Genomic DNA, 57,671 nt, shown 5'->3' with positions numbered 1-57,671 from the left:
TTATTCGCCCCAGAGCTTATACCAAGCATTAATTCGCCAATTTGCGACAGTGCTTCAAAGCCAGCAACTGGAGAAGTCTTTGCTCTTGCTAGGAGAGCGAAAGCTCAAAGATCATGTAAGAGCTCTTATGAAAGTTAATCTCTTGGGGATGCTGGTCATTGATGGAATTAACTGCATAGATAAACGCCAGTTTATTAACAAAGTGATGCCGGCAATCACTGAGCTTTTAAATGATTGCAAGATTCCGTTGGTACTTGCCGGTAGAGCATCGGCTCTTGAGCACCTTCAATCAAGCAATGACCAGATTGGTCACAGTGTTAATTTCGACGTCTATTCGTGGAACCCTTTAAAGCTAGAGTGGAATGAGCAGCGCCAACTGAAGGCCTCGTCGCTTGAGAATTGGCATAACTTTACAAGAGCTCTTTGGAAGGCCCAGCTTCTTAGCGACAAAGAATTATTTTCAGAAGAGAAAAGTCTGAAGTTACTTGACCTAAGTGGGGGGCTTATGGGGCTTGCCTCCCGCATATTCACTGAAACACTTGTGACTGCGATGTATGCAAAAAGGGATGAAACAACACTGAAAATGTTTGATGTGGTTGCTGATAAATTGGTTAAGCACCTAAAACCCCTGACAACAGCAATTCACAGTAACGACATAGAGTTGATGTCCAAATATGACGACTTAATGATGCCTGGCATGGAAGAGTTGCTGATTGGGGTTCGTAAAACGAAAGCAAGGAAGCGCAATTTATCTTATTTCAGTGAACCGAGGGCTGATCATAAAGCATTACTATTTAACATGCTAACCCAAAGCTCTATCGGTAAGAATTTGGTTCGCAAAGCAGTGTTAGCAATTTTCCTTGAGCACCCTGATATGGTGGTTTCGGATATGGTAACTGCTGCTAAAGAGTGGATTTTTAGCATGGTCAGCAAACCAGCTAAAAATACCGGGCGAAACGCAAATCGGCGTAAAGAGTTGACCCAAGAAGAGAACGAAGAGTTAGATGAATTGCTTCAATCCACATGGTGTATGGATATGATGCGCGAACAACAGTTCTTAGAGTAACTTATTATGGCAGAGGGTTAATATGTTAAACATTCCTTATCCTCTGCCTGACGAATTAGTCTGTAGCGTTATTGCTCGTGCACAGCGACGTTTAGGGATTCACGGGCCCAAGTTCGCTAATGAATATTTACTGAAGAATCGTAATATTATTGCCACCCCAGACCTTCCATCCCAGCTAGGGCTGTTCTCGAATCAATTAGAATACCAACCTATAACCCCAACTGATTTGGCATATCGGCATACCTTGCTACCACTTTATGCGCCATTTATTGAAGAAGATAGACGATTAAAGTGCTTAACGTGGATGGAACGAAAATGTGATGGCAATGTTCATTTCACTGTTGGGTGCGCCGCATCCAGATTAAATAAACCCGAGTTCCTGCGTTATTGTCCTTATTGTGCTAAAGAACAAATTGATGAGCATGGAGAAGCATATTGGCTTCGTATCCATCAGATACCAAGCATCCATGTTTGTATTAAACATCATAGCCCGTTATCGAACGTTAAGACGCGAGTTCAAAAGATACACAGGCATGCGTTTCAAACGTTAAGAGCTCAAGATGAATTAAGTCTTAGCGAGGCGAATTGTGTCCACATTGAGGAACAAACACGAATAGAGAGACATGTTTCGGTGCTTCTTAACCTAGCACCAATGACGAGTCCATCATTTAATCAATGGTCCAACTTTTATAAAAATGTTTTACATGAAAAAGGCTATGGCAAAGGACAATACATTTGCTTTGATGAAGTTATGGAGCAGGTGCTATCAAAGTGGTCGGTAAACTGGCTGAAAAGGGAGCGTCTGTGGCCCTTAGACAAGCAATCGAGCTGGTTACATTCGATTGTCCGTAAGCATAGAAAGTCATTTTCATTTCTTGAGCACATTGTACTGCTTGATGCCATTTATGAGGGGGCTTGGTCGATGGAATCACTTTTGAAGCAAGTGCCTTCGACTGAGGAGATACCAAATAGTACGCATATCTACATGAGTCCTTTGGATGATTCAGTCGTTCATATTAACAAATCTAAATGGTTAAACCTGGTCAAACGTTATGGTACCAAATTGGCCAGAATAAACGGTGGCGGCGCTATTTACACTTGGCTGTATCGATATCACAATAAATGGTTACTTAAGACTAATAGCCATTATCAACGACCAATTCAGTATAAAAATAACCGAGTCGACTGGCAGGCAAGGGATTGGCGTATCGTTCGTGCAATGTATCGGATTCTTTATGATTCAGAGGCTGACTTAGATTGTCCTAGACGCTCAGCCTTGTGGTTTATTCACCAACTAGAACACTCGGCCACAGTCCAGAAAAAGCTAGCTAAATTACCATTAACTGCCGCATTCCTAGAGCGATATGCCGAAGACACGGCGGATTACCAAATTCGTCGGCTAACTCGAACTCTATCGAAATATAGCTCACAAATGCCCCCAGTTTGGCTGTCTTTCCTACACAAATCCCTCGATAAAAATCGAGGGATTTTTTTATGAACTTATTGTACAGAACGTGATCTGATCCATTTATTCAGTGATGAGGTGGATTTCTATGTTTACAACAAGTTCAGAGCAATGGGCAGAAGAAACATTTTTACATGCAAAATTGGGCGATACCCGCAGAGCTAAACGACTTGTTGTGTTAGCCTCTAATCTTTCCAACAAGTTAGGGCAATCACTCGTGCAATCATCTACGTCCACAGCCGATATTGAAGCGGCCTATCGTTTTACTCGTAATAAAGCTATTGATGCTCAAGCTATAGCTGAGGCTGGCTTTAAGGCAACAGCAGCAAAAGTTAAAGATTATGATTGCCTACTTGCTTTAGAAGACACCACATCACTTGAATTTAAACATCAAACGATTCGCGATGAAATGGGGCATACCACTTCGAATAAGCGTTCGCGTGGCATGCATGCTCATTCCGTATTGCTATTTGCCCCTGAGCAGCAGCATGTTGTTGGTCTGATTGAGCAAAAACGATGGACACGAGACGTCAGTTTGTACGGCCAAAATAATCGCCATGCCAGCCGAGCGTACGAAGACAAAGAAAGCTATAAGTGGGAGCAAGCATCAGAAGCGATGACTCCCCGTCTAGGTTCAACAATGAATAAGGTAATTTCAGTGTGTGATAGAGAGTCAGATATTATTGAATACCTGACTTATAAAACAGCGAGGCAGCAACGTTTTGTCGTGCGCTCAATGCAGAGTCGTTGCATTGAACAAAGTGAAAATAAACTTTATCAATATAGTGAGTCGTTAAAATCAGCAGGTCAACGTATTGTTTCGGTGAGGCAAAAAGGCGGACGCAAAGCGCGGGAGGCTTCTTGTCAAATACGTTATGCCAAAGTTGATGTAAAAATGCCAGCGAATAAAAAAGGCGCTTCGGTATCTCTCTATTATGTGGGTTGTCAGGAAGAAAACAATGACCAAGGATTAAGTTGGCACCTGTTAACATCTGAGCCTGTGACGTGCAAAGAGGAAGCCGAAAAAGTATTGACCTACTATGAAAAACGCTGGTTAATTGAAGAGTTCCACAAAGCGTGGAAAAGCGGCGGTACTCAAGTAGAAGATTTACGTATGCAAAGTAAAGACAATTTAGAAAAGGTGATTGTGATATTAGCGTTTATTGCCGCACGCCTTCATCAACTTCGTTACCTTGGCCTTAATAAGAAAGAAGCAGAAAAGCATAGTTGTGAAACGGTTTTAAGTCCGTTAGCGTGGAAGTTGCTATGGACAAAACGAGAAAAATCAAAACCACCGACAACGGCACCAAGCCTTTATTGGGCTTACATTAACCTTGGGAAGTTAGCGGGTTGGCACGATTCAAAACGTAATGGCCGTGTCGGGTGGGAGCGATTATGGGAAGGATGGTTTAAATTGCAAACCATCCTTGAAGGCTATGAATTAGCCCAATCTCTTGATCTGAAAATGTGATCAAGAGACAGCCAGTTTGGAGGCTTTTTCGCGAGTCAGGTTTAAGTGACGAGCGGATTACTGCTCAAGCAAGAGAGTTTATTGAATGTGTTTTGTAATGAGGTGTTTAACGTGGATGTATACGAAGTTGAATTAAGATTCAGTGTTGGCGAACCCGCACTATCAATGGATGAAATTGACGACAAGCTATATGAAAGCGGATTCGGTGACGCCTTGGTTGGCCATGGTGATAAAGGTCGAGTGAGCATTGCATTAAGTCGTCAGGCTGCTAGCGAAAAAGAATTAATCGGTAATACGCGAGTATTAATAGAGAAAATCTTTCCCCAAGCGACTTGGCTTACGATGAGTAATGGAGTGGATTATGGCAATAAGCAAAAACGCTTAGATATTGATGCCTTGATAGAGGACAAGGCAACTTTTGATGCTAAAACGAGTAGCGGATTTGTCGATGTTCCAGAAAACAAGATTGCTTTACATCCAGCGCGTTATTTTGAGGGATTGTATTTATCTAAAGCTACGGCAAATGGACTTGGTATCTGGGATATTATTAATAGCCTAGATATCACCGAGGAGTATTTTTATGATTTTCTGAATGAGAAAGCGCGAATTGATATGGCCTTGGCTAAGAAGCTTGAGGTTGTGACAGGAATGTCATTCGAGTTCTGGTTACGTACTCAAGGCAATTTTGATAATTCACATAAATAAGCTGCTTGACGTTTAGTTGGAGCATTTTTTTGTACTTAGGTAACCATATCTTACAGTTATCAACTGATTTAAGACTGGAAAGAGTGAAAAGCGGAAGTAAGCAATAGTGACATGTACGAGTTCACTCAAAATTTTCTGGGTTTAGTTGTACGACTCGTGTCAACGAACCATGTGCTTCTATTTGTTCGTCGGTTAACGTTTGATCTTCATACTTTTTAAGTTGAATTGATTGTTTATTTTCCGCTAATGTACAAAGTAAAATATCACCAATTTGTAGTTTAATACCACCTGATAACTCTTCTTCAGGCAGTGGAATAGCTCCATTTTTACCAACTGTCACGATCATAATATCAATCCAAATTGCTTACAGAATCTTATTGTAGCCAAGGAAACTAAAACATCCACAATGATAAACAACAAACAATGCTGAATACTAGCGTTACTGAATTGAAGCGGCGAAAGGGTTTAAAGAACTAAATTGTACTAAGAAATGAAAACTTGTAGTTGCAAATACAACTAGCGAAACATCCTTTTAAACTTTAAATAGCACCCTATAGACAACCACTACTCATCTGGTGATGATTGACGTAATTCCGCCTTCTCGAGCAGTTCAAAGTGTTACTGTTCACTTTCCTTCTTTGTTTACTATAGGGATTAACCCTGCTGGCTAAACGCGAGATCCTACTTTCTAACTTTGTTTGAATATATGTATAAAACGGATACTGATTTTTAAAGGAAAGTGATCAGCCCTCACTTTCCAACTTAGTTAAACGATGACAGTTGAAGTACTATTTCGCACTAAAACCGTCTAATATATTCTTGATTTATTAACATAAGCGGGGGGGATGGTGCGATAAAGTTAGAAGATAAGCCCTAGTTGTTGAGATCTGAAAAATAAAACAGTGGTAAGCCAAAATCACTCCCGCTCAAATACTTACTCTTAAAGAATGAAATAAATTAATTGACAACACAAATGATAATAATTATCATTTGTGTTGTCTTCTTGGTTGAAGTGGGCGCACTACTACTAAGACTAGTTGATACAAGTATAGCGTTTAACTGTTATGACTTAGGACGTGTTTCAGTTAAATAACATACTTAAAGGTAAGTAATTAATAATATTACTTACAAATAAAAAACCAGCTATTCTCCAGTAGCTGGTTTTTTATAACTGAAGATAAATAATTACATAATACTCACAGGATAAGATATGTGTTAAATAAAAAAATTCTTTTAGTTGAAGATGATATAACATTAAATTCTTACTTGGCTGATTTACTTATCAAAAAGGGCTATATAGTTGAAAAATGTTTTGACGGCATTACTGGTTTGAAGTTGGCACAGTCCCATAAGCATCAACTGGTGTTACTAGATAACATGCTGCCAAAACTAGATGGGGTGTCTTTATTAAAAACGTTAAGAGAAACAAGTCAGCAACCAGTGATCATGATTTCAGCGAAAGGTGCGGAAGAGGAAAGAATTTTAGGTTTAATTCATGGTGCCGATGATTATGTGGCTAAACCTTTCAACAGCCAAGAACTACTGTTAAGAATTGAAGGTTTAATTAGAAGAAGCCAACCTCAAGTTGAATTTAAAAAGCAAACGAGAATCAGTATTGACGGACTAACACTAGATGCCACTAAACAAAAAATAACTGTTGATGGTAGAGAAGTTGAGTTCACACCCATTCAATTTAAATTGTTGTGGGAGTTACTTTCTCAACAAAATTGTATTGTGAGTAAAGCTGATTTATACCAAAAGGTGTTGAATAAAAAATTAGGCATGTATGATCGAAGTTTAGATATGCATTTAAGTCGAGTACGCAGGAAACTTAATGAAGCACATTGGCTCGGTGAACGTTTACAGACAGTACATGGTAAAGGGTATTGCTTTAAGTGAGTCGTCAAATTCTATGGAAATCATGCTTAATTATTGCGACAGGCTTAGTGGTATTCTTTTATGTGTTAAGTGTTTTAACGCTAAAAACAGAAGAAGGTATCCGTTGTTAGCTTTACTATTGAGAATATAGCGGGTGAAGAGATTAACGTTGATGCTGAAGAAGCCTATCATTTTGGCCGCAGCGTAGACTGGAAGATACATTTATACTTTGAGCACAACCCCATAATGGAACTACCCTTTTCACAAACTAAAGGTAGCTTCCTTATAAAATTACCTGAGCGGATGAGGCCAGGAACCTACTGGCTTACCACGCGAATCCTATTACAAATTATATTTCCACTCGTGCTATTAGTACTACTTTCTACCTGGATATATAGACATATTATTACGCCTCTACAACAACTTGAACAAGCAACAACCGCTTTTAGCCAAGGAAATTTTGACGTAAGAGTAAGAGCTTCGCTAGGTAATCGAAATGATGAACTCTCTCATTTGGCCTCTACTTTTGACCAAATGGCGGCAAGAATCGGCGAGTTAATTGCAAAACAACGGCAACTTATTTCAGATTTATCTCATGAATTGCGTACGCCACTCACTCGATTAGATATTGCAGTCAATAATTTTGAAATTGAAAAAAGTCATCAACACCTTGAGCGTATTTCTAGGGAGTCTACCTACATTCGAAAACTAGTAGAAGACACACTAACGTTAGCGTGGCTTGATAATGAAAAGCCAATTATCCAACATGAAAAGGTGGATTTAGTCGATTTGCTTGATGTTGTGATAGACGATGCTAAATTTGAGTTCTCTGATCGGGAATTAATACTTGAAACGCCTAATCATGCGGTGATCAGCAATAGTAGTCATCAAGCCCTTTGCCCTGCCCTTGAAAATATCATTAGAAATGCCTTACGTTATACTCCTATAGGCAAAAAGGTTACCGTTACCTTATCTCAACAAGTTGGAAGTTATTGTATTGAGGTGATTGATCAAGGCCCTGGTATCGCACCAGAATATTTAGAGAAAATATTTCTGCCTTTTTTTCGAGTTAATAATACTAATGAAGATGGCAGTAATAGCTTTGGGTTAGGATTAGCACTTGCTAAGCGCCTTTTAAATAGTGTTAGAGCTGATGTAAAAGCATTAAATAATGAAAACGGTGGCTTAAAAGTAGTGATAATGATTCCTATTACGTAAATGTAACAATTGTAAAAGTAGTATAAATACTCAGTCTAAATGGTAATAATTCTCATTAATGAAGTTAATTGAGAAGATAATCATGTCACGTAAATCAAGAAATAAGCCGTTATTTAAAACAGCACTTATTAGCGCAAGTGTTATTGCGGCGTGCGCGAATACTAGCGTTTATGCTAATACAGACGAAAATACAGAAAAAGTAAAGAAAGTTGAAAAAATTGTTGTTGTTGGTGCTACAACCAACACAAAAATCACACCTGATCAGCTTAATAAATATCAAGCAAATGATTTAGCCGATATTTTCCGTCAAACACCTTCTGTTACTGTAGGTGGTTCATTAGGTGTTGCACAGAAGGTTTATGTTCGTGGTTTAGAAGACTCAATGGTAAATGTAACTGTTGATGGTGCACCACAAACAAGTACGCTATTTCATCATATTGGGCGTGTATCAATAGAGCCTGAATTACTACAAAGTGTTGAGGTTCAGGCGGGTGCGGGTGAAGCTACCGCAGGAACTGGTGCTGTGGGTGGTGCTATTCGTTTCAAAACGAAAACAGCAGCAGATTTACTGTCAAATGATGAGCAGTTTGGTGGTATCGCAAAAGCGAGCTATTTCTCAAATAGTGGCCATAAAGAAAGTCTTACATTATATGGTAAAGCAACAGAACAAATTGGCATTCTTGCGTCTTATGTGAATGTGAGTCGCGATAATATGGAAGATGGCGACGGTGCGGAAATTCCAGGAACAGCAGCTGATCAAACCCTTGCCTTTGTTAAATTGAATGCAGAACTCACTGATAATCAAAATGTGTCTGTAAGTTATGAAAGACGTAAAGAAGAAGGTAAGTTCGGCAAACAAACCAACTGGGCACCTTTAGAAGATGATCCCTTGTTTCAGTCATGGGGAGATAGAGAAACTATAGTCCTCAATCACACTTGGTATCTAAGCTCACTGATAAATTTAGAAACAACATTGTATCAAACGGACTCATCATTTAAACGTGAGCTATATACCTGGGATGCTGCCATTGAAACAACTGGCTTTGATATTCGAAATACGAGTGATGTCGGTGATCATTCATTCACTTATGGTATTGAACGTAAAGTTGATAAAGTTAACTCACAATCTTATGAAGATTTTGGTGGCATTTATAATGAAGAAGGCAAAGTTACCGGGTTATATATTCAAGATCATTGGCAATTAACTGATGACCTATTGCTTAGTTATGGTGTTCGCCATGATACCTATGAACTTGATCACATTGGCGAGTCAGCAAACTGGATACAAGTTAATGGTAAATGGGTTGTAGAAACTGACAGTAGTGGCGCTCCAGTAACAACAAGTGATTCATTTTCTACTAAAAAGCAGGATGACTTTAGCACTAACTTAGGGCTTGTTTACAACTTAACCGAGTATTTAAAGTTATCGGTTAGTTATGCAGAAGCTTTACGTGGCAGACAAGTAGCTGATGCATTTACTGTTGGTGAATTAACCCATAACCCGAATTTATCTCCTGAAAATGTGGCTAACAAAGAACTTGGCTTACAATATAACGATGGCACATTTATTTTTGAAGCATCGGTTTATAATAGTGAAATTAGTGACGTTGTTTTTGATAAGTTTAAGGGTGCAGAAGGCGTTTTTTATGAAAACATTGGTGATTTAGAATCCACAGGTTTTGAATTAGTTGCAGGATACCAAGCGCATAACTTTGACGTAGTGGTTAGCTATAACAGTAATGATGTCGAACTAAATAATGCGCCATTTGTTTGGCCAGATGCAAGTAGTGCCTCAGGATTTAGTACCGTTGTTTTAAATGGTGTAGATTTAGCCGCTTATGAATACGGTGGTTTAGGAAATGCAGTAGGTGATTCATTAAATGTAAATGTGAATTATGAAATGAATGATGCGTTGGAAATGGGCTTTAATGTTAATTATGTTGCTAGCTTGAATGATATTGACGTATTTCATCGCTCCATCGAGTTAGGGTGGCAAACACAATTAGAAACGGTTGATAAACCCAGTTATACCGTTGTTGACGCTTATGTAAAGTATTCTCCGATAGAAAATCTCACTCTAGATATAGCGATTCAAAACCTCTTAGATGAATCTTATAGAAGCCATGGTAGTGTTGCAGATTATGGCCACATAGCCGGATATCAAAGTGTAGTTGGCATTAAAGAAGCGGGCCGAGATATTAGGTTAACTGCCTCATATCAATTTTAATTCACTTTGTTGTTAATTAAAAAGCGCGATATCGAATCGTGCTTTTTAGTCTCTACAAGTAAGTAACGCTATGACACTTTTTAAAAAGAACGTTAAATCTATCGGCATAACCATCAGAGTGTTGATTGCACTGATCGGTGGTTTTGTTTTAGCTAATTTAATTGGCATTATTATTTCGTACCTACCAGCAGACAATAAAGTAGACGGTATTGTTAAAGGCATGATGATTGGCTTTATTGCTTACACTACGGTTGTGATATATGTATTTTCTACTAAAACAGCTGGAAAGGCTGGATTAGTGGTTGGTAGTAGTTGTTTAGTTGCTTACGCAATAATGTTTTACCTTAATACGGCAGTTAACTAATGAAACCACGTTTTCGCCAATCAATGAATTGGTTCATACCTGGGCTGGTTTTTCTTTTGGCTGGCTATTATATTTTATTTTTGTTACCGGTACTGTCGGATATTTTGACAGCGAAATCGATCGCTGGATGAAACCAGAAATTACCGTCGTCGAACAATTAGATAACCAAAGTTCAGTACTTTCAGCGGCAGAACTTCAGCTTCAACAATTAGCTCCTGAATCTTCACAATGGTACATCAGTCTACCAACGGCACGAATGCCATTTGTACAAATTCAATGGCTACAATTAGCGAATAAAGAGACAAACACCCCAAGAGGCTGGCAAGAAAAATACCTTGATGTGAAAAGCGGTGTGACCAACAGTGTTAGAGAAACCGCTGGCGGAGAAACCTTATACAGAATGCACTACAACCTGCATTATGTACCTGAACTTGTTGGTTATATATTAACAAGTTTAGTCACCATGTTAATGCTCATAGGATTAGTGACAGGGGTGGTTATCCACAAGAAAATATTTATTGAATTTTTTACCTTTCGTGCTAAAAAAGGTATTCGTTCCTGGTTAGATATTCATAATATTTTCAGCGTTTTACCTTTACCTTTTCATTTAATGATCACCTACAGTGGCTTGCTACTTTTAATGGGGGTTACCATGTCATCTATCATCGATGTGCGTTACGGCGAAGGTCGAGAAAACCATAAAAAGTTTTATGATGAGGCCCAGTTAGACATAAAGGAAGTGCAATTTATTGATTTAGCTCCCGAAGCATTATCAATAGAAACAGTGCTTGCGGACGTGGCTGTACGTTATAAAGATCAAAAAGTCAGTTTTATCGGTTTTATTGAACGGGGTAGTGAAAATGAACATTATGAAATATGGTTTGATAAATACGAAGGCATCCACTTAGTATCGGCTGTAGAGTATCGTGTTAATGGCGACAAAGTGGAAATTGAAATAGCTACAGAAAAAGCAGGAAGTGCAGCTCGAATCTACGATCTATTTGAACATTTACATGAAGGGCTTTTTGCCAATATTTATCTGCGTTGGTTGTACTTTATATCGGGGCTATTAGGTTCGGCAATGGTAGCTACAGGTATGATTTTATGGATAAAAAAACGACAAATAAATGGTGCATCCGCTAGACCCTTCAGTGTCATTTCAATTATTGAGCGCATTAATATTGGGATTATTCTTGGCTTGCCTATCGCTATAGCGGGATATTTTTGGGGTAATCGCTTGTTACCCGTTAATATAGAACACAGGGCTGATTGGGAAGTACATTGTTTTTTTATTGCCCTTTTAGCGAGTATTTGCTTTTGTTTATGCCGCTCAGTAAAAAAATCATGGTTGAATCTACTTTGGTTTACAGCCGGTGCTTATTTGTTAACACCATTAGTTAATATGGTAACTACTGAACATAGTATTATTGGCAGCATTAAACGAAACGATTGGTTAATGCTAGGGTTTGATCTCAGTATGTTATTTTTTGCAGGATGTTTTGCATTAGCCGCAATTATTGTTCAACGAAAAAACGCCAAAGCGCAAGCAAATGAGGAACACATAGTTATACAACAAAAATTAAAAGAGTCGGCGTACTAACATGTTAATTCTGATAGAAACTTTAATTTTATTTTTAGGTTTTCTCTGCTTAAGCCTTTCTTTGTCTCGTCACTATAACCAAGTGGACCCAAAAAAACGCCTGTCGACACGTAATTTGTGGCTTTACAGAATAAGTGGTTATACTTTGCTACTACTTGCTGGCATATATGCGGCAGATGTTTGGGGGCTAACATTAGGACTAGTATATTGGTGTGCTAGCGCAACACTTGTTACTTTTTTTCTGTCTTTAGTACTGACTTTTAAACCCAAATGGTTGTCATTTATTATTTGCTTATCAAACTAATAATGGCATGCGATTTATAATAGCAATTGTTAAAGTGGTTATTCATACATTTTTTATACAACCTAGCCTAGTTTGTATATCATAAACATCAAAGATCAACAGACCTTAAAAGTAACTAGGCTTATTATTGATGATGATTGAACTTTTACTACTATTCTTTGCTGGAATTTTTGGCGGCATTCTTAATTCTATTGCTGGTGGCGGCAGTTTTATTACTTTTCCCGCACTTATTTTTGTAGGTGTTCCACCAATTGTTGCTAATGCCACAAATACTTTTTCGTCATGTGCTGGTTATATCAGTGGCGCTTATGCTTTTCGAAAAGAGCTTGCTGATCATAAAAATAAGCTCGCCTTAATTTTAGTAATTAGCTTAATTGGCGGTATAACTGGCGCATGGTTATTGCTACAAACACCTGAGGAAGTATTTCGAGAAGCAATTCCTTGGTTGCTGTTATTTGCAACCCTGTTATTTATTTTTGGTGGGCGAATTAACAATCAACTTAAGCGCTTAGCAGTTAATAATAAGCATGCTACATCTTTAGGTGGGGTTTTGTTGTTTTTGCTATTGTTGGCAGTAACAACTTATGGTGGCTTTTTTAACGCTGGACTTGGTATTATTACATTAAGTTATTTGGCATTAGCCGGGTACACAAACATAAACGCTATGAATGGAATAAAGCTATTGGTTTCATCAATTGTTTCTTTGGTGGCTATTACTTTGTTTATTTATAGCGATGTAATTGCTTGGTATGAAGGTACGTTTGTATTACTAGGTACTTTAATAGGCGGGTATTTTTCAGCGCAAGTGTCGCGAAATATTGCGCAAAAGCACGTTAGGCTTTTTGTTATTGTGGCGAGTGTTGCTACTACGCTGTACTTTTTTGGCCAAACGTATATAAATCAGATTTTTAAATACGTTTAATATTTATGAATAATAAAAGATAGCTTAATAAATGACTAATTATCATAGATTATTTTGGTAACACGTTCCAAAATTGTATCTTTATTACCTAACCAATCATTTATTGTTGTTTCCATCTCAATATCAATCTTAACACCAGCCTAATCGAATTTTTTACCATCTTTTTTGTAAAATGATAAACGCACATTAATATCGCTATTTTCTAAATGAAAAAAGATACTCTGCCCACTTCGACCGTTAGTGTTTTGACCTACCAAAGTAATATTCTTCCATGACTTTAAAGTTGAACTAAATATATCACCAGCACTACTACTACCAACCCAATCATTAAACACAAAACTGGTTTATTAAACTTAGCTGAAGAATTAAACAATGTTTCAAGAGCCCGCAAAGTCATGGGCGTATCACGAGACACATTTTATCGGTATCAAGAACTAGTCAAATAAGGCGGTATTGATGCATTGATAGAAAAGAATCGACGAACCCAAATACCAACAATCGTGTTGATGAAGAAACTGAAAAAGCAGTTTTATCTTATGCTATTGAGCAACCAGCTCACGGTCAGCATAGAACAAGCAATGAATTACGTAAACAGGGTGTCTTCGTCTCAGGTAGTGGCGTTCGCTCAATTGGTTACAAAATAATTTAGAAAACTTCAAGAAGTGGCTTAAAGCTTTGGAAGATAAATTTGCCAATGAGGGGCTAATTCTTACTGATGCACAAGTTGCTGCACTTGAGAAGAAAAAGCACGAAGATGAAGCTTGTGGCGAAATCGAAACAGCCCATCCTTGCTACCTTGGATCGCAAGATACCTTGTATGTTGGTAATTTAAAAGGTGTTGGCCGTATCTACCAACAAGCCTTTGCCGATACCTACAGCAAAATAGCTGTTGCCAAGCTCTATGTTATCAAAACACCAATCACTGTTGCTGATATACTCAACGATAAAGCTCTGCCATATTTTGAGGCTCATGACCTTCAATGTTACGCATTTTAACCGACAGAGGCACTGAGTATTGTGGTCGCGTTGAGCACCATGATTATCAACTATATCTTGCGATTAATGATATTGACCATACAAAAATAAAAGCGATGTCACCACAAACTAATGGGATCTGTGAACGGTTTCACAAAACCATATTGAACGAGTTTTATCAGGTAACATTTAAGAAAAAATCTAATCAACAATGGAGGTATCGCAAAAAGATCTAGACGAATTGATGGATTACTATAACAATGAAGGAACTCATTAAGGTAAAAAGTGCTGTGGACGAACACCATTAGAAACGTTACTTGATGGAAAATTGATATGGGCTGAAAACAATTTAGCTCAAATCTAAGCTGACAATACACCCTAAAAATTGGGTAACTGTACGATCAGGTTTGAGCCACTACACTTTACTAGTCATTAAAATGACACAGATTTTTGAACACACCCCTTTATTTAGAATCTACAGTTTTGCTAGTTTTTTAATAATAGTTCAGACCTTGATTAACACTCCTAATGAAGTATTAAATTAGCTAGCACAAAGTTCATTTTGCGCTCGCGTGTGTCTATTGCGGTTAATGTTACATTAATACGATCACCAAGGGCGAATTGTTGTTTTTCGCTTATCCATTTTTGTTTTATTGCATCGAAAGTAAATTCTCCTTGATTAAAGCTTGCGGTTTGAACTAATCCTTCAATGCCTGTGTTATCTAACGTAACAAAAAAACCAATATTTGAAGCGCCAGAAATAGTGGCACCAAATGAATCACCAATATATTTTTCCATGTAACCACATTTTAATGCGCTTTCAACTTCCCTACTAATGTCGTTTGCTTTTCTTGACTGTGTAGAGCAGTAGGCACTTAGGTTCTCTATTGTTTCAACATTGTATGGATAAGCGGTTTGTGATGATGCTTTTTTGCTAAATTTATCTAAGCTCAATAGACTTAGCATTTTTTGTAAACCACTCTTTTCTTTATTGTGAGACTTAGTATTAATTTTAGCGCGGATCGCTCGGTGAGTAATTAAGTCGGCATACCGACGAATAGGTGAAGTAAAGTGAGCATAGGCGTTATACGCTAAACCAAAGTGACCTTGATTATTAGGTGAATATTCAGCTTGGCTTTGTGAACGTAAAAGTAACGTACGAATTACACTAGCATCGCTGCGTTGGTTTACTTTTGCCAACAGTTCGTTGTAGTGCTTTGATGTTGGTTTATTACCGCCCCCGAGTGTTAACCCTTTTTCGAATAAAAATGATCTTAATGACAATAATTTTTTTTCTTGCGGTCCTGCATGAACTCTATACATAGCAGGTAATTGCTGCTGCTCTAAAAATTGAGCTGTAGCAACATTCGCAGCCAACATAAACTCTTCAATCATTCGATGTGCGTCGTTACGCGCTATTGGTACAATATTGGCAATTTTACTGTTTTTATTAAGGTTAAGTTGTAATTCTTGGTTTTCAAATTCTATTGCACCTCGCTGTTTACGCGCAGCAATTAAACTTGAATATAGGCAGTGCAAGTTTTTAATTTGTGGTGAAATACTTAATGTTGAAGCTGTTTCATTTGCTTTTGTTTTTGCTTTGACTGATTTTGAATTCGATATTATTTTATAAGCTTGGTCGTAAGTCAGTCTGGCATGAGAGTGAATAACGCCTTCAGTAAATACTGAATGAGTTACTTTACCCTGTTTATTTATTGTCATTTCACACACTAAAACAAGACGGTCTTCATTTGGGTTTAATGAGCAAAGCCCGTTTGATAATGCTTCAGGCAACATTGGAATGACTTGTCCAGGGCAATAAATAGAGGTAGCGCGTTCTTGTGCTTCAAGGTCGAGTGCATCGTTTGGTTTTACATAGTGAGAAACATCTGCAATTGCGACGAATAAACGCCAATCTCCAGAAGGTGATTTTTCACAATAAACCGCGTCATCAAAGTCTTTGGCATCAGCACCATCAATAGTAACAAAAGGAAGTTTACGATAATCAACACGGTTTAATTTGTCTTGCTCGGTTACTTTATTTCCTAAAGCCATTGCTTGATCAGTTAACGCGTCACTCCACTGTTCAGAAACGCCATGTCGGCGAAGTGCTAACTTGGTTTCCATACCTGCAGAATTGGGTTGGCCTAATACTTCAGTTATTGTAACGCTGGTTGATTGGCGAAACGTTGGATATTGCGTTATTTTTGTATTTACATACTGACCAACGCTATTAGCGGCAAACTGACATTGTTCAACGTTCACTATTTGAGGAGCTTTGGTATTATCAGGAAGCAGAAAATAGTCTTTACCTTTGCGTTTTAATAAACCTGCTAAGTGTGTTGTGTTACGTTCAATTATTTTAATTAATTTATTAGTCGTGCGCTTTTGGGTGAATGGTTCAATTAATACTTGAACAACGTCACCATCAAACACATGGTTTAATTGGTTTTTTGCGACAAATAAATCTTTTTTTGTATCGCTATAACTCACAAAGCCAAAACCATCTGCATGTAAGCTAATAACGCCACTAATGAGTTGCTTAGGGTCGATAACTTGGTAGCCTTTACGTTGATTAAACGAAAGCTGACCATCACGTTCCATTGCGCGTAAACGTCTTCTAAGCGCTTCTTTTTGATCTAAGTCGTTAAGTTTTAATGCCTGAGCAATTTGCTCTCGGTTAAGATTTTGTTTTACTTTATCGAAAAGGCTTAAAATAAATTCACGGCCAGGGATAGGCTTGTCATAAATAGTTGTTGATGATTGTGCGGTTGGGTTCAAATTCATAAAATTCTCTTAAAGTCGCCCATCGCTTTTACGGTGTATCTTCAAACTAGGAATATAAATAATCTCAATAATGGAAAAGATAAAGTGAAATAAAGCATTAGACGAGGATGACTCAATTAGGTAGTCATATAATTATTAGCATTGCGATATTGCAAGCTTAAGGGGTAGATAATAACTCACCCATAATACTATTATGAGTGAGTTATAAATGCGTTTATTAACGCATTTAAAGTGTACAAGGTTTAGATTGAAACTATGTTTTCAGCTTGCGGGCCTTTTTGACCATCAGTAACAGTAAACTGTACACGTTGGCCTTCAGCTAAGGTTTTGAAACCGTCACCAGAAATAGCACTAAAGTGTGCAAAAACGTCTGGACCAGACTCTTGCTCGATAAAACCAAAACCTTTTGCTTCGTTAAACCATTTAACTGAACCAGTTGTTGTATTAGACATAATAGATATCCTAGAAATTAATAAAAAGTGCGCCAAAAAAGTAGGCGATTAAACTGGAAGAAAACATATATTTAACTGAGGATTACGCGAAGAATTACTACTAAAACAACGTGGAACTTACAAATAAACAGGGCTTTCTATCCACCCGATGCAGCGCATAGTGCAGTAAGTTAATGTAGATAGCAAGCTTTTTTGTTTTAATTTCAATGTTTTATTTTTATGTTGTTGTGTATTGTATTTACTATCTCAGTAATTTTTAATCTTTAGGCTGATATGATTTGGCGTATTAAACGCTTTAACGCTAAGGCTTTGATCGGTTTTCTCAAGAACAGAAAATTAGCTTCACTGGTGTGTTGGCGTACTTGTTCTGAAGGGTCAGCTGAGCAGATCACACAAGGCACATTCCATTGCATGTTTTTAAGTAACTCTACGACTAAGTCGACGCCATTTTTGTCATTATCGAGATGATAGTCGGCTATGATCAAGCGTGGTTTTTCTGGTATGGCCATTAAAATATCTTTAACCGCGGTTTCGTCTTTTGCTGTAAATGTTTGGCAACCCCATTCTGTGAGTTGTGATGACAAAGCGGTTAACATTAAGGTGTCGTTATCAATTAAAATCACTGGCATATTGGTAAACTTATCCATTTGTTTATCAAGCGTAAATTCTCGACTATTAACTTCAACCACTGTTTGACGTTGAATGCGTGGTACTTTAATTAAAAAGCCTGTGCCCTTGCCAACGGTTGATTTTAATGAAATAGATAACCCTAAAAGTGAAGACATTCGTTCGGCAATAGCCAAACCTAATCCTAACCCTGGAATTTCTCGGGTTTGTTCAAGCCTTTCAAATTCTTGAAAAATTGTTTGTTGTTTATCAATAGGAATACCGGGGCCATTATCCCATACTTCAATTTGTATATGATTTTTGCTTGGTCGAACGCCTAATAAAATTTTACTTGGTACACCTGCTTTTTCTCCCGTTTTGTCTTTGCAGTAATGTACAGCATTTGATAAAAAGTTTTGAATAATACGTCTTAGCATTCGTTTATCTGTATTTACCCAGCACGTTGTTTTTTGGTAATGGAAGGTAATACCCTCTTGCTCTGCTAATAGGGTAAACTCGTTTTTTAATGGTTGAAGTAGTTCATCTAAAGCGAAATGGGCCTTTTCTATTTTTTCAGAGCTGTTATCTAGGCGAGATATTTCCACTAAATCTGATAAAAGTGCTTCAACTACGTTGAGGGAGTCATCAATATGGTTTGCTAGTAGCACTAACTCATCATCTTTAACTTTCTTTTTAAGCATTGATGTGAATAAAGACAATGCATTAAAAGGTTGCATTAAGTCATGACTGGCAGCGGCTAAAAATCGGGTTTTACTGCTATTGGCTGCCTCGGCCTCTGCTTTTGCTTTCCTTAGTGCTTGGGTTCTGTCTTCTACTCGTTTTTCTAGATCTTCGTTAGCTCTTTTTAATGATTTTTCAGCCTCTATATGTGCAGTAATATCAGAAAAAGTACTTACAAAACCACCACCAGGCATCGACTGCCCTCTAATTTCTAATACAATACCGCTAGGCATAGTGCGCTGAAAATAATGACTATTGCCAGCACGCATATGCTCAATACGACGCTCAATTAATGATTCACTTTCCGCACCGGTAATAATGCCTTTGGAAATGTTATATCGCAGTAAATCTTCAACTGATTTACCGGCACTAACAAAGCCTTCTGGGTAGTCTAATAATTGAATATAACGCTGATTCCATGCAACCAATCTCATATCTGCATCTACAACACTTATTCCTTGTTCAATATTTTCTACGCCAGATTGTAATAGCTCGCGGTTAAAGCGAAACATTTGGCTAGCTTCATCAACAATACTAACAACATCTTCAAGTGGCATTTCTTGTGAGGTTGAAGCAGCTTTCATTACCATTCGGGTTGAGGCGGAGCCTAAAACACCTGAAAGTTGTAAGCGAGTATGCTCTATTAATGTTTCTGTTTTTGCTTGGTTATTGCGAAAGTCTTGTTTGGCAAAGTTAAGCAACTCTTCTGCTGCTTCTTTATCAATAAAACGTAATAACAAGCTGTATAAATCGTCTACAGAAAGATGTCGTTCAAATTGATTTTGGGTTTTGTTAACAAATAATTCTGCTTGGAGCTTTTCACCAACACTTCGGTGGGTTAATAACGATACTACGACATAACAAATTAAATTGAAGGTTAAGCTATAAAAAACCCCGTGACTGGTTTCATCTAAAAAGTTAATACCAAAAAGTGCCGTTGGTTTTAACCAGTGTATGTTCCATAAGCCATTTTCAATCCATGTACTTGTTGGCATTAAGGCTGGTAATAACAAAGTGTATAGCCAAAAAAGACTACCAACAATGAGCCCAATTAACGCTCCTTTTGTATTGGCCTTACGCCAGTACAAAGCACCAATAGTGGCTGGTGCAAATTGCGACAACAAAACAAACGATAATAAGCCGATAGAAGCTAGGTGATTTTGCTGATCAATAAAGCGTTCAAAAATAAAACCAAGTAATAGAATAATCGCAATAGAGCTTCGTCTAAAAGTAAGCAATAAACCCGAAAGCTGGGCGGTTTGTTTGGTATTAAAGAGTTTAAACTTAAGCGCTACCGGTGTAAGTACTTCAGTAGAAAACATTGTGCTTAATACGATTGCACACACAATTACCATACTTGTTGCAGCAGCTAAACCACCAATATAAACAACAACACCTAACCACGCTTGTTGATAAAATAAGGGTAAGGTTAATACGTAAGTATCTGCATCTACACTGCCGCCAGGAAAGGTTAATTGCCCCGCAATAGCAATAGGAAGAATAAAAATATTAATTAACAGCAAGTAAAGAGGAAATAGCCAGCGCGCTTTTTTTAGCTCTTGTTCATTATGATTTTCAATCATCATCATATGAAACTGTTGCGGCAATATAAAAATAGTAATTGCACCCAATATTGCTTGTGCGGTTATTAAGTAAGCCGATTGGTTAACTGTGCTTTCACTAATAGAGTCTTGCTGATTAATTAAATCGCCAAAACCATCAAAAACAAAAAAGGTAGCAAAAATGCCTACTGCGGTTAATGCAAATAACTTAACAATAGAACTAAAAGCAATGGCTAATACTAACCCCTGATTTTGCTTGTTTGCTGCAATTTGACGGGTGCCAAATAACACACTAAACACTATTAGCACTAAGGTAACAATAAATGCTGTGCTAATACCTGATTGATAAGTTCCGGTTAATAAGTCAAAGCTGGCGCTGATGGCCCTTAACTGTAAAGCTATATAAGGAATAGTGCCAAGCAAAGCCACTATAGCAACGGTTGCAGCAATTTTTGGTGAGCGATCGTAACGAAAGGCAATAAAGTCGGCAATAGAGGTTAAGTTTTGCTGCTTAATAATTAATAAAATTTTATAAAGCATTGGCCAAGCAAGCACTAAGCACAAGATAGAGCCAATATAAATTGGTGCTAGCCAAGCCCCAGTTGTTGCCGCTTGCCCAACTGTGCCGTAAAAGGCCCAAGAGGTACAACTAACCCCTAAAGATAAACTATAAACCCAAGGCTTACAGGTCCAATTTTCAGGCGATTGGTTTTGTCCCCAGTGGGCAACAATAAATAATAAAACCAGATAGGCAATCGACAGCAGCGTAATAAACCAGGTATCTAAAGAAAGCCAAACTAACAAACGGTTACCCTTACTTGTGTATGTTGCATTACTCTGTAATTGCAGCTTTTAGTATATTTGTGCTTAACGCTATTACGTTTACTACCATAAGTACAAGCATAACATGCATTATTTAGCAGTGTAGTGCACTAAGGTAGTAGTTATTTGCAACCTATCATACGGTAATCTGAGTTTAAATAACTTCCTTGATTAGAAATTTCCTATATGAAAATTAGTCACAAATACTTGGTTGAAGCAATCGTTTTTATTAGCTATGTTCTTTTTGCTATGGCTTGGGTTGGTGGTGCTGCTAGTATGCAGCAAATAATGTCTTCAATGAATGTTGATAGTTTAGCCTCAGCAAGCTTTATTAGCGGCATGGTTACGCTAGCTAAAATAGTTGGTACATTTGGCGCCGCGTGGATAGCAATAAAAGTGGGTATCAAATATGCGTTTTTCATTGCCAGCTTATTAATAACCATTGGTATATTAACGCCCTTTTCTCCCAACTATGAACTGTTACTACTAAGCCGATTTTTAATGGGCTTAGGTGGTGCATTTATGGTTGTATACTTTAACCCCATCGTTATGCACTGGTTTCCTGTTAAAGAACGTGCTGTTATTAATGGATTAAATGCGGTTGCATTTAATGTGGGTACCGGCATTGTGTTATGGAAAATGAATGCAATTAATGAGTTAACTGGCAGCTGGAAAATGAGTTTGATTATTTTCTCACTGGCTAGCTTACTGTTTACCTTGGCATGGTTGTTAGTTAAATTTGATCCGAAGCAAGATGCAAGTCAACAAGCAGAAGGCGAAGAAGAAAGTCATTATAGTTACCTAGATGGTTTGAAAGATAAATTTAACTGGATATATGGCCTAACCTATTCTGGTTTATTGGCTTTTTATATTTGTTTATTTACTTTCTACCCCGAAGCAGGCATTAGTCAAAGTAAATGGGTAATAGGCTTTGGTATAATTGGTACTCTTGCGGGCATGATTTATAGTAAAAAAGTAGCGATGCGCTTACCCATCATTCGTTGGTCTGGGGCTATGATAGTATTAACTATTATTGGCGTTTCGTTTAGCACAGTAAGTTGGTTACAAACATTATCTGCGATAGTGTTAGGCTTTTTTGTATTCTTTCCTATTACGGCTTTAGTGTCTATACCGCACGAATTACCAAAAATGACAGGACAGCGTATTACTGTAGTGTTTAGTCTTTTTTATTCTATTAGTTACTTGGTTTCCACTATTGTTTTATGGGTGTTTGGTAAGTTAGTTGATATTAATCAAGGTGACTTTACCGCGTCATTTATTTTAATTTCTATTGTGAGTGTTACCTTTTTTATTGGTAGCTTCTTCTTACCAGAGACAGGAAAAAAAGCAGAAAAGGAGGAACTATGCGCGGAATAATTTCACCAAAGCTTGAGCCTTTTTTATTACAAGTAAATAAAGCAATTGCCGACGCACAAGAACAAGGCGTTGCCTTTAGTGCCGAACTTGTTAGAACGGGGCTTAACAACCTATCTGGATTACTCGATATAAAGCCTGATATAGCATTGGTTTGTGATAAAGCCTTAATGCTTGAAAATCGTGAAATACCGGTACGAATTTATCACCCATCACCTACTGAAAAGCTACCTGTATTATTGCACTTTCATGGGGGTGGCCATATGTGCGGTAGCGTTGAATTATACGACCCTATTAGCAGGCAGTTGGCTCAGCACTCTCATTGTATAGTAATTTGTGTTGATTATCGGTTAGCGCCAGAGCACCCTTACCCAGCAGGAATTGATGATTGTCAGCACCTACTAACACATTATAAAGAGGTGCTTAATGGCCTTAATTATAATGATAAACTCTACATTGCTGGCGACAGTGCTGGCGGCGCAATATGTACTACGTTAGTAATGAATAACCAAAAGAGCAATACGATAAAAATTGATAAGCAAGTGCTTATTTATCCAAGTGTTGACTACACCATGAGTGCCGCTTCATTAGAAGAGAATGGTAAAGGTTACTTACTCGAAAAAAGCAAAATTTCGTGGTACTTTGAACAGTATTTTAAAGTAGATAACCTAAATCACCCACTTATTAAAAAAGCGTCACCATTGTTAGGCAATTTTTCAAGCAACATGCCAGAAACCTTTGTAATAACCGGTGGCTGTGACCCATTAAGAGATGAAGGTTTAGCTTATATCAGAGCTCTTAAAAATGTAAATGTTGCGGTTGACCATCACCATTTTGCAGACATGCCGCATGCATTTATGCTGCTGCAAAGCTTAGTAGCAGACGAATGTGAAAAAAGTTACCAACTTATTGGGCAATTTCTGAAGTCATAGCAGCTTTACCTAAGCGAGAGAATATGGCGTAACACCATGTAAAGAGCGTTCAGTATTGCATTCGAATGAATCAACTTCGAATGCTCTACATCCCCAAGGACGGTTTTCATAAATAGTACATAACAGCGTATCTCGGTCTAATGCAGAGCACCAACCATCGTCTAAACGTAGCATAGACTCACCGCCCCACTCATCTTGTACTATATGTCTGTCTGGTACACCTGTTTCGCTAATCAACATTACTTCTAAATGGCAGCAACACGCCTGACAATTAGCGCAGTTAACGGCCTCAGTAGGTATATTTTTAATTGTAATAGTCATATCAGCTGCCAAGTTAAATAATAAGTTATTTTAACGTAAATTTTCGTTATTCAATATAGCTTGAGCGTTTAATTACCTGAAATGAATGCTTAAGCTTATCAAAGTTAAAGCGCCAGTAAACAAAGTAAAAAAAAGTAGTGGTAGGAAGCTAAATTTGTTACAAGTAGTGCCAAGATCACAACGACCCTTTGGGTCGATAATAACACTACATAAAGGTTTAACTATATGGATATATTTGGGTCAACTATAGGTGCTTTCCACACGTTTTTGGCAGTAGTCGCTTTAATTTCTGGAGGTTATGTCGTATTAAAAACAAAAGGTACGCTTAATCATAAAAAAGTGGGTTATATTTATGTAGCATCAATGATTTTCATGAATATAACAGCCCTGTTTACTCACGTTTTATTTAAATTTGGCCCCTTCCATATTCTTGCTGTATTTTCACTATTAACCGTTTTGTTCGGTATTTTATCTCCTATATTTTTTAGGCACCAAGATAACTGGTTACAATGGCATTACTCAGGAATGTCATGGTCTTACGTTGGTTTGTGGGCTGCTTTTGCTGCAGAAACTGTTGTTCGTCTACCACTGGAAAGTTTGGGCGTATCTTTTTGGCAAGTCGTTATTGGCGCTTCATTGTTAATTACTTGGCTTGGTGGCTATTACATAAAAAAATACGAGAGTAGCTTAGTGGTACGTATACCTATAAAGAACATCAACAAAGACTAAAACGGTGGGCTGTTTCTGCCGATCCTCGTTAGCAAACAATCTTTTGCCCATTGTTAGGGTATTTAGACAGTAGAATATCTCTAAATCAAGAGAATAAGCCTATATTGTGGGTTTTAATATATCAATTAATGATGGGTTTTATATTCAGTTACACTACCAAATAACTCACAGTTGTTTAGGGTTTATTTTAAAGGCTCATTTTTAACGGTGTTCATTGTTGGAATTCTTTTGCAGTATCGTTAGTGTCATAGCTATAATAGCTACTTTCATATCACATTATTATAAGGAAATAATACATGTCATCACCATTCAATCTTATTTATTCTGCTGGTTCTGCTATTGCGGGTGTTTTTTAGATAAAAAGAAAGCTAATGATATATATAGAGAAATATATCCAGTATTAGTTAAAGCGATTACTCAGCAGGGTAGAAATTCACCAGATGCTATTAGGTTATTAAATGTTCTTGGAGGGTTGCCAAGTATAGGCCTAAAAAGACGAAACTTTAATCGAAGATATATCTCTAATGAAAATGGGTGGAGAGACTTGCCATCTGACCCAAATACAATTCCTTATGGATTTTGGCATTAAATGGAGGTTATATGAAAAAAGCTGTGTGGAAACTAATTACTATAGGTTTTTCATTACTTTTTGTATATGAGTTGTATGAGTTTGTTCAACTAAGTACTCTAAATTTATTAGATACGCCCAATTGGCTTAACATTAGTAACCTTGTGGCCGGGGGATTTCTTTTGTTTTCCTTATTTAACTATGCTTATGATAAAAAATTAATGCCTTATTATATGTTTTATATAAGCGTGCTTTTGAATGTAATCTTATTATTAATAACACATTACTATGAATATTCTCTTGGTGGCTATCAAACAGGGGAAATGCTTTTTATTACCATAGTTAATGTATTTATTTTGGGTTTAATATCAAATGTGGTTCTTAAATACGCTAACGACCTGAAGTAATATTAGACTAAGTGCTTTTTCAAGCGGGCAATGTTGTTGTCTGGGAGTAAAATGTAACTGAGCACTTAGACAGTAGAATTTCTCTAAATCAAGAGAATAAGCCTATATTATGGTTTTAATATATCAATTAATGATTTAAAGTTGCTAAGGGCTGATGTTTAAATCGTTAGCTGTATTATGAATACGGTAGATAAATTTCAAGGAAGAAAAATGAACAAACTTGTAAAAACACTAGCAATTATAGTACTAAGTTTAATTGTGGGCTACGTGTTATACCCTGCGCTAAATGATAATAGCACTAACGCAGATCTTGTGGTAAAAAACACAAAACAGGAAGACGTTAGTAGCGCTTTATCAGAGACCATAGAAAAACCTAAAGAACAGATCTCACCCCAGCAAAAACCTGTTAGTCGTTCTAGTATCTCTCCTGAAAATTCATCTGAAATAGCAGCTGATGATGAAAAAACTAATTTAGCGCCAGCAGTCGATTCTAGCGAGAATCATGCTGACGAATATTATACTTTAGAAACTAGAAAAGAAACGCTTATCGATTGGTCTGTTAACCATAAAAATAAACTCCACCAAATATTTGATGAAAACATGCCGCAGTCAATTTCATCCAGCATGAAGTCGTCTTTAGTTAACAACAATACAATGTTAAATGATCCTACCGTAGAACAAGACACGATTGAAGATGATAATTGGGCGTTTTTAATGGAGCAGGATATCAGAGCGCATATCACCCAACATGATCTATCAGCGGGTTTTGATATTTTAAACATTTCATGTAAACAATTGATATGCGATATTGTTGGCATAGAAAGGCAAGCTAATTCCTGGTTGCCAATCTATCGAGGCTTTTATTCTTTTCCTAATATCCGCTTCCGTAGTGAAGGTAAAAAGCCCAAAAACATAGTGAGGACTGATCAAGGTATTCAATATATTTATGCTCAAATAATATTTAAACCTAGTAATAGCGCCTAACTCATATTAATTAAATAAAAAAGTTGGTTTTACTTGTGCGTTGCTTGTTCAGGGTCAAGCTAAAGGAGATAGTTTTGAACAAATCATACTTATTGCTACCGATGGCACTGATTGTGGCTTCTTGTGCTACAACTAACGTTAAAGAAGTTGAAGTTGATTACCTTGATTTATCCGATAAATCACACACTAAACTTGTTGAAGAATACTGGCGTGTGGAAAAAAGAGTTGAACCCCAATACCCCGTTTCAGCGGCGAGAAATAACATATCAGGTTGTGTTGATTTGATCGTTGGTATTGATCAACATGGAAAAGCCAAAGGGTATAAAATTCGTTCTTCTTACCCTAAAGGTGTATTTGATAATAATGCTGCTGCCGCCCTAGTTAAATGGAAGTGGCAAGCTACAGAGAAAAATAAAAACAATACACCTGTGTTAACTTCTGTACGTATAGACTTTTCAACAACTAGGAACCGAACTGAGGCTAAATACTTGAAAAACTGCCCTAAACGTGAAGTATAGTTTAGTACTAAATTTGGTGAACAAAGAATTACGTTTAGCCTGCTAGAATGTTTAGTGTGATTTATTTTCCGATTAAATAAGGATTTATAATGACTGATTATTTCGGGTCTTGTCTATGTGGTACAGTGAGCTTTGAGGTAAAAGGTAATTTTGATAGTTTTTATTTATGCTATTGTCGGCATTGTCAAAAAGATACAGGTTCAGCTCATTCGGCAAATTTATTCTCAGAGTCAGCTATATTAGTTTGGAGAACGGGTGAAGGCTCTATTAGCTCTTTTACGCTTGCTGGTACTCGGCATAACAAAAGCTTTTGTAGGTCATGCGGTTCAGCATTACCAAGTATTCAGAGTTCAAGTTTACTTGTTGTTCCTGCAGGGTGTTTGGATACTGAATTATCTATGCTACCAACAGCGCTAATTTTTACATCAAGTAAAGCCACTTGGAATGATGAGTTAGAGGAAGTAACAGCGTTTAAGGGGTTACCTAAGTAACCTGTACAACAGGTCTTTTACGGGTTTTTATTGGTTAATGTTAATACGATCATTAACTCAATAAGGGGTTAATCTGCAAGGAGTACCATGCAAGTATATTTATTAAGATCTAACGCTGAATTAGATAAAGTTGGCGAAGTTATTTTACAACTTCGCCCTCAATATGACCTTCAAAGTTTAAAAATTCAAATTGAAAAGCAGCAAAAATCAGGTTATCAGATCGCTTATATAAAACAGGCTGAAGAGGTTTTATGTGTTGCTGGTTTTATTATTGGTGAAAAATTAGCTTGGGGTAAGCATATTTATATCGATGACCTAGTAACAAGTGACAAACATCGCTCTACATGAGCTGGTGCTTTTCTAATTAATTGGTTTAAACAATATGCTAAAGAAATTGGCTGCCAGCAATTACACCTAGATTCCGGCATTCAAAAGTTTCCAGCACATAGGTTTTATCTGCGGGAGCGCTTTAATATTGCTAGCCACCACTTTTCAATAACTGACCTTTGCTGCTAAAGTTGTTGTGTCCAACTTTTGTCGGGCACCCAGCTAATTATCCAAGCAGGTATTTGTTCTGCGGGCATTGGTTTTGCAATACCATAGCCTTGCGCCAATTCACACCCTAGCTGTAATAGTGCGCTTCCATGCTCTTTTGTTTCGACACCTTCTGCAATTACTTCTCGCTTGAACGATTTAGCTAAGGCTATAACACCCTCTATAATGGCTAAATCGTCAGTGTCGTGAAGCATATCGCGAACGAAGCTTTGGTCTATTTTGATTAAATTAGCTGGAAGTCTTCTTAAATAAGTGAGAGACGAATAGCCGGTACCAAAATCATCTAATGCAAAGTTAACGCCTAAGCCGATGCAGACATTCATAATGGATGTAACATCTTTAATGTTATCTAAAGCGCTTGTTTCTAAGACCTCTAACTCTAGATAATGAGGGTCAACTTCTGGGTGGGCAGCTAGCTTTTGTGCTAACATCTTTGAGAAATTTGGGTGTTGTAGATGTGCGGCGGTAATGTTTACGCTAATACCAACAGGTAAGTTTAGCCCTGTTCTTTGCCATTCGCTTATTTGTGAGAGTGCTGTATCTATAACCCATTCACCCATTTCATAGCTCATAGGATTATTTTCAATAACAGGCAAAAACTCTATGGGACTCAACAAGCCTCGTTCTGGATGTTGCCAACGAATAAGCGCTTCAACACCTATAACAATGCCTGTTTTCATATTAACTTTAGGTTGGTAATACAGCACAAATTGTTGATTGTCTAATGCGTTGCGAATATCCTCTAAATTTTCTCGTTGTGCTTTAACTGCTTCATCTTGGGCGGTATCAAATAAGTGATAACGATTTTTACCTAACTCTTTAGCTCTGTACATGGCTTGGTTTGCATGACGTATGAGTAAGTCGCCATCAACATTATCTTGTGGGTAAAGAGTTACACCAATACTTATCGACATATTGAAAACGATATCTCTTATTGTCACTGTATTTGAAACGGCGAGTAACAACCGCTCTAAGATAGGTTCACAATCCTCAATCTGTGTTAAACCAACTAATACTGCTATAAACTCATCGCCACTCACTCGTGCTAAGCTGTCACCTTCGCGCAATGCTTCTTTTAAACGAACTGAAAATTCAATTAGAAGCTCATCGCCGATATCATGCCCATGAATATCATTTACGTCGGTAAAGTTATCTAAATCTAAGCAAACTACAGCGAGCGAGTTTTTATTACGGTCGCATCGCAAAATTGCTTGCGATAAGCGGTCTGTTAGTAATACTTTATTAGGTAAGTTGGTGAGTAAGTCGTAATGGGCAATATGTTTAAGTTGTTTTTGTTGGCGTTTAATGTGTGTAATATCGGTAAAAACACCAAGGTAATTAAGGGTATTATTGCTATCTTTTATGACCGTAATCGTGAGTAATTCTGGGTAGATTTCTCCACATTTTTTGCGATTCCATATTTCACCTTGCCAGTGTCCATGTTCACTTATATTTTGCCACATATCACGGTAAAACTCGGCACTTTGTTTGCCTGAACTGAGAATTCTTGGGTTTTTGCCGATAACTTCATCTCGGGTATAGCCAGTTATTCTGGTAAAAGCAGGATTGACATCAACAATTAATTTATTTGAATCAGTAATGGTAATCCCGTCATGAGCATCGCTAAATACTCTAGAAGATAGAAACAGTTTATTTTCAATGTTTTTGCGTTTGGTAATATCTATAGATACGCCTAATATTGTTATAGCTTTTCCATTACCACCTCTAATTACATTAGCTTTTTCATTAAGCCAACTGATGTGGCCTTCGGGACTAACTACACGATAATCTATATCGTAACTTTCGCCTGATTCAATACAGGTATAAATTACTTTTAACACGTATTCTAAGTCATCGGGGTGAATACACTTTAGGAAATCTTCTTTTGTAGTTTCAGATAGGCCTTGTACATGACCAAATAGCTCTGAAATTTGATCAGACCAGAAGATAATGTCCGTTGTAAGATCCCATTCCCAAGTACCAATTCCACCAACTTGTTGGCTTAATACTAACTTTCTTTCACTTTCAGCAAGCTGTGCTAAATTGCCTTCTAACTCGCTCGTTCTTTCTTTTACCTTAGCCTCTAAAAGTGCTCTATTTTTGGCTAAACGTGTCCATAAAGTGGTAGCAAAAGTAGCCAAAAAAATAAAAACTAATGCTAACGCGCTGCCTAGAAAAAGCCTTGGATAATTTCGCCAACCATCAATTGGATAGGCTTGTAAGGTCCAATTTCCATTGGGGATCGGGATATCAAAAGTAACAGTATCACTGCTGAGAGTGGTATTCGATGTTGCTATTATTTGTGTTTCGTTGGTGCCTGGCAGTACACGAGATAGTTGATAACCTACACCTGATTTAGCGAGTGTTGATAAGTGAGTAGTATTTAATATGTCGGGGAATCTGATTAGTACGGCCGCAAATCCCCAGAATTTTTTGCCATCTGCCGTGTCGAGATAGATTGGTAATCGAGATGCTGCGCCAATGCCTCCTTGGCGTAAATCAAAAGGTCCAGCAAGAGTTAATTTACCGCTAACTTTAGCAATATGTGCCTCGTTTGACCTTTCTGGATCGAGAAATAAATTATGACCAAGTGCATTTTCATTCCCTTCTATTGGCACAATATGTTTTACAACCCCATCAGGTAAAAGTTGAAGAGAAGCAATCGCAGGATATAAAGGCAACATTTCTGTTGCAAGCTCAGTAAAGCCTGAGACATTACCGTTTTGAGCGCGAATTAATGCGGCTATCGGATAGGCTGCTGATAATGTTTGGTTAAGATCATGTGTAATATGACTTGCATGACTTGCAGTAATTTCTTGAATTTTGATCCGTTTTTGTTGATAACTGTATTGATCAAGTAGATAAATAGCATAAATAGAGACTAATATAGAAACTACTGAAATTATAATTTTATGTGGTAACTGACTAAACATATAAATTAAACGGCTGGATAATTAAAGAGCACCTTTGGTTTGAGTGGTTATTAATTTTTGCGATGCTTAGGGCTTTATTACTAACGCGGTTGTCTTTCACAAGAAAGTCCTATAATCAATTCATTAATTAGGGCGTGTTGATCTTTGCTTTACATTTTTGCAGCGATTTATTTGGTGTTTATACAAGGCTGAACTTATGTAATGGGGTTGTTCCCTATAAATAAGTGAAAACGCCGTAGAAATACCAAAGAGGCGCTGTCCTACGGATACGTTTAAACATGATTTACTTTTCGTTCTAGCTCATTTATGTAAGATAACTACACTTTATTCGCTACGCCTCAATTAAGTCATGTTTAATTCGTACAAAATTTGTACTCAAAAGATCAACACGCCCTAGTAGGTTAGTCTACAATAGTAAACATTACAAAGAGTAAGGTCTTTATAGTTGAAGTGTAATATTTTGTAAAGACAATAAAGCAATATTTTCAGTGTGATTGTGAACAAATCGCTAGAAATCATTTAATAGCAGGTTGAATAATTAATTGGTCTATTTTATACGCTGGAAAAACAGTCAAGGATAAGACACTTACTTTGTAACATGCTGTTCAGGAAGGTTATACTCCTGTGTTGTTCGCATAAGCTTCAATTTTGTAGCGATAATTTCTAAGTCAATAATGCCGTCATTGATTGTTTGAGCCAGTAGACATAATCGAATAGTGAATAAGGTTTATTGTTAGATTGGGTTTAGATCAATAATGAACTTATTGTTCATCACTATCGAAAAAAGCCTTTGCCGTTCTAAAAGCTTCTTGTGCGGCTGGCGCGCCACAGTATACAGCACTGTGTAATATTACTTCTTGTATCTCTGCTTTAGTTGCACCGTTGTTTATTGCACCTCTGAGGTGTCCTGTAAGTTCAGTGGGTGCTTTAAGTGCGGTTAGCATAGCAATGGTTACCAAACTTCTGGTTTTTAAGTCTATGCCGTCTCTATGCCACGTTGCACCCCAACCATGTTGATTGATAAAGTCTTGCATTGGCATAGTCAGTTCATCACTATTTGCCAACGCTTTATCGACAAAGACATCACCCATAACATGGCGACGGATTTTTTCTCCTTTATTATCCATTTATAAGCCTTATTGGGCGGTCCAAGCACCGTCCATTGGTAACGATGAACCTGTAATACTACGAGCACTGTCGCTACACAAAAATAGAATAAATTCACCAATTTGACGAGGGTTCATCATTTCTGGCAGTGGTTGTTTGGCGGTTACTAAGTTGTACTTAGCATCTTCAAAATCAAGGTTTTCTTTTTCTGAAATCGCTTTAATTTGGTCGTTAATAAGTGGCGTGTCTACCCAGCCAGGGCAAATTGAATTTACCGTAATACCTTGTTCTGCATTTTCTAATGCGACTACTTTAGTTAAACCAACAATGCCATGTTTGGCAGCGCAGTAGGCTGACTTATTAACAGAACCTACTAAGCCATGCACTGAGGCTATATTAATAATTCGGCCCCATTTATTTTTTTGCATACTAGGTAATGACTTTTGAATGGTATGAAAGGAAGCCGATAAGTTAATGGCGATAATATCGTTCCATTTATTTAACGGAAAATTTATCGCACTTTCAGTATGTTGAATACCAGCATTGTTAATTAATATATCAATACTGCCCATTTTAGTTATCGCGTTATCAATAAAAGTATGGATACTGTCAGGGTCTCTTAAGTCGGCGTTACTAAATGTAGTGTTAATTTTATATTGCTGAGTAAAATTTTCTGCTAATGCAGTGCCTTCTTGGTTAGACATTAAGCCATGTAATACTAGATTAATGCCTTGCTCGGCTAATACATGGGCTGCGGCTAACCCAATACCACTGGTTGAGCCTGTGATTAATGCAACTTTGCCTTTTAGCATAAAAGATTTCCAATTCGCGAGAGTATAATTATATTATCCTACGATAATTTACCCATACTTTATTTAGCACCTTAGTACCATGCAATGAGTTGTATGTCTGCGAAATTTAGACTTGGATGTATTGTTCTTAGTCGTTTACATTTTCAGGTGGTGCTAACATCAGCTGTTGGTAGGCAAGACCAGCTAAGGTCCTATTGTTAACTTCTAATTTCATTAAAATTGCAGAAACATGTTTTTTTACTGTGGTTTCTTTGATGTTTAAGTCGTAGGCAATTTGTTTATTGAGTTGTCCATCTGCTATTTGTGTTAGCACAATATATTGTTGTGGTGTTAATTGTGCTAATTGCTTTGCAAGCTTTTGATGAGACACCATGGTTTGTTGGTCGGCATTAATTTCAACATGCTCTGGTAGCCAAACGCCACCACCTAACACTGTGTCAACTGCGGTTGCAATCATGCTTAAATCAGCAGACTTAGGGATAAAAGCTGCTGCACCAAAGTTAATTGCTTTTTGCATTGTTTCGTCATTATCGTCAGATGACACCATAATCACAATAAGATCAGGGTAATGGTTTTGTAATTGGGTTAAGCCGGTAAAACCATTATTGCCGGGCATGTGTAAATCTAGAAAGACAATTTCTAAACTCGGATTTTGCTCTATTGCTGCCAGCAATTCACTAAAATTATCAGCTTCTAGCGTGCCTGCATCTTCAATACATTCAACAATAGCTTGCTTTAATGCGGTACGAAATAAAGGGTGATCATCTGCAATTATTACTTTTGCATTCGACATAGCAACTTCCTCAAATAGTGATAATCCAGTATGAAAAAAAGAGCTGACATATGCCAGCTCTTTTAGTTAGTTTAATTAAATAAGTTAATTAAAACTGGTATCCAACAGTTAATGAAACTGTTCTTGGGTCACCAAAATAACCAATTAAGGTATTATCTCCACCTAAACCAGGGGCATAACCACCGTCAGGTAATGGTGCAACAAACTGGTAACCACCTATCATGTATTCCTCATCCGTTAAGTTTTTAACGTGAAGACCAGCGCTCCAGTTACCGTCAGTGCTATACCATTTAACACTTACGTTAGCTAAGCCATAACCGTCTTGCGTTAATAAGCTGTCTTCTTCAAATAATACATAGTCGCCACGGTAGTAGTAACTCGCATTAAGAATAAAGTCACCTACTTCTGATTCAATAGTGTAATTAGCCCCTAAGTTGTATGTGTAGTCAGGCGTATTAGCAATAGAGAACCTATCAGACTTATCGAACTGAACACCCGTTACTGGATCAGTATCGTATACTTCGTTAAAGCTCGAATCAATATAACCAAAGTTGGCCGTTAACATTAAGCTGTCAGTTGCTAAGTAGGTAAACTCTGCTTCAATCCCTTGGCCTTCTGAAGAGCCAATATTACCTAAACGTTGATTAAGATCTGATGACGTTGTACCCGGTAATACTGAAATGTATTGACGGTCTTTATGATCTAATGAGAATAAAGTAACGTTGGCACGTAAACGATTCTCTAACCACTCACTTTTCATACCTAATTCAATTGAATCAACATCTTCCGGGTTAGCCGCTGGCTCTGCTGTAGTTGCTCTTGGGTTAAATGTGCCTGATTTGAAGCCTTGGGCAAAACTAGTAAAAAACATTAAGTCACTATTAGCTTGGTACTCGAATCCGATGCGCGGAGTAAATTTAGACCAATCTGCTTCGTCATCAAGTACCGTAGGAACAAGTTGGCCTTCAGGTCTAACATAGCCAGGGATCCAACCTGACTCAGGGTAAACATTGTCAAAAATTAGCCCGTTATTAACAATGGCTTGCTTTTCATCTTGCGTATAACGAGCGCCCACTGTCATTGACCATTTTTCTGATAAGTCATAACTTAATTGCGCGTAAGCTGCTTTACTAGTTGAATTACTACAACCACTTACTTCACGAGTTAAACCTGCAGCCCCTAATGCCTGACCAAGTACACCTAGAATTGCTTCAAATTGACCACAAGACTCACCATCATAATAATAAAGGCCAGAAACAAACTTATAGTTTTCACCGTAATTATTTAACTGAATTTCATGAGTGCTTTGTTCATCGTCGTAAATGGCAGGTACATCAAAAATTGGTAATGAGGTATTGTCAAAATCAATATTAGTTGGTGAATAGCTGTCACGTGTTGAATAAACATATTTTAAACTTGTGTTATCAGACACACTCCAATTAGCGGTGAAGCTAATACCTTCAAGTTCAACTTCATTCCATGTTGGTAAGCTTGTGTATGAGTCAAACACACTGTCAGGAACAGGAGCATTCGTTAAAATACTTGGTAATAAACGGTAGCCACCTTTAGAGTTTGACTTGTCTTTGGTTTTATCCCAATTAAAGCTAAAAAACAAATCTTCAGTGGCGTGATATTCAAGTGTTATGCGGCTTGCTGTTAAATCTTTGTTATAGTTTTCGTTATCTTGGTTAGACAAAGCTGAAGTTAAAAATTCACCAAAGCCATCACGCTCAAGGCTAGCCACACCAAAGCCTATAAATAATTTGTCATCAATAATTGGGAATTGACCAGTAAGTTTTAAGTCTTTTTGACCATAACTGCCTACGGTACCTTGCACTTTAAACTCGGCATCACCCGACATTGCTTTAGTTACATACTTTATTGCGCCACCTATGGTGTTTTTACCATAAAGTGTACCTTGAGGACCACGTAACACCTCTACACGCTCAATATCTAATAAGTCGAGTACTGCGCCTTGAGGTCTGGCGATGTAAACATCGTTGATGTAAATACCAACACCCGCTTCATAGCCCCATAAAGGATCTTGCTGACCAACACCACGAATAAACGCAGTAATTGTTGAGTTAGTACCACGACTTGCTTGTAGCGTAGTATTTGGTGAGAACTGCTGAACTTCAGTGATAACACTGATACCTTTTTCAGACAGTTCGTCTGCACTGATAGAGGTTACAGCAACAGGTACTTCCTGTAAGCTTTCTATCGATTTACGAGCTGTAACTTCAATGCGTTCTAAACTTTGGTTAGCTTTTTCTGCTGAATCTTCTGCGGCCATCGCCACATTGCCACTTAAAGCAGCTGCAATGGCTATTGCTAAATAGCTAATTTTACCGGTGCGTGATTTCATAAATTTCCCCATTTTCTCAATAATTATTATGATGTTTTTTTCTTACAAAAATTAACCTTATTTGTTTGAAAGAAACTCTATAGTAATTTTGTCAAAATATAATTTGTACTATAGTAGTATATGGAACAACCAATGTTTAACTTATTGATTTTCATGCTTTAACTTAAAACTTATACGTATGTTTAGTTTAATTTCCAGTAGTTAACGATACTTTTAGCTGCTGCTAGAGGTGCTTTTATTATGAACGCGGCCTCTTTTCCGCCATTTTCTGCTGTTGGGTTAACTGATATGCCGTGTCCCATATCTTCAATTTCAATAAGTTTGACTCGAGCGTTATTTTCTTGGTCAAGCCATTTGCTAATTTGATAACCTTGTTTGCGTTCCACAACAGGTGTTGATGTAATTTGGTTTAGTATTGCCCAATGTTGAGCTAATACATGTGAATTTAGCGGATGAACTACTTTATCTTCATTACCGGTCCAAATAGTTAAGGTAGGCCAATTTTGTTGTTTAGGGTTCGCTTTTTGTACTAAATCAGTAAGCTCGGTTGGTGTTTGTGAAGGCCCGCTTCGCATACAGGCTATCGCTTTAATTAAATTATTTGCGCAAGGAAATGGTACTCCAGCGATAATTGCTCCAGATTCAAATAATTCAGGATAATTAACTAGCATTACGCTTGCCATAGCGCCACCTGCTGATAACCCTACGATATAAACATTCTCGGCTTTTGTTTCAGCTTTTGTGTGTAGAATCATATTTTTAAGGGAAAGTGTTTCACCTTGATCTTTGTCTATATCTTGGGGAGAAAACCAATTAAAACAGGTTTTTATATTATTGTTTTCATTTTGTTGAGGAACTAATAATGTAAAATTATTTGACTTAGCTAACCCTAAAAACCCGCTTTGCTCAGCAAGTTCTTCACCATTTTGTACACATCCATGTAATAAAACGACTAAGTTATCGCTTTTACTTGGGTAATAGCTCGCAGTTAGTTCACCAGGATTATCGCCAAAATTAGTTAATGAGGTAAACTTAGCTAATACGGCTTGTGAGGTAAAAACAAACGTAGCAAGCAAAGAGATTAAAAGTGTTTTTGAAAGTAAGCGCATAAGCGTTCCAAGCGTTTAAATTAATATCGTTAGCATGACGTAATCAAACGTATAGAAGTATGGTACTTTAGTGCTAATGCTGGTTTTGAGCACGCTTTATGGCGTGAGTATGAGAAATTTAGGAGTGATAATAGAAGAAAAAACAGGGCTTAAAGCCCTGCTTTATAAATTATTTATTTTTTAAATACGATAACATAGTGTCTGCATCTGAAGACTCAAAAGGATCTATTGGACAGTTATCTTCAAAACCTTCTTCTGTAAATAGCTTTTTAATTTCGCCATTTTCAACGTACATAGAATAGCGCCAGCTACGCATACCAAAGCCGAGGTTAGACTTGTCAACTAACATACCCATTTTACGGGTAAATTCACCATTACCGTCAGGCAATAAAAATACATTTTTTGCATTTTGGCTTTTGCCCCACTGATACATAACAAAGGCATCGTTTACAGAAACACAAACTACTCTATCAACACCTAATTTAGTAAACTCTTCATATAAAGCTTCATATTTTGGCAGGTGAGATGTTGAACATGTCGGTGTAAAGGCGCCGGGTAACGAAAACACAATAACGTTTTGATCAGCAAATAGCTCATCAGTAGTTAAGTCTTTCCACTCAAATGGATTTGGGCCACCTAACGCTTCATTACGAACACGTGTTTTAAAGGTAACTTTTGGAACTCTATTATTCATAACAACCTCTTTTATAGTGTGTATTTTAAATAAGAAAATAGCCTTAAGTATCAGCTAATACCAGTTTCATAAATTAAGTGATCTACTTTTACGCAGTAGTTGATTGTTTTAGCCACTAGAAATGATCACATAGTTAGTGAGATTAGTATAACTATAGAGTATACAGATCTTTTATGAATTTTTTACTGTACTTAGCTTTCATTTTATCAAATTTTTAGTTAATTTGGTGTTCTGGTCAAACCACCTTGCAGCTGATAATGAACGATCGAGTAAAACTTACCATTAAAAACAATATTGCTTACGCTGCTTTAGCGCGTCCTGAAAAGCTGAATGCGATAGATATGGCAATGTTTATTGCTATTGATAAAACGATTAAACAACTCAAAAAAAATCGTGAAATACGAGCTGTAATTCTAACTGCCGAAGGAGAAAATTTTTGTTCGGGCCTTGACGTTAAGTCGGTGTTGTCGTCTTCTCGCTATGCATTGCGTTTATTATTTAAGCTTTTGCCGTGGCGCGCCAATTTAGCACAACGTGTTTCTACCGGTTGGCGCGATATTCCAGTACCTGTTATTGCAGTTATTAATGGTAAATGCTGGGGTGGTGGCTTACAAATAGCAATGGGGGCAGACTTTGTTGTGGCCAATACTAACGCTGAATTTTCAATAATGGAAGGCCGTTGGGGGTTAATTCCCGATATGGGAGGAACACTTGCATTTCGAGAAAAGGCAAGCCTTGCTGCTATTAAAGAGTTAGCAATGACTGCAAAGATAGTTTCGGCTCAAGAAGCTCAATCACTAGGTTTAGTTAGTCACGTAAATAGTAAGCCAGAGGTTGTTGCACAGTCTTTAATCGCATCGTTTATACACCAGTCACCTGACAGTGTTGCTGGTTGTAAAAAACTCTATAATAAAAGTTGGTGGTCTTCACCTGGATGGGCACTTTTTAGGGAGTCGTGGTACCAAATTAAAGTTATTATGGGGAAAAATAGCCGTATTAAGCGTTACAATCAACTTAACCCTGATAAAGTAAAAGCCTTTGCAAAACGTGAAAATTGGTAGCAAGCTTTATCAGTAGCTGAGATACCTAAGGTGTTTATGAGTGAAGATAAGTTAATAAAATTACTTAAAATTTTTATTGTTTTGGGGCTTTTTCTCTTACTGCTAGGTCATTACCTATTAAGTTATGCAAATTTACCTGAAAAAATGGGAGTAACAGGCATAATCATCAGTGCAGTTTGCATTGCACTAGGGCTGTTTTTTTCTCTTCCAACAAAAATGTATTTAACTTTTATCTTAGTGACCAGAGAAAATAACAAAGAACAAGAGAATAAAAAGAAAGTAGATACGCCTAAAAATAACCGATCAAAGAATACCGACGATAAAGTGAAGTAATAATGGCTTGCACAAAGCTATTAACGACGGGATGTTTTAACACTTTGCCGGTACGATATTATTGACGATGCCCAAATGAGGCTGAACGGTTATGAATTCGCTACCGTTGGTATTTTAACCAAAGCCTGTAATACACCGCATTGCAGGTTTTATTGTCGTCCATTACACCGTCTCTATTACAGTCAGAGCCTGTTAATGTTTTAATTACGCCTGCGCCATATTGATTTATATCACTTACCTCAGGTTTTACTTCAATTGTTACCTTAGGTGAATGATCGATGAACTCACCAACATCTTTATAAGTTAAAAACTCTTCTTTAGTCATAATAGTGCTGACATCAATAGAGCCGTCAGTGTCGGCGAATGCTTGTATTGAAAAGGTAGTAAAAGCAATTAAGAGTAATTTATAAAACTTCATTGGGTCAATAATGCTGTCTTCTAAAGAATAGGTATAGTATCAAGAGTTTAACTGTTTGGCAGCCAGATTTATAAAAATTTACCCTTGCTTGTACTTTTTATATTGCGGATACAAATCTATGTAGTCGCACCAAGTACTAAAGTTAGTATGATTAAAGTGTTTGTCTGTGGCAGTAAACCATTGTGACTCTGTCTGCCCTAATAAACGAAACTTCTTTTTATGACCATCTATTGCTATATAACACGCAAGCTCTTCAAAGGTTTCATTTTTAATTTTTGCTTTTATAAAACCTTTAGGTGTTTTAGCATAGAGCGTAACAGTTTTAGGTTTACTCTCAGCCGTTAAAGAAATTAATAAGCTCGATAATATTAAAGGAATTAACCAGAATAAATTAAACTGTTGTGGTTTCATTTTATTTCCTTTAATTAGGGATAAGTTAAATTTACTATATCATTGATAAGGTATGTAAAATTTAATTTAACTTTAAGTTTTAATTCATTGGATTGTAGAGAAGTATGATTTTTTATCCATTAACCATTGAAAGCCAATATTAATGCCACCATAACTTACTTAACTAACATTTAGACTGCAGAATAATTATAAACGCAGTTCAGAAAACTAGAGACCTTTATGAATATTGTACCTGTAAAAAAAGAACAACATCAAAACCTTAAATTAGCTAAAAAACGTAACTTAGCACATGTAGAAAATCAACACATTGTACCTTTAACTGCACGTGAATTTGCACAAGCAGCAACAAGCTACCCAATTATTATAGTTAAAGATCCAGATTCTACACGTTTCCGCCCTGTTGCTATGTTGGGCTTAGAAGCAGGTGAGAACTTATATTATGGTGAAGATAAGTGGAATGCTATTTATGTACCACAAAGTATTTCATTAGTACCATTTACCTTAGGTCTAGACCCTGATAAAGAAAAAACATTAACCGCTTGTGTTGATTTAGACAGTCCGTTTGTTGGCGAAGATAAAGATGATCCATTATTTGATGCTGAAGGTAATGAAACTGAGCTTTTAAAAAGTGTTCATGAGTCTTTAGGTCGTGTTTATGAAGATGAAATTAATACTGAAAGTTTCTTAAAAGTGCTTCAAGAAAATGACTTGTTAATGGAATTAGAATTACAATTATCGCTAAATACAGGTGAAAATAAAAAGCTTGTAGGTCTTTACGGTATTGATGAGAAAAAACTACAAGCGTTACCTGATGCCAAAGTAACAGAATTCCATAAAAGTGGTTTATTTATTCCAATTCATGCAATGTTAGTTTCAATTGGCCAAGTTAACCGTTTAGCGCAACTTCGTAATACCAGCGAAAGTACAGCTAAAGTAAGTGGCATTCAATTTAAGCCAGTAGAAGAAAAAACTAAGTAATACTTAGAGCGGTTAAATTATTAAAAGGGGCTAATTAGTCCCTTTTTTTGTTGGTGTAAATAAGCTTATACCAATCTCACTAACTATGTGATCATTTCTACTGGCTAAAACAGTCAACTACTGCGTTGTTTATTTTATAATTATAACAATGGGTTATGGAAATAAACCTATTGTGTTTGACGTTTTTTTCTGTATTTAAAGTAGAGCACTTAATTAATGATACAGGCATTAATTTAAAAATAGTTAATTCTTAAAGTGGAAATAATAGCGTCTAATTGGTATAAACTTGAATCAATAATATGTTAACAGTACATCTTAGCTGTGCTAGTTTATCTTATTGCTGTATTTAAATTAGGGGATAATATGGCTGGTCAGAAAAAAGAAATTGATAATATAGAAGAGAGTATTCAAAGCTTAGCCGGCGATATCTATATTCAAATAGAAGAAAAAGTTGCTGAACTTGTACGCTCATCACAAAAAAATCAAGAAATTACGTTAGATGCCATTGAACAGCATCCGCATTTTATCGCCGTTAAAAATACCAATAGTGAACAGTTAAAACATATTGAATTAACACAGGCGCAATCAGAGGCGACGATTAAAGAGCAGCAAACGCTTATTGATAAACTGCAGCAAGAAAGTATTCGTCAACAGAGTGAATTGCAAAATAATGCAGACTTAAATGGCGCGAAATTAACAGATACAGAGTCTGTATTAAAAGAAAAGTTAAAGGAAAACAGTGAATTAGTTGAAAAGGTTAAAAGCTTAGCTTTAAAAGAAGAGCAACAAACTAAAACCCTAGACTCACTCAACGAACAACTAAAAACACTTTCTTCGGAAGTTAGCCAACTTAATGTAATTAAAGATAATTTAACGAAAACAGATCAAGCTAAGGCTGCTACATTAAATGTACAAAATCAGCAAATATCTGCGTTAAAAGATCAGTTAAACGATGCTTTAGCTGAACAAGCTCATGCTAAATCTGAGTTTGCGAGTAAAATTGCATCAACTAAAGACTCTGTATCAGAACATCAAACTCAAGCCATACAGTTTGCCAAACAATGTGAAGATTTATCTTCTCAATTAGAAAAGCTAACAAAAGCGCTTAGTGACGAAAAGGCTAAAGCTGAAAAGCTTGCAAAACAAGTTAATGAAGAACAGTCTAAAAATAGCATCTTAGTGAAAAGTGCTGCTGAACATGAAAATAAAACTGAAGAATTACAAGAAAAAATAAATACACAAACCCAAGAGCTGAGTAACGAAAAAGCTAAAGCTGAAAAGCTTTCAAAACAAGTAAATGAAGAACAGTCTAAAAATAGTACCTTAGCGAAAAATGCAGCTGAACATGAAAGCCTTACTAATGAGTTACAAGACAAAATAAAAGCGCAAACACAAGAGCTTAGTAACTTTAAGGCGCACCAAGAAAAAGTAGAAAAAGACAACGAAACAACCATTAGTAAGCTCAAAGAACAGCTTGAAGAGTTTACTAAGGCTAAAGAAGCGCTTTCTAAAAATGAAGAGTTAACAAAAGAGCTACAGTCAAAGCTAGACAGTAAAGAGCAAGAGCTAACCGCTAAGTCAACATTGCTTGAACAAGCGAACGAAAGTAAAGACGCACTTGTTAAAGCAAAGAATGAAATGGAACAGCAACTCACAGCAAGCACTAGTAATGGTGAGCAATTAGAACAAAGTAATAAAGCGTTGGTATCTAGCTTGTCAGCACTTGAACAAGAAAATCACCAACACCAGAGCAAAATTAATGAGTTAACCAAAGAGCTAAAAGAATCAAACGAAAAAATTACATCGGTACAGCAACGTATTGAGGTTAATCGGGACAAGCAAGAATCCGAGTACAGCCAAGCGCGTGAAACCATAAAGTACTTGCGCGATGAAAACCATGCGCTAAATGAAAAGCTAACGACAGAAGTTGCTGAGTTAGAAACGCAACTCACAGAATATCGACTGCGCTTTGAGTATGCACAAAAACAACTTGCGAAACAAAGTGAGTAGCAAAGTTAGGGCATGTTGATTTTTTGTGCCGCTCCTAAAGTATAAAATTAACGTTTAAATTTAACAAATGGAACCATTAGTGATAACTCATCCTCCTTTAAGTAAGCTTTCCCTTTGGCAAAAAATAGCGTTCAGTGCAGCATTACTTGAACGCATGCTTCCAAACTATCAAATGTTTTCACAAGCGGCAGATTTTGGTGATTATACGTTATTAAGAAATCAACTGAACTTGATTTGGCAACGTCTTGATAAGTCACAAAAAGTTAACATTAATTATCAAGCACAACTTACCAAGCTCGAGGAACAAATTCCTGACCCCGAAGCGTTCGATTTTTTTGGTGTGTTTCCAGCGCTTGATGCAGCGATGGGGTTAATGTCGTTATTACAAGCCATGCAAGACAACGAAGATGATGAAGGCTTTAACGCGGTGTCAATATTGTCAGCCAATAGTGTTACTTTTTACCTTGAATTGATGTTAGCCCAAGCGTCTGAACCAAATGATGCTGCTTTGGTTGCTGACGAAGAAATTGAACAGCACCCACTAATGATTTGGGAGCAAGAAATGCAAAATGAATTGTTTAGTTTCATTCAAAATACTACTGAAAATAAACAAACATGCGCGGAAATAAAAAAAATAGCGCTATCAGAAGGGCTTTCCAACTTAGGGATTGAAATTTAAGCCAGCTTAAGCTTTCTGAACATCACACACCCTTTGTCACAAAGGAAAGAGTAACAGGTTAGTAAAGTCTGTAATCAATTGTTTACCATTAATTGGCTATATAGTTGATTATAGTGCTAGCTGAATATGTAATTCTCAGATAATGTTCGGTAGTAATCTACATTAATCAAATATAATAATTATTAGGATCATTCAAATGAAATCCATTCATTTAATTGCTTTAGGTGCCTTATGCTTTGCCGCTAGTGTAGTTAACGCAAACACCCATGACGTTAAAATTGAAACCATAAAAGAAACTGTTACCCGTACAATGCAGACATTTCAAGTACCAGGTGTTGCAGTTGCTATTGTTAAAGACGGTAAACTCGTTCTTAGCCAAGGGTTTGGTGTTGTAGAACATGGAAAAGACAATAAAGTTAATGCAGACACCTTATTTGGCGTAGCGTCTAACACTAAAGCGATGACTGCGGCACTTATTGCGCAATTGGTCGATCAAGGAAAGTTGTCATGGCGTACACGAGTAATTGATATTATTCCTGAGTTTCAAATGCCCGATGCTTACGTTACGCGTGAATTTACAATTATAGACTTATTAGCCCATAACAGTGGTTTAGGTTTAGGGGCAGGAGATTTAATGATTTGGCCAGAAACAACGCATACAATGGCTGATATTATTAAAGGAATTAAATACTTGCCAGAAGTAAGTAGCTTTCGAAGTGAATTTGCTTATGACAACCTAATGTATATTTTAGCGGGTGAAGTTATCGCTCGCGTTACTGGTAAGCCTTGGCAAGAAAATATTGTAGAAAAAATATTCAAACCGCTAAAAATGAATACTACTAAGGCTAAATTCTCACTGATTGATAAAGGCAATAAAAATGTAGCAAGAGCGCATGTGCCTCTTGATGGCAAACTTCATGTGGTTGGTGGTAATTTTCTAGAGAAGTTTTCATCAGCAGGTTCAGTTGCATCAAGCGTTAATGATATGAGCAAGTGGATAACTACAATGCTCAATCAAGGCGTCTATGAAAAAGTAGGTGATAAAGAAAAACGTTTGTTTAGCGAGCAACAAAGTGCTGAATTATGGCAGGCTCGTACGCTTTTACCCGTATCTGCTGAGGCAACTAAAAGCGATAAAACCCACTTTTTTGCCTATGGCTTAGGTTGGTTCATGAAAGACTACCATGGTGTTAAGTTGGTTTATCATACAGGTGGAATACTAGGCATGCTGTCAAAAGTGGTGTTAGTACCAGAAGAAAACCTAGGTATGGTTATTTTAACGAACCAACAATCAGGTTATGCATTTAACGCTATTGCTGATCAAATTTTAAATGAGTATTTAGCGCTACCCAAAAAAGACTGGGTTGCTCATTATCAAGCAAGCAGAGATAAGCGTTTAGCGCGCGAAAGTGAACGCTTAGCTAGTGCGGCTGCAAGCGTGGATAAAAGTGCAAAAGCGTCTCTACCATTAGAAAGTTATGCGCAGGTTTACCAAGACGATTGGTATGGTGATATTGAAATTCAAGAAATTGATGGTCAGCTTTACATGCAATTTACTAAAACGCCAGAGTTAATGGGCACGCTAGAGCACTATCAACATAATACGTTTATTGTTCGTTGGGATGATCGCACATTAGAAGCTGATGCTTATGTTAACTTTAATTTAAATGTCGACGGCACAATTAACTATGCCACAATGAAGGCTGTGTCTAATTTAACCGATTTTAGTTTCGATTTTCATGATCTGACTTTAAAGCCTAAAAAGTAACACTAGCAGTTTTTAATTGAAGTGGTTTAGTATTGGCTAAGCCACTTTTGTTTTAGCTTTGTATGACAATAATTCATCAAACCGCTCGACTAACCATCAGACAATTTAACGATGATGATGCTGCCTTTATTTTAAGGCTTCTTAATGAGCCCTCTTTTCTTAAAAATATTGGTGATAAAAAAGTTCGTACAATCAATGACGCTAAACGATATTTAAATACTGGTCCATTAGCTAGTTATCAGGCCTACGGTTTTGGTTTGTGTATGGTGGAGCTTACAAAAGCAAAAGAGCCAATTGGAATGTGTGGGTTGATAAAACGCCCAGAATTGTCACTTCCTGATCTTGGCTATGCTTACTTGCCTAAGTTCTGGCGAATGGGCTATGCTAAAGAAGCTGCTACTGCAGTATTAAATAATGCCAAACAGCAATATAACTTAACTAAGATTGCAGCGATCACCAGCCTTGAAAATGAGAGCTCAATACATTTACTTAACGCACTTGGTTTTGAACAGCTGAGAATAGTAGCGTTGTATAAAAAAACGCCTGATTCTCGCTATTTTGAATATTATACTTAGCCTGATAAGCGCTAACTGAATTGTTTTTATATGGGTTGGGTTTGAATTGTACAATGCAAATAAATGGTTAACGTTATCACTCTTACTCTTGTTAATTCCCAAAGTATCATTTGGTATTGATCAGCCGCCTTTTGTTTGTGGACTTTCAAACGGCTACCCTCCTTATCAATTTAAAAGTATTGAAGGTGAAACGCTGGGAATAGATGCGCAATTATTAACGTTAATTTTTAATCAAGCAGATTTACAAGTTACTTTTGTACAAGACGACTGGGTGAATATATTAAGCTTTCTGTCTTTTACTAAACAATTAGATTGCGTTGGTGGGATGGAAGTTACTAAAGAGCGTCAAGAGCGATTTGATTTTACTTCGCCAATTTATTTTAGAAAAATTGCAATTTTTACCCTCGAAAATAATAGTTCAGTGAATAGTTTGACCGATCTTATGGGTAAAAAACTCTCAGGAGATATGCACTCTTCAATAGAGCAAAAGTTAAAACATGAGAATTTACGTCAGCAAATAAGGGTTGTGCACTCATTAACTAAATCCGATGCAATGAAACGGCTTATATCGGGCGAAGTTGACGCAATGATCGCGCCTTTAGCTGTTGGACAATACCTAGCCAAAGTAAATGGCGTAAAAATTAAGATTATTTTAACTTCAGATTACTTGAGCCCAGTGGCAATAGCGGTAAAAAAAGGTAACACACAACTGTTAAATCAACTTGAAAGGTCGATTCAGACATTAAAGGATAACAATAAAATTGAATTAATAAAGCAACAGTGGCTGTAGCAATGTAATAACGTTGGGCTATAACGTTATTGCTATTACTAGACCCTAATTTGCTTGATATAAGCGATAGGCCACTTGGCCAGCAACCTTTTCTTTTAAAAGTGTCCATTGGTCAGGAATAGAAGTGGAAGAGCTGTTACTCTCAAGTTCCACATAAATAAGCGCGTTATGATTCAACCACCCGTTATTGAGTAAAGCACAAGCTTGCTCGGCTAATCCTTTATAAAAAGGAGGATCAATAAAAACAAGGTCGTATTTGTTGTCAGCAGGTTGTGCTAAATACTGTAATACGTTGGTATTAACAACCTTTAAGTTGTCAGCATTAAGTAATACTTTATTAGTGTTAAGTTGTTTGGCAGCTGCTTTGTCTAGTTCAATCAGTGTGATATTACTAGCTCCGCGTGATAATGCTTCAAAACCCAAACTACCTGCGCCAGCAAAACAATCTAAACAATTACTTTGATTAATATAAGGCATTAACCAGTTAAATAGTGTTTCTTTCACCCTGTCTGTAGTTGGTCGAAGGCCTTCAGCCGAAAGAACGGGCAGTTTTCTACCACGATGCTTACCTGAAATAATACGAATAGCACCCATTTTTTTATGGTTAGAGCCTGTTTTCAAGTGTTTTTTTTTGGTTTTGTGCATCGACATAGCGCTTTTATTTTACATTAGAGTGTTATACCTAGTACCTTTAAAAGATGTTGTAATGCGTATCTTGAGATGATTTAGGTATAGGTGTTACTATGTGGGCAATTCTATCCTTGTTTACCGCGTAATTACTATCATTAATCTGCGCAAATAAAAGAAACTGTGAGTATGTCAAAAAAGAAAGGTATGTTTTCTTGGTTAGGCTTAGGCGGCCAAAAAGAAGAAAAAGAAGAAAAAACACTTGTAGAGCAACCGCTTGAAGAGTCGTCTCCATCAGTTGAAGATTTAGCTAATATTGAAAATAAATTGTCAGAAGTTGATGGACTTCCAGAAAATGAAATTGATAATACCCTGTCAGAGCCAGAGCCAGAGCCAGAGCCAGAGCCAGAGCCAAAACGTGGTTTTTTCGCGCGTTTAAAGCAAGGGCTAAGTAAAACACGACAAAATTTAGGTGGTGGTTTATTTGATCTGTTTCGCGGTAAAAAAATAGACGATGAACTATTTGAAGAACTTGAAACGCACTTACTTTTAGCTGATGTTGGCGTTGAAACTACCACTCGAATTATTAACTCGCTAATTCAATCAGCATCACGTAGCCAATTGAAAGATGCTGAAGCACTATACGACTTACTTAAAGTTGAACTTAAACAAGTGATCGACCCAGTAAGTATTCCATTGGAGATTTCCAAAAATAATACTCCCTTTGTTATTTTAATGGTGGGTGTGAATGGTGTAGGTAAAACAACAACTATTGGTAAACTCGCCAAACAATACCAACGTGAAGGAAAATCAGTCATGCTTGCCGCAGGCGATACCTTCAGAGCTGCTGCAGTTGAACAGCTAGAAGTATGGGGAGAGCGTAACAGTATTCCTGTTATTGCCCAGCACACTGGCGCTGATTGCGCATCTGTAATCTTTGATGCGATTAGTGCGGCTAAAGCACGAGGCGTAGATGTGTTGATTGCAGACACAGCAGGGCGCTTACAAAACAAAAGCCACTTAATGGAAGAATTAAAAAAAGTGGTAAGAGTGATGAAGAAACATGATGAAAGCGCTCCTCATGAAATTATGCTGACACTTGATGCGGGTACTGGTCAAAATGCCTTAAGCCAAACACAGTTGTTTCATGAAGCTGTAGGTTTAACCGGACTAACCTTAACAAAACTCGATGGCACTGCTAAAGGTGGTGTTATTTTTGCTGTTGCTGATAAATATGGTATTCCTATTCGATATTTAGGTGTGGGTGAAGGCATAGATGATTTACGGCCTTTTGATGGCAACGACTTTATTGATGCCTTATTTACAGATGAGCACAAGTAGGAGTGTTTAACTAGCTTATGATCCGCTTTAATAATGTCAGCAAAGCATACTCAGGTGGTATAATTGCATTAAAAAACGTCAGTTTTACGTTAGCTGCCGGTGAAATGGCTTTTCTTACAGGCCACTCAGGTGCTGGCAAAAGTACGTTATTAAAGTTAATGAGTTTAATGGAAACATCGACCAGCGGCAGTATTCATATTAATGGAACCAGCTTGTCAGATGTCACTTATCAACAAATCCCTTATGTACGCCGTGGCATTGGTATGATATTTCAAAATCATAACCTACTAATGGATCGCACCGTCTTTGATAATGTTGCATTGCCCCTCATTATTGAAGGATACAGCCATAAAGAGACAAAAAAACGGGTTGAAGCTGCGCTCGACAAAGTGCACTTAGGTAGCAAACTTAAAAGTTTCCCTAGTATGCTTTCTGGTGGAGAGCAACAGCGTGTTGGTATTGCACGGGCAATTGTTAATAAGCCCCCTATTCTACTGGCCGATGAGCCCACAGGTAACTTAGACCCAAAATTGTCATTAGAAATTATACGACTATTTGAAGAGTTCAATGATATGGGTGTTGCGGTGTTAATTGCGACTCATGACTTAGGGTTAATTGCACGATTACGTTATCGCACCTTAACACTCAAGCAAGGCAGTATGATTAATGATGGTTTAATTGAAGGTATGCAGACCTCGGGTGCAAACTATGTTTAATAAGCCAGAACCTCACCAACGTAAACGAAGTTTAATTGATAAAGTTTTTGGGCGTATTACTCGCCATCTTCAGCAGGGGATAGGCAGCTTAGGTGATCTATGGCGAACACCGTTTACCTCAATTATGACAATACTTGTGTTAGGTATCAGTTTAACATTACCTGCTACTTTGCATGTGTTTGTAAAGAATGCGAATACTATTTCGAGTCAGTGGGGTTCAGCATCTGAAATAAGTTTATTTTTAAAACTGACAGTTTCAGACAAAGAGGCACAACAACTCGTACAAAGGCTTAGGTTATACCCTGAAATAAGTAACGTTGAATATATTTCTGCTGAGAAAGCGTTAAAAGAATTTAAAGTATCCTCTGGTTTTGGTGACGCACTAACATATTTAGACAAAAATCCATTACCGGCGACGGTCTTAGTTACACCTACCAGTCGTTCTAGCCAAGTACTTGCAGCAAAAGAGTTGTTGCAAAAAATTACGCAAGAACGAGAAGTCGAACAAGGTAAGTTAGATCTTGAATGGCTTACTCGGTTAGAGGCTATTGCAAAACTTATTGAAGATGTAGTGCTAGGCTTGGCTGTTTTATTGTGTTTATCGGTAGTGCTTATTATTGGTAACACGATAAGGCTGGCGATATTAAATCAAAAAGACGCTATTGCAGTTATGAAATTAGTTGGTGCAACAGATGCGTTTATCCAACGTCCTTTTTTGTATGCTGGTGTTTGGTATGGTGTACTTGGTGGCTTAATTGCCAGTCTTTCAGTTAGTATATTAGCCTTATATTTTTCTAGCGCAATTGTAGAGTTAACCGAACTCTACCAAAGTAATTTTGTTTTACAGGGATTAGACTTTATTGAATTAATAATGCTAATTGCGTTAGCGGTTATTTTAGGGCTTTCTGGCAGTTATATTTCAGTAAGAAAGCACATTCGTGCGATAGAGCCTACAGCAGATTAAACCTTCCCGGTAAATAATACCAATCTCACTAATTTATTGTTTCATGTGGCAAAATTGATAGTGAACAGTATTTTCATAAAAAAAATATGATAAAAACGAGGTGCAGAGCTTGTTTAGGCCTTTCTACTAAGGTAAGGTTTGCCGTCATAGTTCGCGAAGTTGTGCTTTTTATGTTATAATTTCGGCCAGATTTTAAGAGGAGTACTTAGATGAGTAAAACAATGCAATCAATGGCGCTAATGGTTCCCAAAAGCGGCAGCATTGAAGCGTATATGCAGTCAGCTTATAGCATCCCAATGCTTACTGCTGAGCGTGAGCATGAGCTTGCTACTCGTTTATATGAAAAAGACGACTTGCAAGCGGCACAAGAGCTTATTATGTCGCATTTACGTTTTGTAATCCACGTAGCTAAAGGCTATGCAGGATATGGCTTGCCACAAGCTGATCTTATTCAAGAAGGTAATGTTGGCCTGATGAAAGCGGTAAAACGCTTTAACCCAGAAGTGGGTGTTCGTTTGGTGTCATTTGCTGTTCATTGGATAAAAGCTGAAATACATGAATACGTTCTACGCAACTGGCGTATCGTAAAAGTTGCTACTACCAAAGCACAGCGTAAGTTGTTTTTTAACTTACGTAAAAACAAAAAACGTTTAGGCTGGTTTAGTAACGAAGAAGTAAGCACAGTAGCTGAATCTTTAGGTGTTAGTGAAAAAGATGTTCTTGAGATGGAGTCTCGTATGACTAACCAAGACCAAGCTTTTGAATTGTCTTCAGACGATGACGATAATGCTAGCGCAAGTAGTTTTTCACCTGCACAATACTTAGAAGATAAGCAGTCTGATTTAGCCACAGAAGTTGAAGATAAAAACTGGGAAACGCATGCTAACAAGCAACTTGCCAATGCCATGGTAAGCCTAGATGATCGTAGCCAAGATATTATTAAAACACGTTGGTTAGATGATGAAAAAAGCACGTTACAAGAACTTGCTAATAAGTATCAAATTTCTGCAGAGCGTGTAAGACAGTTAGAAAAAAATGCACTTAATAAATTAAAAGGCGTTATTGCTGTTTAGTTTATTTAGCAAGATATACTATTTAAATGCCGACTGTTGTCGGCATTTTTTGTTTTAAGGCTATGGTAATCATTGCGCTCGGTAATCAACGCACCCTAAGGTACTAAACCATAGAATATCGGTTGCCTAAAATGTGACAACCTCTCTACAGTAATTGCTTTAACTGCTAGTAGAAATACCTAATTAACAATATGTTTTAATTGTAGGTCGGCATTTATGCCGTCAAAACCGACTCTTAGACAATGAAAGTAACCTATGAGCTAAAGTTCAACCTACTATTGCACGATAATTTTTATAAGTCTAACCTCAGTTGGCATAAAATGTGACAACCTCTCTACAGTAATTGCTTTAACTGCTAGTAGAAATACCTAATTAACAATATGTTTTTAATTGTAGGTCGGCATTTATGCCGTCAAAACCGACTCTTAGACAATGAAAGTAATCTATGAGCTAAAGTTCAACCTACTATTGCACGATAATTTTTATAAGTCTAACCTCAGTTGGCATAAAATGTGACAACCTCTCTACAGTAATTGCTTTAACTGCTAGTAGAAATACCTAATTATCAATATGTTTTAATTGTAGGTCGGCATTTATGCCGTCAAAACCGACTCTTAGACAATGAAAGTAACCTATGAGCTAAAGTTCAACCTACTATTGCACGATAATTTTTATAAGTCTAACCTCGGTTGCATAAAATGTGACAACCTCTCTACAGTAATTGCTTTAACCGCTAGTAGAAATACCTAATTATCAGTATGTTTTTAATTGTAGGTCGGCATTTATGCCGTCAAAAATCGACTCTTAGACAATGAAAGTAATCTATGTCAACCTACTACTGAACGATAATATTTTTAAGTCTGACCTATGAAGAACTTTTACAGCAATTTAAAAATGCCGGCGCTTGCTAACATTTTTAATTTTAAGTCCCTAAACTACGAAATTATTACTACTTATTTATAATTACTATTAGTAATAAGTTGATGGTTTATTGGTCAAAAGTACTGGATATGTGTATATATTTTGTTAGACTACCTGCACAAAAATAATAATATATAATAATGGTTTGGCCTTAATGGAAGTCAGGGCAAAAAATGATATTCAAGCGGCAAGACAGTTGCCAAAATTGAAATCATTACTAAAAAAGTATCGTCAAGTTAAAACAATGCAGTCAGGTTTACTACAGTTGTCTGAATTAGCCAGCACAGTAACCGACATGGATACGTTTTACCCTGCCTTAAACACAGTGATTGAAAGCTTATTCATTACTGATGCTTTTCATATTGCGTTACTCGATCAATCTAGAAAGTTAACACTTACTTACGGTAAAAGCCCTGAAGACTCAAGAATAATTGATCAAATAAATTCGCAGAATTGGCAACAAACACTAACAGGTATTGTCTATGAAAACGCTGAGCCTATGCATTGCAGTTCAGCGGAGAGAATGGCACTCGCTAAAGCTGGAAAAATAGTGCTTTACGGCTCTGCGTGTGTAGATTGGTTGGGTGTGCCACTAAAGCGCGGCCATCAAGTTATCGGTGTAATCGCGCTTCAAAGCTATGATAACAAGCTCTATTTTGATGACCGGGATTGTCAACTGCTAGAGTTTATTGCAGAACACTTAGTTACTGCTATCGACAGAGTTAGAAGTCGAGAGTTACTTGAACAAAACATTAGGCAGCGTACATTAAAGCTCACTGAAACTAATCACAAGTTACAGGTAGAAATAGCAGAAAGGCAAAAAATTGTAAAAGTGCATAAGGCACTACTCGCTATCTCTGAACTCACATCAACATCTAAAGATATAAACCTTTTTTATAAAGCTATTCATGGCCATATAGAAACATTATTGCCCGCGAAAAACTTATACATTGCATTGCTTTCTGAAAGTGATTCAATGCTGCACTTTACTTATTATAATGATGAAAAAATATCTCATCCTCAACCACGACAATTTGCTACAGGGTTAACAGAGTTAGCGGTTAAAATTGGCAAGCCACTCTTAATTAGCAAAGGTAAAATGCATACGCTAGGCGACAATGGAGAGCTCGAGCAAAAAGCATTTAATTTAAAGTATCCCTTGGAAAAGCTACCAAAGGCTTGGTTAGGTGCACCACTAGCTGATCGCGGTAAAATAATTGGTGTATTGGCAATTCAACACTACCAAGATGCAGATGCATACCAAATAAGTGATTTAAAAATAACACGCTTTGTCGGCCAGCATATTGCCACTGCAATTTTACGAAAAACAGCACAAGATAATATACAGCGTAGTAAGTCTGAACTAGAGCAAATTGTAAATCAGCGTACTGAGGAGCTTCAAGCAAGTAACCTTAACTTACGCATGCAAATAGAAGAGCGCAAGAAAGCAGAAGAACGCCTTTTTTATGAAGCCCATCACGATGCGCTAACTAAACTCCCTAATCGTGCAATGTTTTCCGACCGACTTACTTTTGCACAAAGGCATTTAAAACGTCATCCCAATCACCGCTTCGCGGTACTTTTTATCGATTTAGATCGCTTTAAAGTGATTAATGATACGTTAGGCCATTTAGCCGGTGATAAGTTTTTAATTGAAATCGCTAAACGTTTATCTAAATGTGTTCGCGATAACGATATTTTAGCGCGTTTAGGTGGCGATGAGTTTGTAATTTTGCTTGACTCATTACAGTCTGAAGATGATGTTGAAGAGGTTGCTAGCCGTATTATTACTGCAGTTAGCCAACCTTTCGTGTTAGACGAACATAGTTTGTATTCCAATGCTAGTATTGGAATAGCCCTTTGCAGCCATCATTATACTGATGCCAATGAAATATTGCGCGATGCCGATGCGGCTATGTACCAAGCGAAAAGTTTAGGTCGTGGACGTTATGTGTTTTTTGATGAAAGTATGCGCGAGCAATTAATTGCAAGTATGACCTTAGAGCAAGAGTTGCGTGTAGCGATTGTTGAAAATCAATTTGAACTACACTATCAGCAAATATCAGATCTAATGCTTTCAAATACTATTGGTTTTGAGGCCTTATTACGCTGGAATCATCCAACTAAAGGCTTGTTAACACCAAGTGAATTCTTATTCATGGCAGAAGAAACCGGCATGATATTAGAAATAGAGACTTGGGTGATTGCTGAGGTATGTTCACAATTAAAAAGCTGGCTTGATAGTGAAGATGAACACAAGAACGCCTTTATTGGTGTTAATCTTTCTGGTCGTCATTTAACGCAAGCTAATCAATTGTGTAAGCTCATTGGCTTAATTAAAGAGCATACAATTGAACCTGAACGTTTAATTTTAGAATTTAATGAGTCGGCTTTTAGTAAAAATAATGAGCTAGCGTTAAAGGGCTTACGTAAATTAAAAGAACTCGGTGTTAAATTAGCCTTAGATGACTACGGTGCAGGGCAATCGTCATTCAACTTTCTACACAACTATCCATTTGAATTTATTAAGCTTGATCGTAGTTTTATACGCACATTAAATGGCAGTGATATTAATCTCGCGCTAGTAAAAGCCTTGCATGAACTTGGTGGTAAGTTTGGTTATCGCTTAGTAGCAGAGGGCATAGAGTCAGAAGAGGTTTTGCAAAAGTTAATGAAAGTTGGCTGTGATTTTGGTCAGGGTTACCATATTAGCCGCCCTGAGAAAATTGTAAATCAAAGTGACAATATAGAACGACTCGTGCCAAAAGCAAGAGCGTAGTTCCTCAACGTTACTAAAGCGTAATAACAATATAATAGAAATTATAATAGAGTAAATAAATGACAATAATTGTTGCAGGCAAGCTGTTATTAAAAGCAGGAATGCGTGAAGAGTTTATTGAAAAGTCTATTCCTGCAATATTATTAGCGAGGCAGAATAAGGCATGTGTAGACTTCTCAGTATCCCCTGACTCTGTAGATGCTAATAGAGTTAATATATTTGAACAATGGACAACAGAGGAAGCACTGACAAAATTTAGAGATTCAGGACCTGAAAGTGATACTTTATCAATGGTAGAAGTTGTTGATATTAAAGAGTTTACTCTTTAGTGTTTATAGAAAAAACCTTCCACTTTAAGAGCAATGCCAGGTGTTGTTCTATAATTAACATCTTCGGGCCACTCAAGAAATGGCTCTACTTCAAAGTATAACCATTCTTTATAGGCGTTAAATCGATAGCGATAGCTTAACGTATACTTATCAACAACAAAGCCACGCTCGCCATTGCGTTCACCTTCAACCTGTAAACCAACTAATGATGCAGTTGTTGTGTCGATTTGGTTGAGCTTATAAAACCCATGTTTCCATCGAACACCGCTATACGATTGTGAACCACGAGTACTATAGTTTATTCTAAACTGTGATTGATCAGAAAGCTTGTAATCATACTCTAATAACAACTTACTGCCCCAACCGTCGGCTAAAAAGTAATAAACTGAGGGCTCGATTTTTAAGCTGTGACTTTTATTCCAGGTTAAGCGCCTTACATAGCGAGCGCGCGCAAAAATGTCACCACTTGATATCCCAAGTCGTGTGTCAGTAAACTGCTTACTGTCTTGTAAATATACATAACGAACAGCGGCAGCAAAGTGTTCAGAATTAGTTTGTGGTTGCGTATTTATACTTTCAAGCGGGAGTTGGTTAAGTGTGTCTTCGTCGTTGTCTGAAAGAATTAGATCCATTTTGTCACTAAAGTGGGGTAAATCAACTTTAATACGAAAGCGCGCCTTCATTTTTTCTAAATTTCTTGCTTTTGGGGCCCACTGTAAACTGATTTTTGCAATGGTACTGGGATTTTTTTGTTGACCATCTTTATCAATAAAAAAATTATCAAACCACAATGCAGACTGATATACCCCTTCTGATACGGTATCGTGAAACTCTTCTATCCATGCATCGTCTTCTTTTTCCGCAATCTCTTTAGCTTGTTCGGCTGTTTTAGAGGCCTCTTTGTTCCTGTTTTTTTGTAACAATTTATTGGGTTCACAAGGTTTGTTATGTTGAGTTTTTTGTTCTTGTGATAACACTATGCAATCAGCTTGTACATTAGCACTATAGCTAACACTAAATGCCCCAATAAATAATAAATTTATGAGCCGACTATGAAGTAGATCAATCAATCTAACAATGTCCTTATCTTTTAATGCTTAAGTGATGCTTTTTTCAAACAAAACTTTATAATGAACTTACTTAGATTATAGGAGTTTTTTCGATGGGTGGAATAGGTATTTGGCAATTAATAATTGTTGCAGTGATTATCATACTATTATTTGGTACTAAAAAGTTACGTAACCTAGGCAGTGACTTGGGTAGCGCAGTTAAAGGCTTTAAAAATTCAATTGGTGATGACGGTGAAAAAAAAGCAATAGATGAAAAAAAATCAGTAGAAGAGAAAGTTGCTTCAACTACTGAAGACAAAGATAAAGTATAATTTATGTTTGATATTGGCTTTTGGGAGCTATTATTAATTGCGATGATCGGCCTAGTAGTTTTAGGTCCAGAGCGATTGCCTGTTGCTATTCGTACAGTTCGTGGTTGGATGAGTAACGTTAAGCGCTTTAGCGATACGGTGAAAACTGAATTGAATGAAGAACTTCGTATTCAAGAGCTTCATGCTAACCTGAAAAAGGCTGAGCAAGTTAATATGGAAAATTTATCGCCAGAAGTGGCGGAATCTGTTCGATCATTAAAAGAAGCCGCAGAAATGGTAACGAAACCGTACATGAACAAAACGGAAAAAAGCGCAATTGAGCCCACTGCAAATAAAGAAAACAACGAATGACACAAACATCTCACACGTTATTTGATCATTTACTTGAGCTGCGAACACGTTTACTTAAAGCCTTATTATCAGTATTAGTTATATTTTGTTCGATGATATATTTTGCTAACGATATATACGAATATGTGTCCAAACCATTGTTAGCAACTATGCCGGAAGGTGGTCAGATGATAGCAACTGATGTTGCTTCTTCATTTTTTGCTCCTTTCAAGCTAACTATTGTATTAGCTGTTTTCATTGCAATGCCCTATATTCTTTACCAACTATGGTCTTTTATTGCGCCAGGGCTTTATCGCAAAGAAAAGCGTT

General features: G+C 37.1%; 52 protein-coding genes and 2 pseudogenes (2 of these 54 only partly in view). 37 read left to right on the top strand and 17 right to left on the bottom strand.

Annotated features, from left to right (window positions below; genetic code table 11):
• From QUD79_RS17260 to QUD79_RS17245, 4 genes are all read left to right on the top strand, one after another.
• Window positions 1-1,066: the 3' portion of a TniB family NTP-binding protein gene (locus tag QUD79_RS17260; protein WP_184424275.1), read on the top strand. 509 nt of this gene lie to the left of the window's left edge; 1,066 of the gene's 1,575 nt are visible here — the last part of the coding sequence; its start codon lies beyond the left edge, outside the window; its stop codon occupies window positions 1,064-1,066.
• A gap of 22 nt (window positions 1,067-1,088) precedes the next feature.
• The gene (locus QUD79_RS17255; RefSeq protein ID WP_184424274.1) at window positions 1,089-2,564 is read left to right on the top strand and encodes a TnsD family Tn7-like transposition protein; all 1,476 of its coding nucleotides are present in this window, start codon (window positions 1,089-1,091) and stop codon (window positions 2,562-2,564) included.
• A gap of 55 nt (window positions 2,565-2,619) precedes the next feature.
• Entirely contained in the window at window positions 2,620-4,002 is a 1,383-nt protein-coding gene (locus tag QUD79_RS17250; protein ID WP_286288804.1) for an IS4 family transposase, read from the top strand.
• A 111-nt stretch (window positions 4,003-4,113) separates the two neighbouring features.
• Window positions 4,114-4,707: a helix-turn-helix transcriptional regulator gene (locus tag QUD79_RS17245; RefSeq protein WP_184423479.1), complete on the top strand. Its 594-nt coding sequence runs from the start codon at window positions 4,114-4,116 to the stop codon at window positions 4,705-4,707.
• A gap of 121 nt (window positions 4,708-4,828) precedes the next feature.
• Here QUD79_RS17245 and QUD79_RS17240 read toward each other — a convergent pair whose 3' ends face one another.
• The gene (locus QUD79_RS17240; RefSeq protein WP_166341309.1) at window positions 4,829-5,053 is read right to left on the bottom strand and encodes a hypothetical protein; all 225 of its coding nucleotides are present in this window, start codon (window positions 5,051-5,053) and stop codon (window positions 4,829-4,831) included.
• 866 nt (window positions 5,054-5,919) lie between these two features.
• Between QUD79_RS17240 and QUD79_RS17235 the strand changes: the two genes are divergently transcribed.
• From QUD79_RS17235 to QUD79_RS17210, 7 genes are all read left to right on the top strand, one after another.
• Window positions 5,920-6,606 carry a response regulator transcription factor gene (locus QUD79_RS17235; protein ID WP_184423478.1) on the top strand — a complete coding sequence of 229 codons (687 nt, stop codon included), beginning with the start codon at window positions 5,920-5,922 and terminating at the stop codon, window positions 6,604-6,606.
• A 117-nt stretch (window positions 6,607-6,723) separates the two neighbouring features.
• Window positions 6,724-7,803, top strand: a complete 1,080-nt coding sequence (locus tag QUD79_RS17230; protein ID WP_343043941.1) for a sensor histidine kinase — start codon at window positions 6,724-6,726, stop codon at window positions 7,801-7,803.
• A gap of 82 nt (window positions 7,804-7,885) precedes the next feature.
• On the top strand, window positions 7,886-10,030 hold the full coding sequence (locus tag QUD79_RS17225) for a TonB-dependent receptor domain-containing protein (protein ID WP_184423477.1): 2,145 nt from the start codon (window positions 7,886-7,888) through the stop codon (window positions 10,028-10,030).
• 70 nt (window positions 10,031-10,100) lie between these two features.
• Window positions 10,101-10,394 carry a hypothetical protein gene (locus QUD79_RS17220; RefSeq protein ID WP_184423476.1) on the top strand — a complete coding sequence of 98 codons (294 nt, stop codon included), beginning with the start codon at window positions 10,101-10,103 and terminating at the stop codon, window positions 10,392-10,394.
• Window positions 10,395-10,422: 28 nt separating this feature from the next.
• Window positions 10,423-11,994, top strand: a complete 1,572-nt coding sequence (locus tag QUD79_RS17215) for a PepSY-associated TM helix domain-containing protein (protein ID WP_184423475.1) — start codon at window positions 10,423-10,425, stop codon at window positions 11,992-11,994.
• Between the two features lies 1 nt (window position 11,995).
• Window positions 11,996-12,298 carry a DUF3325 domain-containing protein gene (locus tag QUD79_RS17490; protein ID WP_184423474.1) on the top strand — a complete coding sequence of 101 codons (303 nt, stop codon included), beginning with the start codon at window positions 11,996-11,998 and terminating at the stop codon, window positions 12,296-12,298.
• Between the two features lie 130 nt (window positions 12,299-12,428).
• On the top strand, window positions 12,429-13,220 hold the full coding sequence (locus QUD79_RS17210) for a sulfite exporter TauE/SafE family protein (RefSeq protein ID WP_184423473.1): 792 nt from the start codon (window positions 12,429-12,431) through the stop codon (window positions 13,218-13,220).
• A 140-nt stretch (window positions 13,221-13,360) separates the two neighbouring features.
• Here QUD79_RS17210 and QUD79_RS17205 read toward each other — a convergent pair whose 3' ends face one another.
• Window positions 13,361-13,555, bottom strand: a complete 195-nt coding sequence (locus tag QUD79_RS17205) for a S41 family peptidase (protein ID WP_184423472.1) — start codon at window positions 13,553-13,555, stop codon at window positions 13,361-13,363.
• Between QUD79_RS17205 and QUD79_RS17200 the strand changes: the two are divergent.
• A pseudogene (locus tag QUD79_RS17200) lies at window positions 13,517-14,559 on the top strand (IS481 family transposase). The gene QUD79_RS17205 and the pseudogene QUD79_RS17200 sit on opposite strands and share 39 nt — an antisense overlap.
• Window positions 14,560-14,720: 161 nt before the next feature.
• Here QUD79_RS17200 and rnr read toward each other — a convergent pair.
• The 3 genes from rnr to QUD79_RS17185 all read right to left on the bottom strand — a co-directional run bounded on the left by rnr (window position 14,721) and on the right by QUD79_RS17185 (window position 21,147).
• Window positions 14,721-16,982 carry a ribonuclease R gene (gene rnr / locus QUD79_RS17195; protein WP_184423471.1) on the bottom strand — a complete coding sequence of 754 codons (2,262 nt, stop codon included), beginning with the start codon at window positions 16,980-16,982 and terminating at the stop codon, window positions 14,721-14,723.
• A gap of 242 nt (window positions 16,983-17,224) precedes the next feature.
• Window positions 17,225-17,434, bottom strand: a complete 210-nt coding sequence (locus QUD79_RS17190) for a cold-shock protein (protein WP_184423470.1) — start codon at window positions 17,432-17,434, stop codon at window positions 17,225-17,227.
• A 263-nt stretch (window positions 17,435-17,697) separates the two neighbouring features.
• A complete protein-coding gene (locus QUD79_RS17185; protein ID WP_184423469.1) occupies window positions 17,698-21,147 on the bottom strand; it encodes a PAS domain-containing hybrid sensor histidine kinase/response regulator in 3,450 nt (1,149 codons plus the stop codon).
• Between the two features lie 204 nt (window positions 21,148-21,351).
• On the opposite strand from QUD79_RS17185, the gene QUD79_RS17180 reads away from it, so the two are divergent.
• Window positions 21,352-22,542, top strand: coding sequence for an MFS transporter (locus tag QUD79_RS17180; protein ID WP_184423468.1), 1,191 nt, complete (start codon window positions 21,352-21,354; stop codon window positions 22,540-22,542).
• Window positions 22,530-23,471, top strand: coding sequence for an alpha/beta hydrolase (locus QUD79_RS17175; protein WP_184423467.1), 942 nt, complete (start codon window positions 22,530-22,532; stop codon window positions 23,469-23,471). The genes QUD79_RS17180 and QUD79_RS17175 overlap by 13 nt, the downstream gene beginning before the upstream one ends.
• Window positions 23,472-23,480: 9 nt before the next feature.
• On the opposite strand, the gene QUD79_RS17170 is transcribed toward QUD79_RS17175, so the two are convergent.
• Window positions 23,481-23,792 (bottom strand): YkgJ family cysteine cluster protein, encoded by a 312-nt coding sequence (locus tag QUD79_RS17170; protein ID WP_184423466.1) that lies wholly within the window; start codon window positions 23,790-23,792, stop codon window positions 23,481-23,483.
• Between the two features lie 225 nt (window positions 23,793-24,017).
• Here QUD79_RS17170 and QUD79_RS17165 point away from each other — a divergent pair, with 225 nt between their 5' ends.
• The 6 genes from QUD79_RS17165 (at window position 24,018) to QUD79_RS17140 (ending at window position 27,837) form a co-directional block, all read left to right on the top strand.
• The gene (locus QUD79_RS17165) at window positions 24,018-24,521 is read left to right on the top strand and encodes a DUF2306 domain-containing protein (protein WP_184423465.1); all 504 of its coding nucleotides are present in this window, start codon (window positions 24,018-24,020) and stop codon (window positions 24,519-24,521) included.
• 600 nt (window positions 24,522-25,121) lie between these two features.
• The gene (locus QUD79_RS17160) at window positions 25,122-25,496 is read left to right on the top strand and encodes a hypothetical protein (protein ID WP_184423464.1); all 375 of its coding nucleotides are present in this window, start codon (window positions 25,122-25,124) and stop codon (window positions 25,494-25,496) included.
• 210 nt (window positions 25,497-25,706) lie between these two features.
• A complete protein-coding gene (locus QUD79_RS17155; protein WP_184423463.1) occupies window positions 25,707-26,480 on the top strand; it encodes a hypothetical protein in 774 nt (257 codons plus the stop codon).
• 74 nt (window positions 26,481-26,554) lie between these two features.
• On the top strand, window positions 26,555-26,998 hold the full coding sequence (locus QUD79_RS17150) for an energy transducer TonB (protein ID WP_246454899.1): 444 nt from the start codon (window positions 26,555-26,557) through the stop codon (window positions 26,996-26,998).
• Window positions 26,999-27,087: 89 nt separating this feature from the next.
• Window positions 27,088-27,489 (top strand): GFA family protein, encoded by a 402-nt coding sequence (locus QUD79_RS17145; RefSeq protein ID WP_184423462.1) that lies wholly within the window; start codon window positions 27,088-27,090, stop codon window positions 27,487-27,489.
• An 87-nt stretch (window positions 27,490-27,576) separates the two neighbouring features.
• Entirely contained in the window at window positions 27,577-27,837 is a 261-nt protein-coding gene (locus tag QUD79_RS17140) for a hypothetical protein (RefSeq protein ID WP_221435147.1), read from the top strand.
• 164 nt (window positions 27,838-28,001) lie between these two features.
• Here the strand turns inward: QUD79_RS17140 and QUD79_RS17135 are convergent, their stop codons facing one another.
• From QUD79_RS17135 to QUD79_RS17100, 7 genes and pseudogenes are all read right to left on the bottom strand, one after another.
• The gene (locus tag QUD79_RS17135) at window positions 28,002-30,977 is read right to left on the bottom strand and encodes a bifunctional diguanylate cyclase/phosphodiesterase (RefSeq protein ID WP_184423461.1); all 2,976 of its coding nucleotides are present in this window, start codon (window positions 30,975-30,977) and stop codon (window positions 28,002-28,004) included.
• Window positions 30,978-31,738: 761 nt separating this feature from the next.
• Window positions 31,739-32,104: a carboxymuconolactone decarboxylase family protein gene (locus tag QUD79_RS17125; RefSeq protein WP_184423460.1), complete on the bottom strand. Its 366-nt coding sequence runs from the start codon at window positions 32,102-32,104 to the stop codon at window positions 31,739-31,741.
• Window positions 32,105-32,113: 9 nt separating this feature from the next.
• Complete coding sequence (locus tag QUD79_RS17120; RefSeq protein ID WP_184423459.1) at window positions 32,114-32,896, bottom strand: 3-hydroxybutyrate dehydrogenase; 783 nt, start codon at window positions 32,894-32,896, stop codon at window positions 32,114-32,116.
• Between the two features lie 127 nt (window positions 32,897-33,023).
• Window positions 33,024-33,689, bottom strand: coding sequence for a response regulator transcription factor (locus tag QUD79_RS17115; RefSeq protein WP_184423458.1), 666 nt, complete (start codon window positions 33,687-33,689; stop codon window positions 33,024-33,026).
• Between the two features lie 88 nt (window positions 33,690-33,777).
• Window positions 33,778-36,054, bottom strand: coding sequence for a TonB-dependent receptor (locus QUD79_RS17110; protein ID WP_184423457.1), 2,277 nt, complete (start codon window positions 36,052-36,054; stop codon window positions 33,778-33,780).
• Between the two features lie 182 nt (window positions 36,055-36,236).
• Entirely contained in the window at window positions 36,237-37,163 is a 927-nt protein-coding gene (locus tag QUD79_RS17105; RefSeq protein WP_184423456.1) for an extracellular catalytic domain type 1 short-chain-length polyhydroxyalkanoate depolymerase, read from the bottom strand.
• 181 nt (window positions 37,164-37,344) lie between these two features.
• A pseudogene (locus QUD79_RS17100) lies at window positions 37,345-37,857 on the bottom strand (peroxiredoxin); the annotation flags it as partial.
• A gap of 257 nt (window positions 37,858-38,114) precedes the next feature.
• Here QUD79_RS17100 and QUD79_RS17095 point away from each other — a divergent pair.
• Entirely contained in the window at window positions 38,115-38,918 is an 804-nt protein-coding gene (locus tag QUD79_RS17095; protein ID WP_221435146.1) for a crotonase/enoyl-CoA hydratase family protein, read from the top strand.
• Between the two features lie 36 nt (window positions 38,919-38,954).
• A complete protein-coding gene (locus tag QUD79_RS17090) occupies window positions 38,955-39,251 on the top strand; it encodes a hypothetical protein (protein ID WP_246454898.1) in 297 nt (98 codons plus the stop codon).
• Window positions 39,252-39,351: 100 nt separating this feature from the next.
• Here the strand turns inward: QUD79_RS17090 and QUD79_RS17085 are convergent, their stop codons facing one another.
• Both QUD79_RS17085 and QUD79_RS17080 read right to left on the bottom strand, forming a co-directional pair.
• Complete coding sequence (locus QUD79_RS17085; RefSeq protein ID WP_184423454.1) at window positions 39,352-39,669, bottom strand: hypothetical protein; 318 nt, start codon at window positions 39,667-39,669, stop codon at window positions 39,352-39,354.
• Window positions 39,670-39,747: 78 nt separating this feature from the next.
• Window positions 39,748-40,080: a hypothetical protein gene (locus tag QUD79_RS17080; protein ID WP_184423453.1), complete on the bottom strand. Its 333-nt coding sequence runs from the start codon at window positions 40,078-40,080 to the stop codon at window positions 39,748-39,750.
• A gap of 219 nt (window positions 40,081-40,299) precedes the next feature.
• Here QUD79_RS17080 and QUD79_RS17075 point away from each other — a divergent pair, with 219 nt between their 5' ends.
• The 6 genes from QUD79_RS17075 to QUD79_RS17050 all read left to right on the top strand — a co-directional run bounded on the left by QUD79_RS17075 (window position 40,300) and on the right by QUD79_RS17050 (window position 46,880).
• Window positions 40,300-41,058 (top strand): SapC family protein, encoded by a 759-nt coding sequence (locus QUD79_RS17075; RefSeq protein ID WP_184423452.1) that lies wholly within the window; start codon window positions 40,300-40,302, stop codon window positions 41,056-41,058.
• A 363-nt stretch (window positions 41,059-41,421) separates the two neighbouring features.
• Window positions 41,422-43,068: a coiled-coil domain-containing protein gene (locus QUD79_RS17070; RefSeq protein WP_184423451.1), complete on the top strand. Its 1,647-nt coding sequence runs from the start codon at window positions 41,422-41,424 to the stop codon at window positions 43,066-43,068.
• Between the two features lie 79 nt (window positions 43,069-43,147).
• Complete coding sequence (locus QUD79_RS17065) at window positions 43,148-43,747, top strand: YjaG family protein (protein ID WP_286289248.1); 600 nt, start codon at window positions 43,148-43,150, stop codon at window positions 43,745-43,747.
• Between the two features lie 196 nt (window positions 43,748-43,943).
• Window positions 43,944-45,515 (top strand): serine hydrolase, encoded by a 1,572-nt coding sequence (locus QUD79_RS17060; RefSeq protein ID WP_184423449.1) that lies wholly within the window; start codon window positions 43,944-43,946, stop codon window positions 45,513-45,515.
• Window positions 45,516-45,577: 62 nt separating this feature from the next.
• A complete protein-coding gene (locus QUD79_RS17055; RefSeq protein ID WP_184423448.1) occupies window positions 45,578-46,090 on the top strand; it encodes a GNAT family N-acetyltransferase in 513 nt (170 codons plus the stop codon).
• Window positions 46,091-46,136: 46 nt separating this feature from the next.
• Window positions 46,137-46,880 (top strand): substrate-binding periplasmic protein, encoded by a 744-nt coding sequence (locus tag QUD79_RS17050; protein WP_184423447.1) that lies wholly within the window; start codon window positions 46,137-46,139, stop codon window positions 46,878-46,880.
• A gap of 45 nt (window positions 46,881-46,925) precedes the next feature.
• Here QUD79_RS17050 and rsmD read toward each other — a convergent pair whose 3' ends face one another.
• Window positions 46,926-47,525, bottom strand: a complete 600-nt coding sequence (gene rsmD, locus QUD79_RS17045) for a 16S rRNA (guanine(966)-N(2))-methyltransferase RsmD (protein ID WP_184423446.1) — start codon at window positions 47,523-47,525, stop codon at window positions 46,926-46,928.
• Between the two features lie 171 nt (window positions 47,526-47,696).
• Here rsmD and ftsY point away from each other — a divergent pair, with 171 nt between their 5' ends.
• The 6 genes from ftsY to QUD79_RS17015 all read left to right on the top strand — a co-directional run bounded on the left by ftsY (window position 47,697) and on the right by QUD79_RS17015 (window position 55,630).
• A complete protein-coding gene (gene ftsY / locus QUD79_RS17040) occupies window positions 47,697-48,848 on the top strand; it encodes a signal recognition particle-docking protein FtsY (protein WP_221435145.1) in 1,152 nt (383 codons plus the stop codon).
• A gap of 17 nt (window positions 48,849-48,865) precedes the next feature.
• Entirely contained in the window at window positions 48,866-49,564 is a 699-nt protein-coding gene (gene ftsE, locus QUD79_RS17035; RefSeq protein WP_184423444.1) for a cell division ATP-binding protein FtsE, read from the top strand.
• Entirely contained in the window at window positions 49,557-50,528 is a 972-nt protein-coding gene (ftsX, locus tag QUD79_RS17030) for a permease-like cell division protein FtsX (RefSeq protein WP_184423443.1), read from the top strand. The genes ftsE and ftsX overlap by 8 nt, the downstream gene beginning before the upstream one ends.
• Before the next feature lie 209 nt (window positions 50,529-50,737).
• Window positions 50,738-51,601 carry an RNA polymerase sigma factor RpoH gene (gene rpoH / locus QUD79_RS17025; protein ID WP_184423442.1) on the top strand — a complete coding sequence of 288 codons (864 nt, stop codon included), beginning with the start codon at window positions 50,738-50,740 and terminating at the stop codon, window positions 51,599-51,601.
• Window positions 51,602-52,676: 1,075 nt separating this feature from the next.
• Window positions 52,677-55,301: a bifunctional diguanylate cyclase/phosphodiesterase gene (locus QUD79_RS17020; protein ID WP_184423441.1), complete on the top strand. Its 2,625-nt coding sequence runs from the start codon at window positions 52,677-52,679 to the stop codon at window positions 55,299-55,301.
• 59 nt (window positions 55,302-55,360) lie between these two features.
• The gene (locus QUD79_RS17015) at window positions 55,361-55,630 is read left to right on the top strand and encodes a putative quinol monooxygenase (protein ID WP_184423440.1); all 270 of its coding nucleotides are present in this window, start codon (window positions 55,361-55,363) and stop codon (window positions 55,628-55,630) included.
• On the opposite strand, the gene QUD79_RS17010 is transcribed toward QUD79_RS17015, so the two are convergent.
• Window positions 55,627-56,700 (bottom strand): hypothetical protein, encoded by a 1,074-nt coding sequence (locus QUD79_RS17010; RefSeq protein ID WP_184423439.1) that lies wholly within the window; start codon window positions 56,698-56,700, stop codon window positions 55,627-55,629. The genes QUD79_RS17015 and QUD79_RS17010 overlap by 4 nt on opposite strands.
• A gap of 92 nt (window positions 56,701-56,792) precedes the next feature.
• Between QUD79_RS17010 and tatA the strand changes: the two genes are divergently transcribed.
• The 3 genes in view from tatA to tatC are tightly spaced (at most 3 nt apart) and all read left to right on the top strand, a layout consistent with a single transcriptional unit that may run on beyond the window.
• Window positions 56,793-57,011, top strand: coding sequence for a twin-arginine translocase TatA/TatE family subunit (tatA, locus tag QUD79_RS17005; RefSeq protein WP_184423438.1), 219 nt, complete (start codon window positions 56,793-56,795; stop codon window positions 57,009-57,011).
• A gap of 3 nt (window positions 57,012-57,014) precedes the next feature.
• Window positions 57,015-57,362 (top strand): Sec-independent protein translocase protein TatB, encoded by a 348-nt coding sequence (gene tatB / locus QUD79_RS17000; RefSeq protein WP_184423437.1) that lies wholly within the window; start codon window positions 57,015-57,017, stop codon window positions 57,360-57,362.
• Window positions 57,359-57,671, top strand: the 5' end (the start) of a protein-coding gene (tatC, locus tag QUD79_RS16995; protein WP_184423436.1) for a twin-arginine translocase subunit TatC. It continues 443 nt past the right edge of the window; the window shows 313 of its 756 coding nt (coding positions 1-313); it begins with the start codon at window positions 57,359-57,361; the stop codon falls past the right edge of the window. Before tatB ends, tatC begins: the two co-directional genes overlap by 4 nt.

The organism is Thalassotalea piscium (assembly GCF_030295935.1).
GTDB classification, from domain to species: domain Bacteria; phylum Pseudomonadota; class Gammaproteobacteria; order Enterobacterales; family Alteromonadaceae; genus Thalassotalea_B; species Thalassotalea_B piscium.
Note: the sequence above shows the minus strand (reverse complement) of the source record. Positions and strands in the feature narration are given on the sequence as shown.

Excerpts from the sequence above, each read along its gene's own strand:
- QUD79_RS17155 (WP_184423463.1), top strand. The coding sequence starts at position 25,707 with ATGAACAAACTTGTAAAAACACTAGCAATTATAGTACTAAGTTTAATT.
- rpoH (WP_184423442.1), top strand. The coding sequence starts at position 50,738 with ATGAGTAAAACAATGCAATCAATGGCGCTAATGGTTCCCAAAAGCGGC.
- QUD79_RS17020 (WP_184423441.1), top strand. The coding sequence starts at position 52,677 with ATGGAAGTCAGGGCAAAAAATGATATTCAAGCGGCAAGACAGTTGCCA.
- ftsE (WP_184423444.1), top strand. The coding sequence starts at position 48,866 with ATGATCCGCTTTAATAATGTCAGCAAAGCATACTCAGGTGGTATAATT.
- QUD79_RS17080 (WP_184423453.1), bottom strand. The coding sequence starts at position 40,080 with ATGAAACCACAACAGTTTAATTTATTCTGGTTAATTCCTTTAATATTA.
- QUD79_RS17015 (WP_184423440.1), top strand. The coding sequence starts at position 55,361 with ATGACAATAATTGTTGCAGGCAAGCTGTTATTAAAAGCAGGAATGCGT.
- QUD79_RS17170 (WP_184423466.1), bottom strand. The coding sequence starts at position 23,792 with ATGACTATTACAATTAAAAATATACCTACTGAGGCCGTTAACTGCGCT.
- QUD79_RS17165 (WP_184423465.1), top strand. The coding sequence starts at position 24,018 with ATGGATATATTTGGGTCAACTATAGGTGCTTTCCACACGTTTTTGGCA.
- QUD79_RS17190 (WP_184423470.1), bottom strand. The coding sequence starts at position 17,434 with ATGTCTAATACAACAACTGGTTCAGTTAAATGGTTTAACGAAGCAAAA.
- rsmD (WP_184423446.1), bottom strand. The coding sequence starts at position 47,525 with ATGCACAAAACCAAAAAAAAACACTTGAAAACAGGCTCTAACCATAAA.
- QUD79_RS17220 (WP_184423476.1), top strand. The coding sequence starts at position 10,101 with ATGACACTTTTTAAAAAGAACGTTAAATCTATCGGCATAACCATCAGA.
- tatA (WP_184423438.1), top strand. The coding sequence starts at position 56,793 with ATGGGTGGAATAGGTATTTGGCAATTAATAATTGTTGCAGTGATTATC.
- QUD79_RS17075 (WP_184423452.1), top strand. The coding sequence starts at position 40,300 with ATGAATATTGTACCTGTAAAAAAAGAACAACATCAAAACCTTAAATTA.
- QUD79_RS17225 (WP_184423477.1), top strand. The coding sequence starts at position 7,886 with ATGTCACGTAAATCAAGAAATAAGCCGTTATTTAAAACAGCACTTATT.
- rnr (WP_184423471.1), bottom strand. The coding sequence starts at position 16,982 with ATGAATTTGAACCCAACCGCACAATCATCAACAACTATTTATGACAAG.
- QUD79_RS17240 (WP_166341309.1), bottom strand. The coding sequence starts at position 5,053 with ATGATCGTGACAGTTGGTAAAAATGGAGCTATTCCACTGCCTGAAGAA.
- QUD79_RS17125 (WP_184423460.1), bottom strand. The coding sequence starts at position 32,104 with ATGGATAATAAAGGAGAAAAAATCCGTCGCCATGTTATGGGTGATGTC.
- QUD79_RS17160 (WP_184423464.1), top strand. The coding sequence starts at position 25,122 with ATGAAAAAAGCTGTGTGGAAACTAATTACTATAGGTTTTTCATTACTT.
- QUD79_RS17180 (WP_184423468.1), top strand. The coding sequence starts at position 21,352 with ATGAAAATTAGTCACAAATACTTGGTTGAAGCAATCGTTTTTATTAGC.
- QUD79_RS17175 (WP_184423467.1), top strand. The coding sequence starts at position 22,530 with ATGCGCGGAATAATTTCACCAAAGCTTGAGCCTTTTTTATTACAAGTA.
- QUD79_RS17060 (WP_184423449.1), top strand. The coding sequence starts at position 43,944 with ATGAAATCCATTCATTTAATTGCTTTAGGTGCCTTATGCTTTGCCGCT.
- QUD79_RS17070 (WP_184423451.1), top strand. The coding sequence starts at position 41,422 with ATGGCTGGTCAGAAAAAAGAAATTGATAATATAGAAGAGAGTATTCAA.
- QUD79_RS17140 (WP_221435147.1), top strand. The coding sequence starts at position 27,577 with ATGCAAGTATATTTATTAAGATCTAACGCTGAATTAGATAAAGTTGGC.
- QUD79_RS17145 (WP_184423462.1), top strand. The coding sequence starts at position 27,088 with ATGACTGATTATTTCGGGTCTTGTCTATGTGGTACAGTGAGCTTTGAG.
- QUD79_RS17055 (WP_184423448.1), top strand. The coding sequence starts at position 45,578 with ATGACAATAATTCATCAAACCGCTCGACTAACCATCAGACAATTTAAC.
- QUD79_RS17490 (WP_184423474.1), top strand. The coding sequence starts at position 11,996 with ATGTTAATTCTGATAGAAACTTTAATTTTATTTTTAGGTTTTCTCTGC.
- ftsX (WP_184423443.1), top strand. The coding sequence starts at position 49,557 with ATGTTTAATAAGCCAGAACCTCACCAACGTAAACGAAGTTTAATTGAT.
- QUD79_RS17105 (WP_184423456.1), bottom strand. The coding sequence starts at position 37,163 with ATGCGCTTACTTTCAAAAACACTTTTAATCTCTTTGCTTGCTACGTTT.
- QUD79_RS17210 (WP_184423473.1), top strand. The coding sequence starts at position 12,429 with ATGATGATTGAACTTTTACTACTATTCTTTGCTGGAATTTTTGGCGGC.
- tatB (WP_184423437.1), top strand. The coding sequence starts at position 57,015 with ATGTTTGATATTGGCTTTTGGGAGCTATTATTAATTGCGATGATCGGC.
- QUD79_RS17120 (WP_184423459.1), bottom strand. The coding sequence starts at position 32,896 with ATGCTAAAAGGCAAAGTTGCATTAATCACAGGCTCAACCAGTGGTATT.
- QUD79_RS17110 (WP_184423457.1), bottom strand. The coding sequence starts at position 36,054 with ATGAAATCACGCACCGGTAAAATTAGCTATTTAGCAATAGCCATTGCA.
- QUD79_RS17085 (WP_184423454.1), bottom strand. The coding sequence starts at position 39,669 with ATGAAGTTTTATAAATTACTCTTAATTGCTTTTACTACCTTTTCAATA.
- QUD79_RS17250 (WP_286288804.1), top strand. The coding sequence starts at position 2,620 with ATGTTTACAACAAGTTCAGAGCAATGGGCAGAAGAAACATTTTTACAT.
- QUD79_RS17135 (WP_184423461.1), bottom strand. The coding sequence starts at position 30,977 with ATGTTTAGTCAGTTACCACATAAAATTATAATTTCAGTAGTTTCTATA.
- ftsY (WP_221435145.1), top strand. The coding sequence starts at position 47,697 with ATGTCAAAAAAGAAAGGTATGTTTTCTTGGTTAGGCTTAGGCGGCCAA.
- QUD79_RS17255 (WP_184424274.1), top strand. The coding sequence starts at position 1,089 with ATGTTAAACATTCCTTATCCTCTGCCTGACGAATTAGTCTGTAGCGTT.
- QUD79_RS17095 (WP_221435146.1), top strand. The coding sequence starts at position 38,115 with ATGAACGATCGAGTAAAACTTACCATTAAAAACAATATTGCTTACGCT.
- QUD79_RS17115 (WP_184423458.1), bottom strand. The coding sequence starts at position 33,689 with ATGTCGAATGCAAAAGTAATAATTGCAGATGATCACCCTTTATTTCGT.
- QUD79_RS17090 (WP_246454898.1), top strand. The coding sequence starts at position 38,955 with ATGAGTGAAGATAAGTTAATAAAATTACTTAAAATTTTTATTGTTTTG.